The sequence below is a fragment of the Acinetobacter sp. AKBS16 genome (assembly GCF_002899995.1).
Lineage (GTDB): Bacteria > Pseudomonadota > Gammaproteobacteria > Pseudomonadales > Moraxellaceae > Acinetobacter > Acinetobacter baumannii.
Genome location: NZ_POYH01000047.1, coordinates 115,343 through 173,013, shown reverse-complemented (window position 1 = coordinate 173,013; position 57,671 = coordinate 115,343). Strand labels below are relative to the sequence as shown.

At 38.3% G+C, this 57,671-nt stretch carries 52 protein-coding genes, 1 tRNA gene and 2 pseudogenes (2 of these 55 running past the window's edge); 30 read left to right on the top strand and 25 right to left on the bottom strand.

The window, feature by feature from the left end; genetic code table 11:
• On the top strand, positions 1 to 428 hold the 3' portion of the coding sequence (locus C1642_RS08410) for an SDR family oxidoreductase (RefSeq protein ID WP_103236189.1). Its footprint begins 331 nt before the window's first position; the window shows 428 of its 759 coding nt (coding positions 332-759); its start codon lies beyond the left edge, outside the window; the stop codon is at positions 426 to 428.
• Positions 429 to 609: 181 nt separating this feature from the next.
• Here the strand turns inward: C1642_RS08410 and C1642_RS08405 are convergent.
• Positions 610 to 685, bottom strand: a tRNA-Asn gene (locus tag C1642_RS08405).
• 58 nt (positions 686 to 743) lie between these two features.
• On the opposite strand from C1642_RS08405, the gene C1642_RS08400 reads away from it, so the two are divergent.
• Positions 744 to 878, top strand: a complete 135-nt coding sequence (locus C1642_RS08400; protein WP_085941198.1) for a hypothetical protein — start codon at positions 744 to 746, stop codon at positions 876 to 878.
• Positions 879 to 919: 41 nt separating this feature from the next.
• A complete protein-coding gene (locus C1642_RS08395; protein ID WP_213064266.1) occupies positions 920 to 1,348 on the top strand; it encodes a hypothetical protein in 429 nt (142 codons plus the stop codon).
• A 14-nt stretch (positions 1,349 to 1,362) separates the two neighbouring features.
• Here C1642_RS08395 and C1642_RS08390 read toward each other — a convergent pair whose 3' ends face one another.
• Positions 1,363 to 1,800 (bottom strand): PaaI family thioesterase, encoded by a 438-nt coding sequence (locus tag C1642_RS08390; protein WP_000795395.1) that lies wholly within the window; start codon positions 1,798 to 1,800, stop codon positions 1,363 to 1,365.
• Positions 1,801 to 1,985: 185 nt separating this feature from the next.
• On the opposite strand from C1642_RS08390, the gene C1642_RS08385 reads away from it, so the two are divergent.
• On the top strand, positions 1,986 to 2,396 hold the full coding sequence (locus C1642_RS08385; protein ID WP_001014258.1) for a GFA family protein: 411 nt from the start codon (positions 1,986 to 1,988) through the stop codon (positions 2,394 to 2,396).
• 51 nt (positions 2,397 to 2,447) lie between these two features.
• On the opposite strand, the gene C1642_RS08380 is transcribed toward C1642_RS08385, so the two are convergent.
• Positions 2,448 to 3,683 (bottom strand): pyridoxal phosphate-dependent aminotransferase, encoded by a 1,236-nt coding sequence (locus C1642_RS08380; RefSeq protein ID WP_000383200.1) that lies wholly within the window; start codon positions 3,681 to 3,683, stop codon positions 2,448 to 2,450.
• Between the two features lie 207 nt (positions 3,684 to 3,890).
• Here C1642_RS08380 and C1642_RS08375 point away from each other — a divergent pair, with 207 nt between their 5' ends.
• The gene (locus C1642_RS08375) at positions 3,891 to 4,070 is read left to right on the top strand and encodes a hypothetical protein (RefSeq protein ID WP_000139632.1); all 180 of its coding nucleotides are present in this window, start codon (positions 3,891 to 3,893) and stop codon (positions 4,068 to 4,070) included.
• 34 nt (positions 4,071 to 4,104) lie between these two features.
• On the opposite strand, the gene C1642_RS08370 is transcribed toward C1642_RS08375, so the two are convergent.
• Positions 4,105 to 5,541: a diguanylate cyclase domain-containing protein gene (locus tag C1642_RS08370; protein WP_103236187.1), complete on the bottom strand. Its 1,437-nt coding sequence runs from the start codon at positions 5,539 to 5,541 to the stop codon at positions 4,105 to 4,107.
• 174 nt (positions 5,542 to 5,715) lie between these two features.
• Positions 5,716 to 6,507 (bottom strand): hypothetical protein, encoded by a 792-nt coding sequence (locus C1642_RS08365; RefSeq protein WP_000222202.1) that lies wholly within the window; start codon positions 6,505 to 6,507, stop codon positions 5,716 to 5,718.
• 179 nt (positions 6,508 to 6,686) lie between these two features.
• Here C1642_RS08365 and uvrB point away from each other — a divergent pair, with 179 nt between their 5' ends.
• The 8 genes and pseudogenes from uvrB (at position 6,687) to proB (ending at position 16,215) form a co-directional block, all read left to right on the top strand.
• Positions 6,687 to 8,708 (top strand): excinuclease ABC subunit UvrB, encoded by a 2,022-nt coding sequence (uvrB, locus tag C1642_RS08360; RefSeq protein WP_001004983.1) that lies wholly within the window; start codon positions 6,687 to 6,689, stop codon positions 8,706 to 8,708.
• A gap of 93 nt (positions 8,709 to 8,801) precedes the next feature.
• Entirely contained in the window at positions 8,802 to 9,389 is a 588-nt protein-coding gene (locus C1642_RS08355; protein WP_000885644.1) for a lipocalin family protein, read from the top strand.
• A 108-nt stretch (positions 9,390 to 9,497) separates the two neighbouring features.
• Positions 9,498 to 10,445: an EamA family transporter RarD gene (gene rarD, locus C1642_RS08350; protein ID WP_171291447.1), complete on the top strand. Its 948-nt coding sequence runs from the start codon at positions 9,498 to 9,500 to the stop codon at positions 10,443 to 10,445.
• A gap of 216 nt (positions 10,446 to 10,661) precedes the next feature.
• Complete coding sequence (locus tag C1642_RS08345; protein WP_000031228.1) at positions 10,662 to 12,119, top strand: glyceraldehyde-3-phosphate dehydrogenase; 1,458 nt, start codon at positions 10,662 to 10,664, stop codon at positions 12,117 to 12,119.
• Positions 12,120 to 12,268: 149 nt separating this feature from the next.
• A complete protein-coding gene (locus C1642_RS08340; protein WP_001183838.1) occupies positions 12,269 to 13,003 on the top strand; it encodes a hypothetical protein in 735 nt (244 codons plus the stop codon).
• A gap of 11 nt (positions 13,004 to 13,014) precedes the next feature.
• Positions 13,015 to 13,689, top strand: a complete 675-nt coding sequence (locus tag C1642_RS08335) for a hypothetical protein (protein ID WP_000468065.1) — start codon at positions 13,015 to 13,017, stop codon at positions 13,687 to 13,689.
• Positions 13,690 to 13,853: 164 nt separating this feature from the next.
• Positions 13,854 to 15,074, top strand: coding sequence for an Obg family GTPase CgtA (cgtA, locus tag C1642_RS08330; protein WP_001212949.1), 1,221 nt, complete (start codon positions 13,854 to 13,856; stop codon positions 15,072 to 15,074).
• Positions 15,075 to 15,089: 15 nt separating this feature from the next.
• A pseudogene (gene proB / locus C1642_RS08325) lies at positions 15,090 to 16,215 on the top strand (glutamate 5-kinase).
• 26 nt (positions 16,216 to 16,241) lie between these two features.
• On the opposite strand, the gene C1642_RS08320 reads toward proB, so the two are convergent.
• On the bottom strand, positions 16,242 to 16,898 hold the full coding sequence (locus C1642_RS08320; protein ID WP_000271365.1) for an HAD-IB family hydrolase: 657 nt from the start codon (positions 16,896 to 16,898) through the stop codon (positions 16,242 to 16,244).
• Entirely contained in the window at positions 16,865 to 18,073 is a 1,209-nt protein-coding gene (locus C1642_RS08315) for a DUF1615 domain-containing protein (protein ID WP_001039857.1), read from the bottom strand. The genes C1642_RS08320 and C1642_RS08315 overlap by 34 nt, the downstream gene beginning before the upstream one ends.
• 83 nt (positions 18,074 to 18,156) lie before the next feature.
• Between C1642_RS08315 and dusB the strand changes: the two genes are divergently transcribed.
• A complete protein-coding gene (gene dusB / locus C1642_RS08310; protein ID WP_002047059.1) occupies positions 18,157 to 19,182 on the top strand; it encodes a tRNA dihydrouridine synthase DusB in 1,026 nt (341 codons plus the stop codon).
• Positions 19,183 to 19,225: 43 nt separating this feature from the next.
• Here dusB and C1642_RS08305 read toward each other — a convergent pair whose 3' ends face one another.
• The gene (locus C1642_RS08305) at positions 19,226 to 20,272 is read right to left on the bottom strand and encodes an NAD(P)H-dependent flavin oxidoreductase (RefSeq protein ID WP_002047010.1); all 1,047 of its coding nucleotides are present in this window, start codon (positions 20,270 to 20,272) and stop codon (positions 19,226 to 19,228) included.
• 110 nt (positions 20,273 to 20,382) lie between these two features.
• Positions 20,383 to 21,084 carry a VIT1/CCC1 transporter family protein gene (locus tag C1642_RS08300; protein ID WP_000885355.1) on the bottom strand — a complete coding sequence of 234 codons (702 nt, stop codon included), beginning with the start codon at positions 21,082 to 21,084 and terminating at the stop codon, positions 20,383 to 20,385.
• 252 nt (positions 21,085 to 21,336) lie between these two features.
• Here C1642_RS08300 and C1642_RS08295 point away from each other — a divergent pair, with 252 nt between their 5' ends.
• Entirely contained in the window at positions 21,337 to 22,557 is a 1,221-nt protein-coding gene (locus C1642_RS08295) for a tetratricopeptide repeat protein (protein WP_031987742.1), read from the top strand.
• Positions 22,558 to 22,559: 2 nt separating this feature from the next.
• A complete protein-coding gene (gene wecB, locus C1642_RS08290; RefSeq protein WP_103236185.1) occupies positions 22,560 to 23,696 on the top strand; it encodes a non-hydrolyzing UDP-N-acetylglucosamine 2-epimerase in 1,137 nt (378 codons plus the stop codon).
• Between the two features lie 7 nt (positions 23,697 to 23,703).
• Here the strand turns inward: wecB and C1642_RS08285 are convergent, their stop codons facing one another.
• The 9 genes from C1642_RS08285 to C1642_RS08245 all read right to left on the bottom strand — a co-directional run bounded on the left by C1642_RS08285 (position 23,704) and on the right by C1642_RS08245 (position 34,369).
• Complete coding sequence (locus C1642_RS08285; RefSeq protein ID WP_103236184.1) at positions 23,704 to 24,609, bottom strand: hypothetical protein; 906 nt, start codon at positions 24,607 to 24,609, stop codon at positions 23,704 to 23,706.
• Positions 24,587 to 26,431 carry a hypothetical protein gene (locus C1642_RS08280; protein WP_103236183.1) on the bottom strand — a complete coding sequence of 615 codons (1,845 nt, stop codon included), beginning with the start codon at positions 26,429 to 26,431 and terminating at the stop codon, positions 24,587 to 24,589. Before C1642_RS08280 ends, C1642_RS08285 begins: the two co-directional genes overlap by 23 nt.
• Positions 26,432 to 27,682: a glycosyltransferase family 2 protein gene (locus tag C1642_RS08275; protein ID WP_000035257.1), complete on the bottom strand. Its 1,251-nt coding sequence runs from the start codon at positions 27,680 to 27,682 to the stop codon at positions 26,432 to 26,434.
• Positions 27,669 to 28,565 (bottom strand): hypothetical protein, encoded by an 897-nt coding sequence (locus C1642_RS08270; protein WP_002069064.1) that lies wholly within the window; start codon positions 28,563 to 28,565, stop codon positions 27,669 to 27,671. Before C1642_RS08270 ends, C1642_RS08275 begins: the two co-directional genes overlap by 14 nt.
• Entirely contained in the window at positions 28,565 to 29,305 is a 741-nt protein-coding gene (locus C1642_RS08265; protein WP_001186266.1) for a hypothetical protein, read from the bottom strand. Before C1642_RS08265 ends, C1642_RS08270 begins: the two co-directional genes overlap by 1 nt.
• 194 nt (positions 29,306 to 29,499) lie before the next feature.
• Positions 29,500 to 30,942, bottom strand: a complete 1,443-nt coding sequence (gene phrB, locus C1642_RS08260) for a deoxyribodipyrimidine photo-lyase (RefSeq protein ID WP_103236182.1) — start codon at positions 30,940 to 30,942, stop codon at positions 29,500 to 29,502.
• Between the two features lie 103 nt (positions 30,943 to 31,045).
• A complete protein-coding gene (locus tag C1642_RS08255) occupies positions 31,046 to 31,528 on the bottom strand; it encodes an FKBP-type peptidyl-prolyl cis-trans isomerase (RefSeq protein ID WP_000123995.1) in 483 nt (160 codons plus the stop codon).
• A gap of 135 nt (positions 31,529 to 31,663) precedes the next feature.
• The gene (locus tag C1642_RS08250) at positions 31,664 to 32,950 is read right to left on the bottom strand and encodes an NAD(P)/FAD-dependent oxidoreductase (protein ID WP_103236181.1); all 1,287 of its coding nucleotides are present in this window, start codon (positions 32,948 to 32,950) and stop codon (positions 31,664 to 31,666) included.
• A gap of 99 nt (positions 32,951 to 33,049) precedes the next feature.
• Positions 33,050 to 34,369: a D-alanyl-D-alanine carboxypeptidase PBP6B gene (locus tag C1642_RS08245; RefSeq protein ID WP_103236180.1), complete on the bottom strand. Its 1,320-nt coding sequence runs from the start codon at positions 34,367 to 34,369 to the stop codon at positions 33,050 to 33,052.
• A gap of 172 nt (positions 34,370 to 34,541) precedes the next feature.
• On the opposite strand from C1642_RS08245, the gene C1642_RS08240 reads away from it, so the two are divergent.
• A complete protein-coding gene (locus tag C1642_RS08240) occupies positions 34,542 to 36,245 on the top strand; it encodes a M61 family metallopeptidase (protein ID WP_000903512.1) in 1,704 nt (567 codons plus the stop codon).
• 400 nt (positions 36,246 to 36,645) lie between these two features.
• On the top strand, positions 36,646 to 38,883 hold the full coding sequence (locus C1642_RS08235) for an NADP-dependent isocitrate dehydrogenase (protein ID WP_000896679.1): 2,238 nt from the start codon (positions 36,646 to 36,648) through the stop codon (positions 38,881 to 38,883).
• Positions 38,884 to 39,000: 117 nt separating this feature from the next.
• Here C1642_RS08235 and C1642_RS08230 read toward each other — a convergent pair whose 3' ends face one another.
• Positions 39,001 to 39,789, bottom strand: a complete 789-nt coding sequence (locus tag C1642_RS08230; RefSeq protein ID WP_000706554.1) for an rRNA large subunit pseudouridine synthase E — start codon at positions 39,787 to 39,789, stop codon at positions 39,001 to 39,003.
• A gap of 200 nt (positions 39,790 to 39,989) precedes the next feature.
• Here C1642_RS08230 and icd point away from each other — a divergent pair, with 200 nt between their 5' ends.
• The gene (gene icd, locus C1642_RS08225; RefSeq protein ID WP_000542119.1) at positions 39,990 to 41,246 is read left to right on the top strand and encodes an NADP-dependent isocitrate dehydrogenase; all 1,257 of its coding nucleotides are present in this window, start codon (positions 39,990 to 39,992) and stop codon (positions 41,244 to 41,246) included.
• Between the two features lie 100 nt (positions 41,247 to 41,346).
• On the opposite strand, the gene C1642_RS08220 is transcribed toward icd, so the two are convergent.
• From C1642_RS08220 to C1642_RS08205, 4 genes are all read right to left on the bottom strand, one after another.
• Entirely contained in the window at positions 41,347 to 41,838 is a 492-nt protein-coding gene (locus tag C1642_RS08220) for a hypothetical protein (RefSeq protein WP_001218088.1), read from the bottom strand.
• A complete protein-coding gene (locus tag C1642_RS08215; RefSeq protein WP_000069673.1) occupies positions 41,839 to 42,249 on the bottom strand; it encodes a hypothetical protein in 411 nt (136 codons plus the stop codon). It abuts the gene before it with no gap.
• 226 nt (positions 42,250 to 42,475) lie between these two features.
• On the bottom strand, positions 42,476 to 42,601 hold the full coding sequence (locus C1642_RS08210; protein ID WP_103236179.1) for a hypothetical protein: 126 nt from the start codon (positions 42,599 to 42,601) through the stop codon (positions 42,476 to 42,478).
• Positions 42,598 to 43,776 (bottom strand): YbfB/YjiJ family MFS transporter, encoded by a 1,179-nt coding sequence (locus C1642_RS08205; RefSeq protein ID WP_103236178.1) that lies wholly within the window; start codon positions 43,774 to 43,776, stop codon positions 42,598 to 42,600. Before C1642_RS08205 ends, C1642_RS08210 begins: the two co-directional genes overlap by 4 nt.
• Before the next feature lie 96 nt (positions 43,777 to 43,872).
• On the opposite strand from C1642_RS08205, the gene C1642_RS08200 reads away from it, so the two are divergent.
• The 4 genes from C1642_RS08200 (at position 43,873) to C1642_RS08185 (ending at position 50,195) form a co-directional block, all read left to right on the top strand.
• Positions 43,873 to 44,754 carry a LysR family transcriptional regulator gene (locus C1642_RS08200; RefSeq protein WP_000925116.1) on the top strand — a complete coding sequence of 294 codons (882 nt, stop codon included), beginning with the start codon at positions 43,873 to 43,875 and terminating at the stop codon, positions 44,752 to 44,754.
• A gap of 197 nt (positions 44,755 to 44,951) precedes the next feature.
• On the top strand, positions 44,952 to 46,346 hold the full coding sequence (locus C1642_RS08195) for an L-cystine transporter (RefSeq protein WP_001025080.1): 1,395 nt from the start codon (positions 44,952 to 44,954) through the stop codon (positions 46,344 to 46,346).
• Positions 46,347 to 46,494: 148 nt separating this feature from the next.
• The gene (locus tag C1642_RS08190) at positions 46,495 to 47,310 is read left to right on the top strand and encodes a PhzF family phenazine biosynthesis protein (RefSeq protein ID WP_103236177.1); all 816 of its coding nucleotides are present in this window, start codon (positions 46,495 to 46,497) and stop codon (positions 47,308 to 47,310) included.
• Positions 47,311 to 47,432: 122 nt separating this feature from the next.
• Positions 47,433 to 50,195, top strand: a complete 2,763-nt coding sequence (locus C1642_RS08185) for a M16 family metallopeptidase (protein ID WP_000480987.1) — start codon at positions 47,433 to 47,435, stop codon at positions 50,193 to 50,195.
• Positions 50,196 to 50,252: 57 nt separating this feature from the next.
• Here the strand turns inward: C1642_RS08185 and C1642_RS08180 are convergent, their stop codons facing one another.
• The gene (locus tag C1642_RS08180) at positions 50,253 to 50,636 is read right to left on the bottom strand and encodes a DUF3144 domain-containing protein (RefSeq protein ID WP_000078676.1); all 384 of its coding nucleotides are present in this window, start codon (positions 50,634 to 50,636) and stop codon (positions 50,253 to 50,255) included.
• Positions 50,637 to 50,739: 103 nt separating this feature from the next.
• On the opposite strand from C1642_RS08180, the gene C1642_RS08175 reads away from it, so the two are divergent.
• Positions 50,740 to 51,372, top strand: coding sequence for a hypothetical protein (locus C1642_RS08175; RefSeq protein ID WP_001149995.1), 633 nt, complete (start codon positions 50,740 to 50,742; stop codon positions 51,370 to 51,372).
• Between the two features lie 35 nt (positions 51,373 to 51,407).
• Here C1642_RS08175 and C1642_RS08170 read toward each other — a convergent pair whose 3' ends face one another.
• Complete coding sequence (locus C1642_RS08170) at positions 51,408 to 52,871, bottom strand: CYTH and CHAD domain-containing protein (RefSeq protein ID WP_031997826.1); 1,464 nt, start codon at positions 52,869 to 52,871, stop codon at positions 51,408 to 51,410.
• Positions 52,872 to 53,036: 165 nt separating this feature from the next.
• Between C1642_RS08170 and C1642_RS08165 the strand changes: the two genes are divergently transcribed.
• The 6 genes and pseudogenes from C1642_RS08165 to rapA form a co-directional block, all read left to right on the top strand.
• Positions 53,037 to 53,420: a DUF962 domain-containing protein gene (locus tag C1642_RS08165; RefSeq protein ID WP_086377799.1), complete on the top strand. Its 384-nt coding sequence runs from the start codon at positions 53,037 to 53,039 to the stop codon at positions 53,418 to 53,420.
• Positions 53,421 to 53,536: 116 nt separating this feature from the next.
• Positions 53,537 to 54,148 carry a thiamine phosphate synthase gene (gene thiE / locus C1642_RS08160; RefSeq protein WP_001214800.1) on the top strand — a complete coding sequence of 204 codons (612 nt, stop codon included), beginning with the start codon at positions 53,537 to 53,539 and terminating at the stop codon, positions 54,146 to 54,148.
• A 42-nt stretch (positions 54,149 to 54,190) separates the two neighbouring features.
• A pseudogene (gene hemL / locus C1642_RS08155) lies at positions 54,191 to 55,484 on the top strand (glutamate-1-semialdehyde 2,1-aminomutase).
• Between the two features lie 61 nt (positions 55,485 to 55,545).
• Entirely contained in the window at positions 55,546 to 56,250 is a 705-nt protein-coding gene (locus C1642_RS08150) for a phosphopantetheine-binding protein (RefSeq protein ID WP_000499854.1), read from the top strand.
• Between the two features lie 132 nt (positions 56,251 to 56,382).
• Positions 56,383 to 57,021, top strand: a complete 639-nt coding sequence (locus tag C1642_RS08145) for an RluA family pseudouridine synthase (RefSeq protein WP_001279315.1) — start codon at positions 56,383 to 56,385, stop codon at positions 57,019 to 57,021.
• A 144-nt stretch (positions 57,022 to 57,165) separates the two neighbouring features.
• A protein-coding gene (gene rapA, locus C1642_RS08140; protein ID WP_025467756.1) for an RNA polymerase-associated protein RapA crosses the window boundary here: on the top strand, positions 57,166 to 57,671 show its start. Its footprint extends 2,332 nt past the window's final position; 506 of the gene's 2,838 nt are visible here — the first part of the coding sequence; its start codon is at positions 57,166 to 57,168; its stop codon lies off the right edge, out of view.

Genomic DNA, 57,671 nt, shown 5'->3' with positions numbered 1-57,671 from the left:
AAGGCCTTGTTACGGTTACCCGATTAGTTTTACCAAGTATGGTAAAGAAGAAATCAGGCTTAATCATTAATATGGGCTCAATTGCAGGTACATACCCATATCCAGGTGGTAATGTGTATGGGGCAACAAAAGCTTTTGTAGAGCAGTTTAGTTTAAATCTACGTGCAGATTTGGCTGGTACTGGCGTGCGAGTAACGAATATTGAGCCAGGGTTGTGTGGTGGTACCGAATTTTCTCTTGTACGTTTTAAGGGAGATCAGGAGAAAGCTACCAGTCTATACGATAAGAAAAATCCAATTTTACCGGAAGATATTGCAAATACAGTAATATGGATCGCATCACAACCACCGCATATTAATATTAACCGTATAGAAATGATGCCAACGACTCAGACTTTTAACCCTTTAAAAGTTGTAGAAGTGGAATAATGTAATTTTAAAAAGATCTAAGCGTAGAAGGTCACCTAAGTCTAGAACTGATGATTCGATCTGGTAAATATTTGAATTATGAAAAGCAAATCCTCTACACGTAGTAGAGGATTTTTTATAGGTATACTGTAATAGAGAGCAATAAAAAAGCCCGCTTTAATGCTGCGGGCTTTTTAGTATTTGGCTCTCCCACCTGGGCTCGAACCAGGGACCTGCGGATTAACAGTCCGTCGCTCTACCGACTGAGCTATGGGAGAATCTGCATGCGATTATAAGGAGATTTTGACAAGGGTCAAGTAAAAATCGTCATGTTTCATTCATTTTTGTGTTGTATGCTTTTTATTTGACCAGTTGAAAGGTGAGATCATAAATTACTTGCACTTTGAAAATTCAATTGCTAGATTCAGAAAAGAACAAGCGTTTGGAGTAATCCAAACAGTGTGGATTTAAACCAACTTGCCAGCACTAAAATGGCTAAATCGGAGATAAGTATGAAAACACTTACTGTTGCTTCTATTTTTTCTAATTTTGATTTTTATCAAAGCAATTATCTCAATATTTTAAATCAACCAGAATCTTATTACACACCTGTAGAAGATGCATGGATCGATGCTTTTCCATTTAAAAAACAAGATTTGTACTTAGGTGACTTACTACAACTCTGGTTTAGTTCAAAATGGGATGTGCATACTTCATTGAAAATTCTAAAGTGTTCCAAGGTATTAGATCAATCTAAACCTCTCTATATTTTCCAGCTCGAAGGGGAATTATTCCTAGGTAAAAATAAAGTTTTAGCCTGGTCTACTCAGCATCATAAAGTGATAGAGCTTCAACTTAAGAATATTTGGGCACCTTATGTGGTTGCGCAAACTTGTGCCCGCCCAGATATTCCTTACTTAATAAAAAAGGCAGCCGTTTAAAGCTGCCTTAGTTTTTATGGTCGAATAATCATGCAGGTTGCTGTTGCATAAGCATAAAGTTTGCCTTCTTCATCAGTAATTTTTCCTTCGGAAATACCTAAATTTTTACTTAAATTGATTACTTTACCTGTAGCGATTAAAACCTGATTTTGTGGAAGAGGGCGGCACATTTTTACATTAAGATCTATGGTTCCATAACCCACACCAGCAGGTAGCATTGTATGTACAGCACAGCCAGTCACTGAATCTAGAACAGTTGCAGCAAATCCACCATGTACGCCACCTAAAGGATTTAAGTGATTATGATCTGCTTGTGCTTTGAAAGTTACAGAGCCTTCTGAAATCTCAGTAGGTTGCATCGGAATAGTTTTGCTAATACTGGCAGGTGGAATATGACCTTCAATCATGGCTTGTAAAAATTCGAGGCCTGTCATTTCCATAGGATTTTTCATTTTTTGAGTCCTTCAGTTATTAAAGTTCTAAATTGGAACTTGGTGTTAAATTAGGCGTTAAATTAATTATTGTCAAGTTGGGAAGAATAGAAAGATAGGTCACTTATAGTTTATAAACTTGTAAAATTTGGTTGAGCAGAATATTTTATAACATTAAAAATATAAACTTTTTGTGGAAAATAATAATGAACGGACAGTGTTTATGTGGTGAAACAACTTTCGAAGTTGAGTTAAAAAATCATGATGTACATGTTTGCCATTGCTCGATGTGTCGTAGACAAACCAGTGGTGTCATTATGACAGTTGATGTAGTTAAAGGTAGTTTAAAGTTTATTCAGCAAAAGCATCTTAGTGTATTTAACTCTTCTGAATGGGGTGAAAGAGGCTTTTGTAACGCTTGTGGAACAACAATTTTTTGGAGAACAAAAGATCAAAGTTACTGCAATATCAATGTGTTTTCTTTAAATGAACCAGTAAAAGACTTGAAATTAGATATGGAAATTTTTATTGATTCAAAACCTGATTTTTATAATTTTCAGAATGATACAAAAAAACTGACTGAGGCTGAGGTGGCAGCTTTATTTAATTTAGAATAATTTTAATTATAAAAAAGGCCTCAATTTTGAGGCCTTTTTTATATTTTCAAATTATTTAGCAGCTTTTTCAGCTTCGATAGATGCAATTGCAGCATCAACGCCTTCGATTGATTCAGCAGCTTTTTTGATACGTGCTAACGCATCAACAAGTACTTCGTCAGCTGTTGCATATGAAATACGCATGAAACCACCTAAACCAAATGCATCACCAGGAACGACTGCTACGCCAGTTTCTTCAAGTAACCACTCAGAGAATTCTGTGCAAGATTTTAAGCCTTTTGCACGAATAAGAGGGCGAATGTTTGCATACGCGTAGAAAGCGCCATCAGCAGGTAAGCAAGAGATCCCTTTGATGTCGTTTAAGCCATTAACTACTAAGTCATGACGACGTTTAAACGCTTCAATCATTGGTTTTAAAACATCTTGTGGGCCATTCAATGCAGCTTCAGCAGCAACTTGCGAAATTGAAGTCGGGTTAGAAGTTGATTGAGACTGGATTTTTTTCATTGCACCAATGATTTTTGCTGGGCCGGCTGCATAACCAATACGCCAACCTGTCATTGCATATGCTTTAGAAACACCATTTAAAACAATCGTGCGGTCATATAAATCAGGTGCAACAGTTGCAATGTTGTAGAACTCATCTTCCCAACGAATTGGTTCATACATGTCGTCAGATGCAACAAATACTTGTGGATGACGACGTAAAACTTCAGCTAAAGCTTCTAATTCAGCTTTGCTGTAAATCATACCTGTCGGGTTAGATGGGCTGTTTAATACCACTAAACGAGTGTTAGGAGTAATCGCTGCTTCTAATTGTTCAGGTGTAATTTTAAAACGTTGCTCTTCGCCACATTTCACGATAACAGGCGTACCTTCAGCAATAATGACCATATCTGGATAGCTTACCCAGAATGGCGCAGGGATGATCACTTCATCACCCTTGTTTAATAATGCTAGTGCCAAGTTAAAGAAGCTTTGCTTACCACCACAAGAAACCAAAATCTGGTTAGGTTGGTAATCAAGATTATTATCACGCTTTAATTTAGCAATAATTGCTTTTTTTAACCCAGGAGTACCATCTACAGCCGTATATTTGGTGAAACCATTATTAATCGCTTCAATTGCAGCATCTTTGATGTGTTGAGGGGTATCAAAATCTGGCTCGCCAGCACCCAAACCAATCACGTTCTTACCAGCAGCTTTAAGCTCAGCAGCTTTATTAGTTACAGCAAGTGTAGGGGACGGTTTGATAGCATTGACACGATCAGAAAGACGTACGTCCACGGCAATATTCCTCTTATGGGATTAAAAATAAAAAGCACACTATCTTATCGCAAAAATTAAGCAATTTGCGGATGTGGGGATTTTTAGATGTAAAAAAGTTTAATTTAGGAAAGATCTTGTTGCGGTTTTATTCAATTGAAGCTTTTTTCGAAAGAAACAAGAAAAATCCTTTATAATAAGCCGCAATCGAAATATCGAGAATGAATCATGACTGAGCAACAGCCAAAACAGAAAAAGGCTTTGGTGAAATTGCCATTTCCAATGCCGAATGAAAGTAACCAAGCAGGCGATGCTGTACACAACCAAGTACGTCCGAAACCTGAACAATATGCAGATAGAACTTGGATGCCACCACGTGGTACTCGTCGTTCTATGGGTAAGCGCTAATTTAAATAAAAAAACAGGCAATATGCCTGTTTTTTTATCGTAGAAGAATTTCTTGATAATAACTTTTTTTCTTTTGATACATATGATGATCTGCGCGTTTTAGCATATCTTCAACTTGTTCATTTTCTTTTGTTGTGGCGTGCCCAATCGCAATACTAATAGGATGACTTGAATAATATTGATTATCTATATTAAAAAGCTCCTGAATGGTTTGCAGCATCATCAAAACATTCGCTTCATCTGCACCAGGCATTAAAATTACAAATTCGTCGCCACCGATTCGAGAAGCTGTATAAGCAGTATTCATAATTGCCTGATTTAAAATATTACCTACTCGACGTAATAAACCATCACCAATATCATGGCCAAGTTGATCATTGGTTTCCTTTAAGCCGTTCATGTCTAAAAAAATTGAAGAAACAGGGCGGATAATACTGCGATTTAAACGATTAAGCTCTTCTGTAAAAAAAGCTCGGTTATAAAGTTTAGTCAGTACATCATGCTGGCCTAAATATTCTAGATAATTTTCGGCTTTCTTTCGTGCAGTAATATCTGTAAGCGCAACCTGTACCAATCCCCAAGTTTCTTCATAACCGGGGAATACGGTAAATTGCAATAAGACATTTCTAATTTGGCCATCTAACGCATAGTTAACGGCTTCACGCTTGTGGTGAATATTTCCTTGCCAGAGTTCAATCAGCTGTTCTCTAAAAGTTTCCACCATCTCTTCGGCAAAAATTTTATGGGTATTTTTTAACAGAGTGGTTTTATCTGGTGCTTTAAATAAATCGAGAGTCGACTGATTGACGTCTAAAATTAAAATGTCTTCTATGCATTGGCGAACAAATTCAGGATGTACATCTAAAAAAGTCCTAAAGTCTTCAATTCCTAATAGCCTAAGCTGATCAATTCTATTTTTAATACGGCTAAAATCTTCAACCCAAAGCGAAGTCGGAGAGTAGATAAACATTGATTCTGCTAGGCGTCGATTTTTCTCTTCCTGACGAAGCGCATTTTGATATGGAGTAATGTCTTCGGTGGTAATTAAAATACGGTCAAACGTAGTTTCAGAACCCGGTAAAATTGCTCCACGTAGTTGTACATCAACACGTTTACCAGAGAGCGTGTAATTTATAGTGGTACTCGAGAAATGAGTTTTGCCATTCCATAAGGCTTCGAGTTCATGAATATGAGCTTCAAACATTTCTTTTTTAAAAATAAGATTTAAGTTGGCACATAACTCTTCTTGGTTTTTTGCTTCAAAAAGGTCTAATACTTTTTGGTTGACCTTAATAATTTTAATTTTATGAGCACATTCAACCACTAGATTTTCATTTTGACTTAGAAATTCATATAAGTTTTCAACCCCTTGATTTCTCCATAAGTCAAATAACTGCTTAACTTCTCTAAAGTCTTCAATCCACATTGGAATTGGGGTGAGGTCAAAAATTGAAGAATCTAAAGTTTCCATGCGTTTCTTTTAAGTATTCAGTTTGTCTTAAAGTATAATGAGAAAAACTAAGATTTGGAAAAATAATCGATTTAAATCTATTAGAATAATTAAAATAAAAATATTAAATATAAGTAAAATAAAATAATGAGAAAGCAGAATTTATCTGCTTCACTCATAAAATATCAAAATAAATTAACGGTTAATAGGGTGGTCGATATTTTTCTCACCGCGCCATAATTTTATAAAATCTTGCTCATCAAAATCATAAAGTTCCATAAGCGCAACAATTACACTTACGAAAATCATTGCACCTTCTGAGTTACCATGAATATTAAAAATCTTACCATTGAGCTTACCTAAAATATCCCTCAATTCGTGGTCACGGCCTCTGCCATAGCGGTCACGAGGATACAATTCCTCATTAAGCACAATAAGCGCTATCGCTTTTTCAGCACGTGATAAATCCGTTTTATCTAAAGCATCTTCAAAAGATTCACTGCCGTGATTAAAGTAGAAAATAACTTCATCATTAATGAAACTTTGAACCATTTTTTGAGTGAGTGTTGGGAACTGTGAAACAGCATCTTCTTCAACATACGGTTTAAACGATTCAGGAAAAATCACATTGTGATGTATGCCTTTAAAAAGAGGAGCGATTTCGGAAACCTTATAACCTGCGATCCCACATCCTAAAGCTGTCACAAAGTATTTCATTTTAGGATGATTTTTTGCATAAACTTTAAAGTCTTCAACATAATGCTCGATTTGGGAGAGTGGCATTTGTTGGATATGTTCATTTAATGTTGGAATTGCAAAGCTCTGACCAGCCCAGCCACGTCCTACACCCTCTACCGCCCCAAAATGCTGACTGGCAACACGTGCGGCTCCACTACCATGTTGTCCAGCCATATTACTACCGAAGACAAACACGGTATCTTCAGGGAGTTCGGTTACAATACTTTCATCATGATATTGATAGGTCATGGTTATGCTTTTTATCTAATGGATAAGTCCATGTTGCAACCGTTTACAGCATTGGTCAAGTATCAAGATGCTTAATATTTTCGATATAGATTAATCTCACTATAGACTTTAAATTAGGGAAAAAATCCCCATTAATTTGCTAGACGATAAATTCAAATTTTTTATAAAGAGAGAGAACTGTGAACGAAAATCAACCTTTCGATTTGGTCACTCATTACCAGCCAGCGGGTGATCAGCCACAGGCAATTGAAAAGCTGGTGAATGGTATCGAAAAGGGTTTTCGTAATCAGTTACTGCTAGGTGTGACCGGTTCAGGTAAGACCTATACCATGGCAAATGTGATTGCCCAAACTCAGCGCCCGACGATTGTGATGGCGCATAATAAGACCTTGGCAGCCCAGCTCTATGGTGAGTTTAAAGCCTTCTTCCCAAACAATGCAGTTGAGTATTTCGTAAGTTATTACGACTACTATCAACCCGAGGCCTATGTTCCGTCATCAGATACATTTATTGAAAAAGACGCGGCAATTAATGACCATATTGATCAGATGCGATTATCGGCAACGCGTGCTTTGTTAGAACGTCGTGATGCAATTATTGTTGCTTCTGTTTCGGCCATTTATGGTTTGGGTGACCCAAATGCTTATATGCAAATGTTATTGCATGTGGTCCAAGGTGACCGAGTAAGTCGAGACGAAATTATTCGCCGTTTGGTTGAAATGCAATATACGCGTAATGAGCTTGAATTCTTACGTGGTACGTATCGTATCCGTGGTGAAATTATTGATATTTTCCCGGCAGAATCAGACCAACATGCGATTCGTATTGAACTCTTTGATGACGAAGTAGACTCAATTCGATGGTTTGATCCGCTTACCGGTAAAATGGTCCGCAAAGTACCACGTGTCACGATTTACCCGAAAAGCCATTATGTGACGCCAAAAGACAACCTAACACGTGCTATCGATACCATTAAGGATGAATTGCAAGACCAGCTTAAGTTCTTCCGTGAACATGACAAGTTACTCGAAGCGCAGCGTATCGAGCAACGTACGCGTTATGATTTGGAAATGATGCAGCAGTTAGGGTACACCAATGGTATCGAAAACTACTCACGTCATTTATCGGGACGACCGGCAGGTGAAGCACCACCGACTTTATTTGACTATGTACCTGAAGATGCCTTACTTATTATCGATGAGTCGCATGTAACGGTTCCTCAAATTGGCGCAATGTATAAAGGTGACCGTTCGCGTAAAGAAAACTTGGTGAATTACGGTTTCCGTTTACCAAGTGCGCTTGATAACCGTCCAATGAAATTTGAAGAGTGGGAGCGTATTGTTCCGACTACTATTTTTGTGAGTGCCACACCAGCTAGATATGAACTGGAAAAATCAGAACAAGTGGTTGAGCAGGTTGTTCGACCAACAGGCTTGATTGATCCTGAAATTGAAGTTCGTCCTGTACTTACCCAAGTCGATGATGTTTTGTCTGAGATTAACATTCGTAAAAACTTAAATGAGCGTGTATTGGTAACGACTTTAACCAAGCGTATGGCGGAAGATTTAACTTCTTATTTAAAAGAATATGGCGTTAAGGTTGCTTATCTGCACTCGGATATTGATACAGTTGAACGTGTCAAAATTATTCATGAATTACGTACAGGCGTATTTGATGTACTAGTGGGTATTAACTTGCTGCGAGAAGGCCTAGATATGCCGGAAGTTTCTTTAGTTGCTATTTTAGATGCAGATAAAGAAGGTTTCTTACGTTCTGAGCGTTCGCTTATTCAGACGATTGGTCGTGCTGCGCGAAATGTGAAAGGTAAAGCAATTTTATATGCTGATACAATCACTGATTCTATGCGAAAGGCAATTGATGAGACAGAGCGCCGACGTGCAAAACAAATCGAGTTTAATGAGCAGCATGGTATTACACCACGTAGTGCAGTTCGTCAGGCTGTGAAAGAAATTGATACGGGTGAAGTACTTTCTGATGATCAGATTGATGAGAAAGTACTAGAGCAGGCGCAAGCACTTAGCGCAGATGAACGACATATTCTTTCTGACCCTAAATTGTTTAGTAAGCACATTACTAAGCTAGAGAAAGAAATGTTAAAGGCGTCGAAGGATTTACAATTCGAGCAAGCGGCGCGTATTCGTGATGAAATTGTTCGTTTAAAAGCGCAAATGTTGCAATAAATGGATACATAACACTACATGATTTGTTTAAAAAACAAGCTACTGTAGATATTTAAGTTATTTTGTATTCACAACAAAGAGTTGAGGGCAACAATGGCATTTCGAAATAATGTTCCGCAAGCCAGTTGGCGCTTGGCAAAAATTGCATTGGGCGGTATTGTTCTGACTGGCTTAGCTGTCGGAACATATGCCTATGCCCAGCAGAAGCCTCTACCTACAGTCGATAAGGTTGAATTAGACCGTTATTTAGGTGTGTGGTATGAAGTCGCGCGTAAACCTGCTTTTTTCCAAAAAAAATGTGCTTACAATGTATCTGCAACCTATACCTTAAATGAAAATGGAAACATAGTTGTAGATAACCGCTGCTACGATAATCAAAAGCAATTACAGCAATCTATCGGTGAGGCTTTTGTAGTAAATCCGCCGTATAACACGAAATTAAAGGTAAGCTTTTTACCAGAAGCTGTAAGATGGATTCCGATAATTCGTGGAGACTACTGGATTTTAAAGCTCGATGAAGATTACCAAACGGTTTTGGTAGGCGAACCTTCCCGAAAATATCTTTGGGTTTTATCTAGAACGCCACATCCACACAAAGAAGTGGTTGATGAATATCTAAATTATGCAAAAACATTAGGATTTGATATTCGAGATATTATTCATACCGAGCATAAAGAATAAATATATACTGCTTAAGAAAAAACCATGTTTTCGCATGGTTTTTTCTTTTTTATAGTGGATAAATCAAGTATTGTATCGCTTTATTTTTCTTAAAGTATAAAGAGGTTAGTGATGTTAAAGGGCGTGATTTTGTCTGTCATGGCATCATTAACTTTTGGTGTTCTTTATTTTTATACTCAATTACTCGGCCAGCTTGATAGTGAACAGACTTTCGGATGGCGTATTATTGCGACTTTGCCATTTTTAACTTTATTTATGTGGTGGAGTGGTGATTTAAGCCATATTAAAAATATATATCAACGTATTTTAGCGAAACCTTCTTTACTTCTATTACTCATTACAACATCCGTTTTGACTTCGGTGCAGTTATGGCTGTTTTTATGGGGACCTATGCATGGACGTGGTTTGCAAGTTTCTTTGGGATATTTCCTGTTACCGCTTGTTTTGGTTTTAGCGGGTAGTGTCTTATATGGAGAGAAAATATCGAAATTTCAGTGGGTCGCTATTGTCCTTGCAATTATTGGCGTAGGGCATGAGATTTTTCGACTAGGAAGTATTGCTTGGGAAACTGCTTTAGTGGCTATAGGTTATTCCACTTATTTCTTGTTACGTAAGAAAATTAAAACGGATAATTTAGGGGGCTTTTGGTGGGACCTTCTGATTATTATGCCAGTTGCAATCTATCTGACACATACAGGGTTATTGCCATATAGTAAGTTCCTCGATCAGCCGACACTCGGGTTGGTTATTGCGGGTTTAGGTGTGCTTAGTGCTATAGGCTTGGGATGTTATATATTGGCAAGCCGTTATTTACCTTTGGTTGTGTTTGGTCTGCTTGGATATCTTGAACCGGTGTTACTTGCTTTAGCATCTTTAGTGCTAGGGGAAAGCATTGGTAAAGAAGAATGGTTTACTTATCTTCCAATTTGGTGTGCCGTTTTCGTATTGGTTTTAGAAGGGGCTTTTCATCTTTACCAACAGCAGCAAAAAGCCAAAAATTTGCAATTAAATATCGAAAAATATCAAAAAAGATTAAAAAATGATGCTCACGATTAGAGCATCAAAATCTAAAAAGTAAGAAAAAGCAAAAATTTAGCGGCTTTAAACAATAAGATAATAAAAAATAATTATAGGTATTTTATGAATTTATGATGAATTTTAGGAAAATCTAGCCACTAACGTCAGCTTTTGATTCATTCTTGCCAATAATTCCATTACAATTACGGGGTTTTAAAAATCACGCCTAGATATAATTAATTAGAGGACGTATCTGTGAGCAAAGACACTATCATCGCCCTGCACGCTGAACACCAAGGCCGTTGGAAAAACCGTGAAGAAATCGCGGAACGTATGATTGCATTAATCGGTCAATTATACCGTGAAAAAAATATTGTCGTATCTGTTTACGGTCGCTCTTTAATTAACCGTTCTGTTATCCAAATTTTGAAAACTCACCGTCGTACACGTGTTGTAGATGTTGAGCTTTCTGTAGTAAATACTTTCCCAATTTTAGAAGCTTTAGCAAAAGTTGAAAATATCGGTTCTGCAGAAGTTGATATCGGTAAACTTGCAGTTGAATATAAAGAAAAAGGCGGTGATGTTGACGCTTTTGTTGCTCAAGCTGTTGAGTCAATTAAAGGTAGCGCAACTTCTGAACAACCTAAAGATGTAGTTCTTTACGGTTTTGGTCGTATTGGCCGTATCTTGGCTCGTTTAATCATTAGCCAATCAGGTTTAGGTCGTGGTTTAAGCCTTAAAGCGATTGTTGTTCGTAAGTCTTCTGACGGTGACTTGGCTAAACGTGCTTCTTTACTTCGTCGTGACTCTATTCACGGTACTTTTGCAGGTACAATTTCTGTTGATGAAGAAAACGAAGCAATTATCGCTAACGGTAACTTCATCAAAGTGATCTATGCGTCTAGCCCAAGCGAAGTAGACTATACTCAATACGGTATTGAAAACGCGCTTTTAATCGACAACACTGGTAAATGGCGTGATGCTGAAGGCCTAAGTCAACACTTGAAATGCCCAGGTGTTGCACGTGTTGTATTAACTGCACCAAGTAAAGGCGAAATGAAAAACGTTGTATTTGGTGTAAACAACTCTGACATTTTAGATGAAGACAAAATCATCTCTGCTGCAAGTTGTACAACAAATGCGATCACTCCAATTCTTAAAGTATTGGATGACAAATATAAAGTTCTTAATGGTCACGTTGAGACAGTTCACTCATTTACAAATGACCAAAACTTGATCGATAACTACCACAAAGCTGATCGTCGTGGTCGTGCTGCTACATTGAACATGGTTATTACTGAAACTGGTGCTGCTAAAGCTGTTGCTAAAGCATTGCCTGCGTTAAAAGGTAAGTTAACTGGTAACTCTGTACGTGTTCCAACACCAAACGTATCTCTTGCGATTTTAAACTTAACGCTTGATAAAGAAGTTGATCGTGAAGAAGTGAACGAATACATTCGTCAAATTTCAATCAACTCTAACCTTCAAGGCCAAATCGGTTATACCAACTCTACAGAAGTGGTATCAAGCGACTTTATCGGTTCTCGTACTGCTGGTGTATATGATGCTCAAGCAACGATTACTTCTGGTAACCGCTTAACTGCATATGTTTGGTACGATAACGAAGTAGGTTATAGCTGCCAAGTATTACGTATTGCTGAGCAAATGTGTGGCGTAAGCTATAAAAAAATTCCTGCAGAAACTAATGCTTAATCTGTTTTAACGTTAGATAAAAGAATGTGACAAAAAGACCCAGTTTAGACTGGGTTTTTTTACAACCGTACAAAATATATGCTGATTATTTTTTAGAAATCAATGAGAATACGGTTTAAGGAACAAAAAGAAATAGTAAGGGATTGGAATTGCAGCAGTTTAAAAGATTATTGATCGTCTTCTTTTTTATTATCATCGCGAATATATGTGGTGTACTTATCGCCATTTGGGTGTTTAAACATTTTAATATTTATATTCCTTTGAAAAACCAAGCAGTAGCGATCGATTTACAAGAACCATTACAGGTACAAGTTAAAGTAAAAGATGCTTTAAATGTCGATGTTAAAGGGCGAGTGAATGCTAATATTCCTATTAATGAGAAGTTAAATATTCCTTTGACACAGACTTTAACACCACGTGTCTATTTCGATAATATGGTGCCGATTAGTACAGTTATTCCAGTTAAAGAAACTTTAAAAGTTGACCAAAGTTTGCCAATTGACACGAAAGTTCAGGTGAGAGTACTTGGTAAAGATATTACTTTGCCATTAAAAGGTAATATTCCTTTACAGTTGGATGTACCTATTGATATACAAGTTCCACTCGATCAAAAAGTTCATTTGAAGTTTGATGCGCCAGTAAAAACGGTCTTAAAAGAAAATCTTCATATTCCATTAAATGCTCAATTAAAAACAAATATTCCCATTCAGGGAAGTTTGAATGTCCCTGTGAAAACAGCTTTAAATGCGTCGGTAGATGTAAAAAATACCTTGCCAGTTAAAATCGAGCATGGTGAGTTAAAAATACCACTATCGAGCATGAGCCTGAATCGCGTTAAATCTGGCGAAGATAACTCTTCACCTGTTCAGAACCAGACAAAATAGGTGAATGGCTTATGTTTGGCTCATTAAAAAGTATATTAATCAGTTTCTTTCTGATTATGATACTCACGGCAATCTTATTTTGGTTCTATTTAAACATACAGGCTTCAGTTGTAGTTTCAGCACATGAGTCGGATATTCGTCTACCAGAATCATTAGAAACTAAAATACATGTTGGTAATAATTTGCAGGTCCAATCGATAGGTAAATTAGATACATCTATTGATATTGACCGTCAGATTTCAGTTCCATTAAAAGGAAGATACTTGGCTGATTTAGAGTTTGAGGTAGAGACTCCAATTACGGTAAGTGTTGATTATGCGACAACATTAAAAGTCGATCAGGTGATGCCTTTAGAAACAACCACTGATTTAATTTACAAAAATAAGTTATTACCAAGGTTTCCATTAAAATTAAATATCCCGATTAAACTTGATATTCCATTTCAGTTAAAACGTAGTTATACCATTCCGGTTAAAATTGCTTTTAATGGTCCGGTTTATTTTGAGTTTGACGAATCTATAAATTTGCCAATTAAACATCAGTTTAATCCAAGTTTGAACGTTAACGATGCAATGGAAATGGGGAATATTTCAAGCTTTAATGCCATTATGTATAACTCTGTTCAGCACACTAAAGCTAATTTGGACATGAAGATGGATTTACCTTTACGTAATGTTCATCCTTAGGTAATTAATCAATAAAAATAGACCATGGCTTGCTGTAGGTTTATATCCTGATAAAAAGAAATAAAATAAGTAGCAGGAAAGTAGAATTCTCTCGATTTTCTATTCGAGAATTTTCTGAAAATATGGCAGAATAGGCGGTTTTAGAGTTTTTAGAGGATTGGCAAATGCGCTTTGTTGATGAAGCAGTCATTACCGTAGAGGCTGGCGACGGTGGCAATGGCGTAGCCAGTTTTCGCCGTGAAAAATTTGTACCATTTGGTGGCCCAGATGGTGGTGATGGCGGACGTGGTGGAAGTATCTATATTCAAGCAGATGATGATACAAGTACCCTAGTCGATTACCGTTACACCCGTAAATTCCGCGCTGAGCGTGGTAAAAACGGTGCAGGTGCTAACTGTACCGGACGTGGTGGTGAAGATGTGGTTTTAAAAGTACCCGTTGGTACAACAATTGTTGATACAGATTCAGGCGATATTATTGGCGATCTGGTAGAAGACGGCCAAAGAGTAATGGTTGCAAGCGGTGGTGAAGGTGGTTTAGGAAATACTCACTTTAAATCATCAACCAACCGTGCTCCACGTAAATGTACGACAGGTACAAAAGGTGAGTTCCGTGAAATTCGCCTTGAGTTGAAAGTATTGGCAGATGTTGGCTTATTAGGTATGCCAAATGCTGGTAAATCAACATTTATTCGTGCAGTAAGTGCCGCGAAACCAAAAGTAGCAGATTATCCATTTACCACTATGGTTCCTAACCTAGGTGTAGTAGATGCTGACCGTCACCGCTCGTTTGTGATGGCAGATATTCCGGGACTTATTGAGGGTGCAGCAGAAGGTGCAGGTTTAGGTATTCGTTTCCTTAAGCATTTAGCACGTACACGTATTCTTTTGCACATTATTGATGTACAACCAATTGATGGTTCAGACCCGGCCCATAATGCTAAAGCAATTATGAATGAACTTGCCAAGTTTTCTCCTACTTTGGCGAAGTTACCAATTGTATTAGTACTCAATAAACTTGATCAGATTGCTGAAGAAAGCCGTGAAGAATGGTGTCAGCATATTCTAGATGAGTTGCAATGGACAGGTCCTGTCTTTAAGACCTCGGGTTTACTCGAAGAAGGAACCAAAGAAGTTGTTTATTACCTCATGGATCAGATTGAACAACAACGTGAACGTGAAGTTGAAGATCCTGAGTACGCAGCAGAAGTAAGAGCATTCCGTGAACAGCTTGAAGCTGAAACACGTGAACAGACCATTGCAGCGAAGGAAGCATACCGTGCTATGCGTAAGGCACAACGCCTTGAAAGCATGATGGACGATGATGATGACTTCGATGACGATGAAGACGATGGTGATGTAGAAAGCATCTACGTTCGTGACTAAAAAACCGAGGAAAACATGATAGAAGTGGTCGATGGGCAACGTAAGCTCAGTGAGTGTAAACGAATCGTTGTTAAAATCGGATCATCTTTACTCACGGCAAATGGGCAGGGTCTAGATCTGGACGCTATTTCGCATTGGGCGAAACAGTTTACACAATGCTGGACACGAAATTATTTTAGTGTCTTCAGGAGCTGTGGCAGAAGGTATGGTTCGTATGAAGCTTGCGAGTCGACCCACCGATCTACCCAGTCTTCAAGCATGCGCCGCAATTGGGCAGATGGGCCTAATTCATACTTGGTCTAGTGTGCTTGAAAATCATAGTATCCGAACTGCTCAGGTGTTGTTAACACATGATGATTTGGCAGACCGCCGTCGTTACTTAAATTCATGTGATGCATTGCAGAACTTGATTGATTGGCGTGTTATTCCGGTCATTAATGAAAACGATACTGTATCTACCGATGAGATTCGTTTTGGTGATAACGATACACTAGCAGCTATGGTTGCTGGTCAAGTACATGCTGATTTATTAATTATTTTAACAGATCAGCAAGGTATGTTTGATTCAGACCCACGTCATAATCCTGATGCAAAGTTATTATCAACTGTGCGTGCCATGGATGATGTTTTATTTGAAATGGCTGGTGGTGGCGGTGTACTCGGACGTGGTGGCATGGTCACTAAAGTTCGTGCTGCACGTTTAGCTGCCAAGTCAGGTTGCCCGACATTGATCGCTAGTGGTGAAAGCGACAATGTGTTGTCACGAGTGATGGCTGGTGAGATGTTAGGTACGTTGTTTACGACTGATAAAGACCGTATGACAGCGCATCAGCAATGGCTTGCTGCACATTTACAAACAGCGGGTCGTCTTGTAATTGATGATGGCGCAGTTGAAGCGATTAAATTGAAACATCGCAGTTTATTGCCTGTTGGGGTAAAAACTGTTGAAGGACATTTTGATCGTGGTGATGTGGTTGAATGTGTCGATAAACAAGGTAAACGTGTTGCGGTTGGGCGAGTGAATTTTAGCTCTCGTTCTGCTGAAATTATTAAAGGTCTTTCTTCAGACAAAGTTTACCAAGTACTTGGTGAAGCCCGTTCATTAGAAATGATTCATCGCGATCATATGGCAATTTACTAAGTTGTTCTAAATTAAAAAAGCTCGCATCATGCGAGCTTTTTTTGTGGGGTTAATGAGGGCAAGATTCGATCTTCACCGACCATAAAAGGATGTGTAGCAAGACTAAGCATGTCTAAATCTTCTGAGCTATTTCCATACGCATAGATTCGCTGATAGTGCTTTAGAGAATATTGCTCACGTATTCTTAACTTCTTTTGCTCACTACTACAATCCGGAGTTGAGTAGTAACCTGTCATCATGCCATTTTTAATTTGAGTCTCTGTACAAATTAATTCGATACCTAGTAATTTGCAAAGTGGAGCAAGATAGATATCAATGGAAGCAGAAACTAATACCACCTGATCACCTAATAGCTGGTGTTGCTGTAATTGTGCAAAAATTTCAGGTGAAAGTGCAGAGACGAGTTCTTGTGCGTATTCTTCGCCTAGTCTTTGCAATTCAATTGCAGGAGTATCTCTGAACATGCTACGAAATAGCTTGGCACGCATAGCATGGGCTGGATAAAAGTTAAGATAATAGGCTTGAATCCATGGCAGGATTTTCAAGCCTTGCTTCACAATATGACGTTTAGACAACGCATAAAAGATGAACCCTGTAAAACTGTCTTTACTACACAAGGTTCCATCAAAATCGAACAGGGCGAGATTTTTTATAGTCTTATTCGTTTCGCTCGTTGCATACATGTTTCATATCGTCCGTTTACGCGGGTTGCATACCAGTTAGTATTATAGTCACGACTTAGTTTAGGCCCAGAAATCACCACTTGCGGCATAATTGCATAGAGCGGCTCTTTGCCAGTTTTTGATTTATAAAGTTTAGTCAGTGCAATATAAGTTTGAGTACTCTCAAACTTTTTTTCTTTTTCTAATTTTAGATCATCACGAATCTGTCTTGGTGTAACTAAAACATTATTACTAGCAAATACGGTAATTAGTTCTTTTTCTGACTCGCTTTGAGTTGCGCGTGGATCACCATCTTTTGTGTAAAGGAGTAGATCGCCATCAAGACTTATATCCTTGTCGGTGAGTTCTTTTAGCATTTTTTGAAAAGCTGCATTACGACTAGAGTACATACCAGAGTTGTAATCTGCAAAACGATAAATGGCTTTATCATAATCTGCCGGATAAACCATTAAACGGTGAATTCCATAATATAGGCCGCCATACTCGGTATATAAGTCATCACGTAGTGCAGCAGTATTCATACTCGAGCGTTTGTTTGCTTTGGCATAGTTAATATGAACTTGCATTGAACCCAATGTAGTGATCGGATTCATTTTTTCGCCAATATCTTGTCCAACTAATTTAGCTGCGCCAGTTAAAGCACTTACATGATAGTGTTTGGCCATAAAGTCGAAAATTTCTCGGTAAAGTAAATCAAGGTCTTTCTCGGTTTTAACTTTACGCATCTGACTCATATAGTTATTGTCAGGAGAGGGTTGGGTTCTTAGTACTTCTTCAAAGTAACCTGCAATTGTTCCACCAATGGTTTTGCCAAGCTTATCTTCAAATTTTTCATTTAAACGTGTACTGACTTCCTCAACCGCTTTTTGTCCTAATCCTGGCACTTGAGGATTGGCAACAAAATTGGATTCTTGATCAACGACCGCCACAATACTACAGACATTTTGTTTGGTTTTAGGAATGTCTAAGTCTTTCATAATGTCATCAATATCTTTAGCCCATGACTCTCGGTCATGCACACGAGATGGAATGAGACGTTTGATTTGCTGGCTTTCTAATTCAGGCTCATCATTATTTGACCACCAGGCTTTATCTCCACAAGCAGCTAAACTCATGCATACGGCAACCATACCGAATGATTTAAATAAAAAACGGGAAGACAACGGTTTGTTCATGGAGAGGAGGACACCTACATAAAAAGATGAGCTGATCAAGCGGATGAAGTATACTATGCCGATCATCAATTGTATGAATATATATGTATATTGGTCCCTATCAACTGTCAAATAATTTAATTGTTGCTCCTATGGCCGGTGTAACTGACCGTCCATTTAGAACGCTGTGCAAGTATTTCGGTGCGGGTCATGCAGTCAGTGAAATGATGACTGCTGACAAGACTTTACGTATGACTAAAAAAAGTCTTTATCGTGCTAATTTTGATGGAGAGTTAGCTCCAATTTCTGCACAGATTGCTGGTTCCGATCCAGAACAGTTGGCTGAAGCGGCTCGTTACCAAGTCGCAAATGGCGCGCAAATTGTTGATATCAATATGGGATGTCCTGCAAAGAAAGTATGTAATAAATTAGCGGGTTCAGCATTATTACAAGATGAAGATTTGGTAGCTCGAATATTAGATGCAGTCGTTGCAGCAGTTGATGTTCCGGTAACTTTAAAAACCCGTTTGGGATTTTTAAATGGCCAAGAGAATATTCTACGGGTGGCTAAGCGTGCCGAAGAGGCTGGCATCGCTGCATTAGCACTACACGGCCGTACGCGTGAAGATATGTATTTAAATACCGCCCGTTATGAATTGATTAAGCATGTTAAAGAATTAATCCATATTCCTGTGATTGCTAATGGTGATATTGATAGTCCTGAGAAAGCAAAATATGTACTGGACTATACTGGGGCGGATGCAATTATGATTGGGCGGGCTGCACAAGGTCGACCGTGGATTTTTCGTGAAATTGCCCATTACTTAAAAACTGGTGAACACCTTGCTGCTCCGGATATTGAAGAAGTTAAAGAAGTGCTTTTAGGGCATTTGTCTGAGTTATATCAGTTTTATGGTGAATACTCCGGTTGTCGTATTGCCCGTAAGCATATTGCTTGGTACACCAAAGGTTTACGCTCAAGTAATGAGTTTCGACAAAATATGTATAAAGTTGAAACGACTGCTGAACAAGCTTTAGTTGTTGAGAGCTATTTTAATCAATTGCTTGCTGAAGGTAATTTGATGAGCGATGTTCAGGTTGAACAGGTTAATTTATTAGATACTCACTAAAATAAAGCAACCAGTATAGAGACTGGTTGCTTGGAATTTTTATCTATTCACTGTCTAGCATTTCAACGACCAGTTGATTAACCAGATCAGGTGCTTCAAGTTCACGTATTTGTGCAACGTTACTTCCTGCCCAAAAAGCACCAAAACCGTAATCTTGGTGTTTGCTTGCAAGAGCATTTAGTTGCTTTGCTAAATCATAGGTATAAGGATATTCAGGTTGTACAGGGCGGGTAGGTGAATCAATTTTTGTATGCCAATGGTTGAGTATCCCCCGAGCAGGGCGCCCAGAAAGACTAGCACTAATCTGTGTTACAGGTTTACTAAATAGGGCTTTGCGATATTCGGCAGAAGCATTTGAAGTTTGGCATTGAACAAATGCTGTCCCTAATTGGACTGCGGCTGCGCCTAAGCCCAACATATGTTTGGCTTGTAAACCAGTCATTATGCCACCTGCGGCTACAACCGGAAGTGTGCAGTGCTGCACAATCAGTTGAACCAAGTCACTAGTTTTAATTGCCCCATCAAAAGTCTGGTTGAAAATCCCTCTATGTCCGCCTGCCTCAATCCCTTGGGCAATAATAATATCGATGCCCGCTGCCTCAATAGCTTGAGCTTCGATCAAATTAGTTGCCGAAACCATAGTCAAAATACCAGCCTCTTTTAAAGCTTTAATTTGATGCGGATGCGGAATACCAAAGTGAAAACTTACTGCTTTTGGCTTAGTTTCTAAAACAATATTTAAAAAATCATCATTGTCTAAAAAACTTGGATAGATACAGTGCAGTTCTTGGGGCGGTTGAGCATCGAATTTTTCAAAATGAGGACGTAGGTACTCAAGCCATTGTTTTGCTTTTTCTACATTAAGCTCAGTCGATTGATGACAGAAAAAATTAACTTGAAATGGGTTTTCCGTGAGCGCTTGAGTTTTTAAAATTTGTTCACGTGCACTTTGCGGTGTGTTTGCTCCTAAGCCTAATGATCCAAGGCCTCCTTGATTTGAAACCTCGGCTGCTAATTCAGGAGTAGAGACGCCCGCCATTGGAGCCAGAAAAATTGGATGTTTGATTGCAAGTTGTTGTAATAGGCTCATTTTATTCACCTCAATTCTTTCTCTTCACCATAACGTGAAAATAGAATGAAGAGCAAATAATATTGGCTATTTAATTTTTAAATATTAAGAGTCTTATTTAAAAAACTCTCTTATAAAGGAGTGACATTAAATAAGGAACCAATCCAGCTTGAAAAAGCCATCGCTAAAATACCCCATAAGGTAATACGTAAACTACCTTTGATTTTAGACGTACCTGCAAAATAACTCGAAAGGGCACCTAAAATTGCTAATGCCGCGATACCTGTAATAAGCACACTTGGCATAATTAAATGCTCTGGGCTAAACAAAATGGCAAGCATAGGGAAAAATGCCCCAAATGAAAATGATGCTGCTGAGGAGAGTGCTGCTTGAATTGGTTTTGCCGCCGTATTTTCATGAATACCGATTTCATCTCGGGCATGTGCACCCAAAGCATCATGAGTCGTAAGCTGAATAGCCACCTCCTTTGCTAGTTCTTTTGAAAGTCCCCTAGAAATATAGATTTGAGTTAATTCATCCAATTCTTTTTGAGGGTATTTTTTTAATTCTTTTGCCTCAATAGCTAAATCTGATTTTTCAATATCTTCTTGAGATTTAACCGAAATATATTCTCCGGCAGCCATTGAGGTTGCGCCTGAAATGAGCCCGGCAATACAAGTGATAAATAGAGTATGTGAGCTTGCCCCACTTGCAGCCATCCCCATAATTAAGCTAGTCACTGAAATAATGCCATCATTAGCGCCTAATACTGAGGCTCTTAGCCAACCTGAGCGCTGAATGGCATGATGCTCTGTATGATGTGGAAAAGCCATGTGTTTTTCCTTATTAATGTTTTATAAATGCTATGAAATTTTACAATTTATTGGTCAAAAAATATGTCATTATTATAGGAAATTTAGGGATAAGACAGAATAGATCAATAATAAAAATGGAGATTAAACAATTATTTTAAAACATCCTTAACCTAACTTAACGATGTAACTTATTATTTTTAATTATAATATTTATTGATCATTCCAGAGACTTGCCCTCCCTAATAAGTCTAATTTACTGTAGAGGTGAAAATGAAAAATATCAAAACAATAAACTCTATAACACATTCAATATTACTGATGGGAGCAGTGATCTCTTCTTTGGGAATGACCGGTATAAGCTCAGTTTATGCACAAGAGCAAGTCGACCCTGCATATAAGCCCGGTAACCCTATTTATGATAAATGGGATAGATTTTATAAAATTGAACAGTCTCAACCGCAAGAAGCAGAAAAAATATTAGTTGAGCTTAGTAAACTGACACCAACCGATATTAAAGTCTGGAAAAGTCTTACTTATTTACAGATTCGGCTTGAAAAAAGGAAAGAAGCTTTACAAAGCTTAAGGCAAGCAAGAAATTTAGCTCCTCAAGATGACACCTTAAAATTACAAGAAGCTTATTTGCTGAATCAGCAGAAAAAAGATCGTGAAGCATTGGTTTTATTTAAAGAGTTAAGTTCCTCTTCAGACCCTGAAATTGCTGCTAAAGCAACTCAGGCAGTTAAAAATTTAAGTGGGGGAGAAGTTAAACCATATTTTAGAGATATTTATTTTGCACCTTCTTATGAGTCACGTTATGACGATGTTATTTTTCCTTTAAAAATGAGGTATGGCAAAAACATCGATAACGGGCGAGCCCAAGTATATGGCTTTCTTAATTTAAACCGCGATACTCAATCACAAGGTGGGGTCCGACCTGAAATTATTGATGAAAATGCAGCCACTTTAGGGGTGGGGGCAAATTATCAACCGTGGACTTCCATTCCTGTGCGAGCCTATGTCGAAGTTGGTGGAAGTTATGACTTGATTGATAGAAATAGAAAGCGATTTCGTGAGAGTGTTGTAGGCGGTGTAACGGGTTATCAAGAATGGTATTCACAATCAAACTGCGATCATTCACTTTGTTTAGATAATTATTTTACTGACTTATATGGCAATGTCGCGACTTATTCGAGAGAGGACTATAACGTTATTGGGGACTTACGCTTACGCACAGGTTTAAATCTCTATAAGGGTGAGAGTGGGACTGTGCAGGCTTATGTGAAATTGCATGGCTTAGCGGATAGCGAAGATGAATATTACAATAATTTATTTGAATATGGCCCAGGCATTTCATGGCAGCCTTTTAATTATCAACCGATAAAACTACGGGTTGAACGTCTATATGGTAATTATTTTAAAGACGTACCGGTTAATACAAAAGATCATTACAACAATACTCGTGTAGAACTTGTTTTTTATAAGGATTTCTAATAATGAAGAAAATTTTTATTTCAATTGTATTTGGTACTCGTCCAGAGCTCATAAAGTTGGCTCCGGTAATTTTATTAGCAAAACAAGATGCACGATTTCAGGTAGAAGTTATTTTTACAGGACAACATGATGAATTAGTTCGAGATGCGATAGATTTCTTTGGGGTTGAAATTGATCATCGTCTTAAAATTATGAATGCTGGACAAAGCTTGAATCAGCTTTTAATTCATGGCTTAACGCAACTTGAAAATATCTACACAGATGGTCAAAAAAGAGATGCAATTGTTATTCAAGGTGATACTACAACCGTGTTAGCTGCTGGGCTAGTTGCATTTTCAATGAAGATTCCTGTTGCCCATGTCGAAGCGGGTTTACGTTCTTATGATTTAGATCATCCATTTCCTGAAGAAGGTAACCGCCAGTTAGTTTCTCGTATTACCAAATGGCATTTTGCCCCTACAGAACAATCAAAGCGTAACTTGTTAAATGAGCAGATTCCACCTTCATTGATTACAGTGACAGGGAATACGGTAGTCGATGCTGTGTATTTAGGAAGGAAACTCATAGCTGAAAAGACGGGTTTGAAAAATCAACTTAAGCCTTACGGAATTGAATTAAAACAAAATGATAAAGTTGTACTTATAACTGCTCACCGCCGTGAGAATTTTGGCGAAGGAATTCAGAATATTTGTAATGCTGTTGAGTATTTAGCAAAACATCATCCTGTTTTACATTTTATTTGGCCTGTACATTTAAATCCTGCTGTACATAATGTAGTGCACGATAAGTTTAAAAATCATGCTCAAATTCATCTTGTGAAGCCACTCGATTATCCGAGTTTATTGGCCATTATCGACCGCTCCACCTTTATTTTAACGGACTCTGGTGGTTTACAAGAAGAAAGCCCATCATTTAATAAGCCTGTCTTAATTTTAAGAGACACGACTGAACGCCCGGAAGTGGTAGAGGTGGGAGCAGGGGTATTGGTTGGAACAAATCAGCAGAAAATTATTGAAGAGGCTGAGAAACTTTTAACGGATTCACAGCATTACCAAAAAATGGCTCATGTTGAAAATCCGTTTGGTGATGGACGTGCTGCCCAGCGAATATTAGATGAAATTGCCAGAACTTATAACTAGAGATCATTTATTTTGAGTTTTCTGGTTCGTTTATGGTGGCGGGTGTGCTGCCATAAACGAGTCGATACCATAGACCGACAATATAAACGGACCATCGGCCCATATAGTGGGGGCCATCAAAAATATAAATTTTTTTCCCTTCATACGCCTTAATTTGAGAAATAATTTCCCAAGGATAGGCTGCACGAAATTGACCATTTTTCTTGGTTCGAAATGCTTCTAAAACAATAACCGTTTTATCTTTTCCAAGTGTCTGCTCAAGTTGATCTAAAATGCGTCTAGCTTGTTCGGGAGTTCTTACTCCGACACCTACACCATCTTGGAAAAAAACGCCTGCTTGTTGAGGAAGCCAGCTTTTAACCCATAAATCGTAGTTTTCAGGTTCACTTTCACCACTATAAACACTAACCCAAATAGGAGAGGGTAATTTTTCCAAAACATGTCCTAAGGTACTTACTCTTAGCCATGTTGGGTCGGCTTCTACTGGAAAATAATAGCCTTTTAAAGAAGTATCATTTTGTTCTTGAATAATTTGTGCAGATTTTTCTCCCAAAGCAATGACATTAGCACGCGCTTCGTGTTCATTATATTCACCTGCTAACCCCAATATAAGATTTTTAGCCCAAGGTTGCTGTTTAATTTTTTGTAAATCAATGGCTTTTTCCCATTGAGGAAGATTGGAGTTTTTCCACCAAGATTTAGATTCAACGACTGACCATTGGGGAACAAAAGTATTTATTCCTAAGTAATGCCAGTTTCCTTTAGGAGGAGTAGTATCATTGTCAGGTTGCCAGAAGATACCCTCAATAATGGGAGGTTGCCCATGATTTTTGAACAACCCCGCATAACCCACTACACTACATATAATTAAAATAATAAAAGCAGTTATTTTAATTGGTATCTGTTTTTTCATTATTACGTCGTAACCAATACCACAAGAAGATCACTATTATCATAATTGCAGAGATAATCACAACTAATAAAAAGAATGATGATTGCTGAACTAATGGCGCTTTTTGATTACCCACAATTAATTTTTGAAGAACATAAATATTGCCGTTTTCAGAAACCAGCATTTTGGTCACATTATTTGGGATTTTATGCTGTATTTTTCCCCATAAATGCATAAAGGTTTGTGCGCCGTTTTCAGAGTCTGTAATTACATCGAAGCGGTTATTGTTATAACTTACGATAAAGCCATTCGCTGCTGCGGGTGTATAAATAATATTTTGATGCATTAAGACTTGTTGCTGATAAATCTCTTTGTTCACTCTCACATTCACTGCTTGTGGAGAGGTCGGAGAAAAGCGTACTAGGTTCACTGGCATTGGTGCTTGTGTCAGCAGCATATTTTTAGCGACTTGTCCTAAAATAATGGCAATATTTAATGCCCCGGATTGGTCATCAATTGCGATTGTTGGCTTGGTGGCTAAGGTCATTGAAAGAGCGGCAACACCATTTTTAAGTTTATGGGGAAGTTTTACCGTTGATTTGGCGGTATCAACCCAGAGTGAGCCGTGAGCATTGGGTAAACATTGAGAATTGGCAATAACCGAGTTTTCAAGTTTTAAGCTAAAGTTGGTTGTATTTGAAATTTCCTTGGCAAAGATGTTGAACTGTCGGTTTACAGGGTCGGATGCGAGATCCGCCGTTTTCATACTTCCTGCAAGTCCTCCATCAATCCATGCTGTAATGTTTGAACCTTGTAATAGTCCACTTTGAATACGAAGTGCGATTTGTCCTTGCAGAATATCAGTAGGTTGCCATACTGCCGGAAAATCAAGAAATAAATTCTTTTCGGCATGATTTAGTCGAAAATCCTGAATACCTAGATCTGCAAGCGTATCAATTTTTTTAAATTGCGCCCAAGCTGGTGCTGAGATTGTAGTTGGAAAAATAGCGCTGCCCGTATCAAGCTGTTGCACATAAGTTGGATTAATTAGCCCGTTAATGGCAGCAGTAAGCTCTTGTGGAGTGTGATAAGTAATAGATAGCGTCGGTACACCTTCAGCCGGTTTAGCAATTTGTACTAAGGCTCCTCCTTTGAGTGGGCTTGCCGAACGAATCACTTCAATAATAAAGTTCGTTTCAGGATTTAGATTGGTTTGGCCTGAATCAACCCATTCAATTGGCGTTACAGAACTCCACGAACTTACTAATCGGCCCAACATAGAGGCTTCGGTAATTTCTTTACGGTTATATTTTAAGATTCCGACAAAAGGTGTAGGTCGTCTAGCCTGAGGGTTAAATAAAGCGTCCGGTAGATCTTTTAAACGGTACTCATTTCGAATAGGCGTAAAGTCGAGTTGAGAATTACTCAAATAAGTTAAGTGATCAATATCTTCTGTACAGAATGTTTCTTTTGTTTGGTTAAGCGTCGTTGGTTTTGCATATTGTTGAATAATAAAATCTAAACGGTGAAAACCACTCTGACTGGCAGGAATATTAAATTTGAATTGGCCATCACCATTAAGCGTAGTGTTATAAATGAGCTTGTCGTCATATTTGACGAGTACTGTTGTGTCATTTTCAGTTGAGTAGTCACTCGAAAACTGAATGTTTTGCCATTCAGCACCTTTTCCAATATAGAAAAAGTGAGGCTCGACTGTATATTTAGTCGAGGTACTAATATCGTCGAGTTTCCATGTATAAGCATGAGTAGACATGGCAAGCAAAAAACTGGTGCTGGCAAGGAGCACTTGAGCTGTTTGGTAAAGATCAAAAGTCTTTTTCATTTATTTTTTCTCCTTGCTACGTTCCGTTTTGTACCATTGAAGGGAGTTGCCCTGTATTTTATTTTTTAGCATGTCGAATGCGGCTTTAAACACAATAAATAAGAAGATTTGTGAGTAACTTACGTAAGATAAGACAGAATAAAAATAGAGTTCTGGTTTAACTTTTTCTAAAGAAAGCGTAAACCACATTTGTGCTACATAGAGACAAAATGAGAGTCCCCACAGTAGTGTAAATGGACCAGGAACTGAAATACCTGCAATATCAAGTAAGCCAAGCGTTAAGGTAATATGACTCCAGAATAAAGCCGGTACAAAAAGGATATAGCACATAATGTTATTTAGAATTTCAATCCCGATTGGGAATGGGGTTCTCAGTGCTACAGGTAAATATTTGCGTGTTACATAAAAATTACCTTGAGTCCAGCGTGAGCGCTGTTTAACGAATACGCTTAATGAAGGAGGATCCTGTTGCCAACCGATTGCATAGGGAACCCATTTAATTCGTTTTTGTCCGATAAAAATTCGAAAACTCATTTCTGTATCATCGACTAGCGATTTTTCATCAAAACCGCCCAAAGTCTCTAGAGCATCGCGCCAGATGACATAATTTGTTCCCATTAATGTTGATAGTTCAAAACGTTGCCAGCGTCCACCTTGAAAGATCCATTGGAAAAAGATGAATTCAATCGCAATAAAACGAGTCAAAATACTATCTTGCCAGTTACGGGTTCTGACTTTGCCATTTACCGCGACTAGCTTTTTATCGGCTAACAAGGTTTGGGCAAGTAATCGGACGCAATCGGGTTCAGGGGTACTATCGGCGTCGTAAACAACAATTAACTCACCTTTGGCATGGGGAAGACCATTATTAAGCGTTCTTGATTTACCTTTACCACCCATACCTTTGGGTACATTGACAATTTTTATGCAAGGATAAATTTTTGCGAGGTTTTCTGCGATTTCAAGGGTGTTGTCTTTGGAGCCATCATTTATCAGTAAGACTTCATAAGACTCTGCCGGATAGTCCTGTTGAGCAATGGCATGCAAAGTGTCCTCAATCACAACGCCTTCATTATAAGCAGGGATCAAAACACTTAAGACTGGCCATCTTTCTGGTATTGGTAAGTTTTGCAGCTCTTTTTCAGCCGTTTTGGAATACTTCCACGCTTGATAGCTTAACCATGCCCAAAATGCTTGTGGAATCCAAATACCTAAAAAGCCAAATAAAAACAGGATATCAATTGGAGCCATTTTTACGGACCCTCCTAATAATAGAAGAGATGAGCAGCAATAATAAAATTGCCCCGACCACTAAGGAGATCCATGAAATATAGCTACCAAATGTGCCGAGTAGATCCGGATACGTCGTTGTTAAAATCAGGTCAAGTGGAACAACAACAATGCTTAAAACAATAAATATATAACCTATAAGATTCGTACTTATATGTTCAGGAGTACTCTCATAATCAATATTATTAAAGTTCCAAGAAATGCCGAGTTGAGGATATCGAATATTAGATAGGGGTAAATCGGCAGGGGGATTAATAATAATTTCATAACCTGAAACATGACCGTTAAAACCCTTGGCCGAGTAAAATAAATGTTGGCCTTGTCTGACTTCTCTTGAGGGTAATGGTAAATTTGCTGAATTTAGCTGGATAATATAACTACCTGCTGGTTGAGAAATTAAATTTTCATCCCATCCCGTACTCACAAAAGCAGCCATTGGGCGTAAACCAATAGCGGTCGAAAAAGTTGCTTTTGCGGCAAAATATTGAGGTTGTTCAGTTTTAAAAAGCACAATAGGAATAGCACCTTGGCTTACTGCTTCTTTTAACAAGAAATAGTGAGGAAAACCAAATACTTCGTCTGGCAAGATAATGCCGGGTCTAATTCCGTTATGGATAAACTTTTGGAAACTTTCAGAGCTAATCTGATCAATTGTAAAGACAGGCCACCATGTATCTTGGTAAGGGAAAAACATGGAAAGATCACTAGGACTTTGAACCTCGGCTTTTATTTGCTCAGCTTTAATTTCGCAATGATAATATTGTCGATAGAACTGTTGTAATGTGGCATCTGGATATTGGCTAGAGGCGATTACAATTCCACAAATATTGAGAAGATTAGACATTAGCTCATCTCCTCAGGTGGAATAGGAACAATTTTGTATTCCACCTCAAGACGCAAAGTCGTAATTTCTTTTAATTTTTTTAAGAATACAGGGTCTTCTTCTGTTTTCTGCTGGCGAATCATAATACTGTAAATATTTTCCAGATCATCATCTGCAAACTGGAAAACAATTTCGTTGGGTTCATGTTGGCTCAAAATTTTAATCATTTCATTTTGAGTTGTTTTCCAGACATCATCGCCTAACATTTCTTTAATCAGACTGCGATTAAGAATTCGTATTTCGAATACTTCATAATCTTGTACATTGTGGTGATCAAGTAATTTAAAAAAACTACGCTGAAAGTATTTTAAAGCACTTAGCGGGAAAATATCGCGGCGATAATTTCGGTCATAGCTTTGAATATCACGGTATTTCTGTACATTAATTTCAATATTGTGGCGTACAGCACTTAGAAAGAGCGGTATTAGGGGAATAATGAATAATAAAAGTAACTGACGTTCAATATGTGTTTGTGCGCCTAAGTCGAGTAAAAAGTATACGGCAACCCCAATAAAAGCGACTAAACCTACAATTAAAGACAAACCGACTTCTAAAAAAGCACCTGAAATTAAAAGAAGAAGAATAAAAATCCAACTTCCTCTAAAACTCACAGGCAGCCACTCATATGCAACCATTCCCATAAATAGATGAGCTGCGATAATCCATAAGACGAGTGTTCTACCGGGGTGCTTTTGTTGCATGTGGCCTATGCTACCTTTTTTGTAATGTTAATTTTTTTATACTTTTATAATGAAAGGTGTTGATTTGCGAAGTAGTTGTTGTTTCTGTCCTTTTTAGGTATCTATTATGTTTATTTGTAGATTAAAGCCACTGTATAGTCAAACCTTGTTATTAATTTTTCATCAAAAATAAACAGAGCAGACTCAATTGTTATCTAAATATTCTTGAAAGTTTCAATTGCTTTAAGGCGTGTTTCTTTTAAATCTACTATGGGTTTTGGATAATTTAAACCAAGATCGGTTTTGCTTGAGTAGGGTTCATGAATCGTTTTATTGTCCAAATGAGCCAATTCTTTCACCCATTGGCGAATATATTCTCCCTCCGGATCAAACTTCTTTGATTGAGCAATTGGGTTGAAAATCCGAAAATAAGGTACGGCATCTGTTCCTGTTGAGGCACACCATTGCCAACCGCCATTATTTGCGGCGAGGTCACCATCAATTAAATGTTGCATAAACCATTGTTCACCAATGCGCCAATCAATCAAAAGATTTTTACATAAAAACATGGCCGTAATCATACGTACTCGATTATGCATCCAGCCTGTTTGTAAAAGTTGTCGCATCCCAGCATCAACAATAGGAATACCGGTTTGACCCATTTGCCATGCGGTTAAATGTTCTGGATTATGATTCCATTTAATCTTCTGAGTATCTTTCTTAAACGGGATGTGTTTAGAAACATGCGGAAAATCAAATAAAATATGTTGGTAGAACTCTCTCCAAAGAAGTTCGTCTAACCATGTTTGTTGGCCTTTATTGACTAAGTGAAAGTTGCCATGTTGATTGCGAAAGAGTGCTTGTAAACACTGTCGAATAGATAAAATACCAATATTTAAATAAGGCGAAAGCTTACTTGTACCTTGTATATGAGGAAAATCGCGCTCGACGTTATAGTGACAAACCGATTCTTCAATAAATTGATCTAATTGTTCTAATGCGTATTGTTCGCCAACAGGCCATAAATCTTGCTGTTCTTTTGAGAGAGATGAGCAAAATAGCTTTTCAATTTCGTCTAAATCAATTTTTTTCCCCTGTAAAAAATCTAGTGGTACTTCATTTTGTTTATTAGGGACCGGATAACATTGAGGTAAACCGCTTGTGTCGAGCTTTGTATAACAAGCTTTTTTGAATGCACTAAATACTTGATATGGTTGTTGTGATTGGTTACGGATTGAACGTAAAGGAAAAATAGTACGGTCATGGAATAAAAATAGTTCTTTGCCATGCCGATTTAAATAGTCTTGTACCGTTTTATCTCTTTTTAATTCATTTACGCCTATTTCGATATTGGCATACACATTTTCAATATTATATTTCTTGCTGAAATCAGAAATAAAGTTTGCGATCTCTTTCCAATCGGGAATGACTTGAATAACTAGTGGAATATGCAGTGCTGCTAACTCTTTCTGAAGCGTTCTGAGTTGTCGTAAATAAAAACTTATTTTTATTGGAGCATCGGCGTGTTGTTTCCATTGCTCTGGCGATAAGATGACTAAACCGAGTGAAGGTCCTTGCTGGCTGGCGTGCCATAAAGCTGCATGATCATGTATACGCAAATCTTGGCGAAACCAAATGAGCTGATAAGCATTTGACATGCAAGTCCCTAAAAATAAATTAACTCTATGAATATTATATAAATTAAAGACATAAAAAAAGCAAAGCCGAAGCTTTGCCTTTTATTATCTTCTAAAAGAAGACTTAGTGGTGGTGACCACCCGCACCGTGTACGTGACCGTGATCTAATTCTTCTTGAGAAGCTTCACGGATTTCTACGATTTCAACTTCAAACGTTAAATCTTGACCAGCAAGTGGGAAGTTTGCATCAACAATAACGTTGTCACCTTCAACCGCTTTAACAGTAACGATTTGAACGCCGTCATCTGTTTGAGCTTGGAATTGCATACCTGGTTGAATGTTATCAACGCCTTGGAACATTTGAGCAGGAACTTCTTGTACTAGGTCTGGGTTGTATTCGCCATAACCTTCAGCAGCTGGTACGTTAACAGTGAATTTATCACCAACAGTCTTACCAGTTAATGCATTTTCTAAACCAGGAATGATGTTGCCTGCGCCATGCAAATAGGCAAGTGGTTCACCTTGAGATTGATCAAGTGTTTCACCCTCAGCGTTTGTTAATTTATAGTGGAATGAAACCACGTGGTTATTTGCAATTGCAGTCATGTTTTTGATCCATTCAATCAATTAAAGCGTACATCATAAAGTGAAAAATAAATTTTGTAGACTACAAAATCTCAATCTTTAACACTTTTTCTAATGCGTTTTTATCTAAATAGGGATGAACTTAAAAAATTCAACTCAATACAGCTTAATTTTTGGTCGTACTCGTCTTGTAAGTAAATCTTTCATTGTGAGTAGTCCAGCTTGAGTGTATCCGTGAATTGTTGCTTGATGTAAACGGTATAAAGATACATACATCGTTTTAGCAATATATCCTTGGACACTGACATCCCCCAGTAATTCTCCAACCGCTTTATTACGACTTAAAGACACAAGTGAACCTTTGTCATTAAAAGTAAACATCGGTTGTGATCGGCCATTTAGCCTAGCAGCCATAGCATCGACTAAAAAGCTTGCTTGTTGACTAGCAACTTGAGCGCGTGGTCCGAGAGGCGGGTGTCTTGCATCAAGTTGGCAATGGGCACAATCACCAAATGCAAATACATTAGGATCGGAATAGGTCTGCAGCGTTGCATAGACCATTAAGCGGTTAATATTGTCACGTTCAAAATCACTAAGACTTTCAAGTACTTTTGGTGCTTTTACCCCAGCTGCCCATACCGTAATATCACTGTTGAGCTGGTTACCATTACTAAAATAGATATGGTGTTCATCAATTTTTTCAACACGGTGTTTAGTTAAAATTTCAACACCCATTTTTTGAAGCTGTTTTGCGCTATGTTCAGCTGTTTTTTCACTTAGGGCAGGGAGGATGCGTTCTGAGGCCTCAATGAGTGTAATTTTGACTTGATTCGGATGGATCTTTTTCAAACCATAGCGATAAAAGTTTTTGGTCGTTTCAATCAGTTCAGCCGCAAGTTCGACACCTGTTGCCCCCGCACCAATAATTCCAATATTTAATGTACGTTGATCGGGTTGATTTTGCGCTTCGATATATAAATGTAAAAGATCTTGCTGGAAAATATCCGCCTGTTTACGGCTATCGAGGAAATGGCAGTTTTCACGAACACCGAGTGTATTGAAATCATTTGATACTGAACCAAGCGCTAAAACCAGCGTATCGTAACTGAGTTGTTGAATATGGGTATTTTGTTCTTTAGAGACTTGAGGGGGAATTAAATCAATTATTTTCTTATCTTTATTTACTGCTGTTAATGTTCCCAACACAAATTCATAGTGGTGTTTCTCTGCATGGGCAAAATAATTGGTTTGCTCTTCGTGAGGATTTAAAGAACCCGCCGCAATTTCATGAAGTAACGGTTTCCAGATATGAGTTAAATTTTGGTCAACCAATGTAATTTTGGCTTTACCATTTTTCCCAAAAGTTTCACCAAGTTGCGTGGCGAGTTCTAAACCACCAGCGCCACCACCGACAATAACAATATGATGTAAGTTTTGGGGCATTTTTATCACCTAATTATTTTTCTATAAAAAAAAGATGGCTGAATTATGCCATCTTTTCTTTATAAAATTTATTGTGCATCTGTGCACAATTTGATGTTTTTAGTGCGAATCTATAGGGTAGAGTTTTGCTACACTGTGCTCACTTGATGAAAAGATTGAGAATAGGCTTGAGAACCACATCATAATTCTTTGGAAAATATTCGCTTCTTCAATGTGTACATCATTTTCAATTTGAAGACTGCGAATGAGCTGGTTATTTTGATAAATTGAAACTGTTGCCAAATTCATTGCTTTCATTAACGGTGCTGTTAACTTTTGCTCATTTAACTGAATATTTACACGTGTTTGAGTTGTTTCAAGTGGAGCAATAACTTTAGGTTGTTGATTGCTATCAAGAACTTGAATACGCTGTGTAGCATAATCAAATGTATTTAAATCAATTGGTGTTGGCTCAGCATATAAAGAAGTCGTAACAATGGTTGGCTGCTTAGTTTCTACTTTAAACATTTTTAAAGTTGATTTAATAACAGGCAATTCAGCAATTAATTTTTGCTCAGGAATAACCACTTCATCACGTGTATAAGCATAAGCAAGATTCATTAATTTATCTGCAATTTCAGCACGTTTCACAGCACTTGGTGTACCTAAGACAATTACCAGTAAACGTCTTTGCGGTAAGTTCGGTGAAAATGAAGGGCGTGAAGCTGTTAGAGCCAAGTTATAACCTGCTGCTTTGGTATAGCCAGTTTTTAAGCCATCTACAGATGGATCATATTTGAGCGCAAGGTTCGTCGCGTGATGAAAACGTTGATTGTAGCTAAAGCTCGGCATTTTCGAATAATGTAAATATTCAGGGGTCTGGTGAATCACTGCCTGACTTAATAAGCTCAAATCATGAGCTGTCGTGTAATGATCCGGCATTGTAATACCAGCAGGGTTACTAAAGTGCGTGTCTTTCATACCTAAAGCTTGAGCTTCTTGGTTCATACGTTGTACGAAATGAGGCACATCACCAGAAATTTTTTCAGCCAAAGTCACAGCTGCATCATTTGCAGACATAACAATTAAACCAGCCAAGAGCTGATCAACTGAAATTTGCTCGCCCGCTTTGAGGTACATTTGTGATTCATCCCACTGCACCACGCTTACGACTGGTGTTGCAGTAATGACTTCGTTCAGTTTTAACTTTCCAGCTTTAATCTCTTTTAATGCAATATAGGCCACCATCATTTTGGTTAAAGATGCTGGCGCACGTTGTACATGACTATTATGCTCAGCAATAATTTGACCAGATTGGGTATCTACAATTGTCCATGCAGCGGCTTCAACACTTTCAGGAGCAATATTAAGTAGAGCAGCATTGGTAAGAGTAGTACAGAAAATACTAAACAGCGTAAAAAGAGATAGGAAAAATTTCACTAGGTGACCTTGACGTTTACTGGCAAATACGGAACACAGATGCCCAGCATGCTATGCCTTTTTTTTGTAGAAGGCTAGTGTGAATTGTTGCCAAAAAATACATCTACGCAAGTCGATACAAAAAAGTGATAATCTAATGTGAAACCGTTCTTATTTTTAAATTGAAGAATTTATGTTGCATTATCAAATTGAGTTCGATGATTACAAACAACACCTTGTTCACGTGACAATTCGCTTTTTAGCGAATCCAAATCAGGAACTATGGTTGCCAACGTGGATTCCGGGCAGTTATCTCATTCGAGAGTTTTCTAAGCACATCGAGGCAGTAAAGGCCTATGATGAAGCTGGACGCATGCTCAATATTAAAAAGACTGAAAAAAATCGCTGGCGTTTATTTAACACCGATCACGAGTTAATTACTGTTGAATATGATGTTTATGCATATGATTTATCAGTACGTGGCGCATATGTAGATCAAACGCGTTTATATATTAACCCTGCCTGTGTGTGTTTAGGCTTAGAAGGCCAAGAACAATCTGCATGTGAATTAGAAATCTTTTTGCCGGATGAATTAAAACACTTTCAATTAGCAACAGGATTAGCTTCAAAAAGTTTAGTAAAAGGACGTTTTACTTTAAAAGCTGATCATTATGATCAACTCATTGATAGTCCATTTGAACTGGCTGATCAAACGCGTTTTAGCTTCGAAACGCATGGAATTGAACATGAGTTTGTAATTTCAGGTACTCACGCTACGAATGTTGATCGTTTAAAAACGGATATTGAAAAAATTTGTGCAGCCGAAATTGATCTGTTTGGTTCAGCACCGTTTAAAAACTATACCTTCATGACTATGGCAACAGGGAATAGTTACGGTGGGTTAGAGCATTGCAATAGCACAAGTCTGATTACTCCACGAGATGATTTACCGAAATCGAATGAACCCACTGAACCTTCGAAAGATTATCAACGTTTCTTAGGTCTATGCAGTCATGAATATTTTCATTCGTGGTTAGTAAAGTTTATCCGCCCAGAAAATTTTGCGAACTACAATCTGCATCAAGAAGGTTATACCTCGCTACTGTGGATTTTTGAAGGGTTTACTTCGTATTACGATGATTTAATTTTATTGCGCAGTGGCGTGATTTCCCAAAAGTCTTATTTAGATTTGTTGAAGTCACAGATTGATCGCTATTTGCAAAACCCAGGACGTTTTGTTCAAACAGTAGCAGAATCAAGTTTTGATGCTTGGATTAAATTTTATCGTCAAGATGAAAATTCGAATAATGCAGGCACGAGCTATTATAACAAAGGTGCATTAGTTGCCTTATGTTTGGACTTAGGCTTACGTTTACGTGGTTCTAGCCTTGATGCCTTAATGCGTCGATTGTATGAAAATACGCAAAACGGTGTTCAGGTTAATGAGCGTACAATTTTTGATTTATGCGAAGAGCTAACAGGTGATAGTTGGTTAGAGCAAATCAATCATTTGATTAATACTACTGAAGAGTTACCACTCGATCAGTTATTCCCTGAGTTTGGTTTAAGTTATACGCTTAAAAATGATAAGACTTTAGCTTATGGTTTAAAGCTAGCTGATAAGCCTGAAGGTGTGTTAGTACAAAATGCTCACCGTGAGGGAGCTGGTGCTAAAGCGGGTATTTCTGCTAATGATGTCATTATTGCAATTGATGGACTAAAAGCGACCACAAAACTTATTGAGAAATATGCTAAACAAAAGGGTAATTACTCAGTCTTGGCTTTCCGCCGTGATGAGTTATTGTCGTTTGAAGTTACAAGTGACAGCATAAACTTAACTGAAGTTGAACTTATTATTGAAGATCAAAGCAAAGCTGACAAATGGTTAAAAGCCTAAATAACCGTTAATTAATTTATAAAAAACCGATGTTTCGTGCATCGGTTTTTGTTTTTTCCTAACTTCAAAACATAGAAAGAGTCTTTATCTTTGAGTTTGTTTTGAATGAAAAGTATAATAATTGTCAGAACTCTGAAAGATATCTCATGTAATTTAAGACTGTTCTATACCTAAAAAGTTGGTAAAAGCACATTTATTACCATAAGTTAGGTATAAGATTATTATCGATAGATTTAAATTATGTATTATTTCGCTGCGAAATGTCGTTATCACTGGATATTTCGTTGACTGAAAGCCAATGAGAGCCGATACTCTCAGGGTTTTATTTAAGCATATCGGTTCGTAGGCACTGGGCCAAAAGCTCGGTCCTCAAAACTCAATTCAACGGAAGGGGCTATATATGGCTGGTGAAAAGTCAACCATCATTTACACACTGACTGACGAGGCGCCATTATTGGCGACTTATTCGCTACTGCCGATCATTGAGACCTTTACTAAGCCAGCTGGTATCGAGATTGTTAAAAGTGACATCTCTGTAGCTGCACGTGTGCTCGCAGAATTCGCTGACTACCTAAGTGAAGAGCAAAAGGTATCCGACAACCTTGCTGAGCTAGGTCGTCTTACACAAGATCCAGATACTAACATTATCAAACTCCCAAATATTAGTGCCTCTGTTGCGCAATTGACAGCATGTATTAAAGAACTTCAATCTAAAGGTTATGCAATTCCTGACTATCCGGAAAACCCAGCGACTGAAGAAGAAAAAACAATCAAAGCTCGTTATGGCAAATGCCTAGGTTCAGCAGTAAACCCTGTTCTTCGTGAAGGTAACTCTGACCGTCGTGCTCCTGCTGCCGTTAAAAATTACGCTAAGAAACACCCTCACTCAATGAGCGAGTGGAAACAATGGTCGCAAACTCACGTTTCACACATGGAAGAAGGTGACTTCTACCACGGTGAAAAGTCAATGACACTTGACCGTCCACGCAATGTAAAAATGGAACTTATCACAAACAGTGGTAAGAGCATTGTTCTTAAGCCAAAAGTTGCGCTTCAAGAAGGCGAAATCATTGACTCAATGTTCATGAGCAAAAAAGCGCTTTGCGACTTCTATGAGAAACAACTTGATGACTGCCGTGAAGCAGGAATTTTATTCTCATTACACGTAAAAGCGACAATGATGAAAGTTTCACACCCGATCGTTTTCGGTCACTGTGTGAAAATCTACTATAAAGAAGCTTTCGAAAAACACGGTAAGTTGTTTGACGAATTAGGTATTAACGTAAATAACGGTATGGCTGGGTTATACGAGAAAATCGAAACTCTTCCAACCTCATTACGTGAAGAAATCATTGAAGATTTACATGCTTGCCAAGAACACCGTCCTGCACTTGCGATGGTTGACTCAGCAAAAGGCATCACTAACTTCCATTCACCTAACGACATCATCGTAGATGCTTCTATGCCTGCAATGATCCGTGCTGGTGGTAAAATGTGGGGTGCTGATGGTAAGCAATACGATGCTAAAGCAGTGATGCCAGAATCAACATTTGCCCGTATTTACCAAGAAATGATCAATTTCTGTAAATGGCATGGTAACTTTGATCCAAAAACAATGGGTACAGTACCAAACGTTGGTTTGATGGCTCAAAAAGCTGAAGAATACGGTTCTCACGACAAGACTTTTGAAATTCCTGAAGCAGGTATTGCAAACATTACTGATCTTGACACTGGTGAAGTGTTATTGACTCAAAATGTTGAAGAAGGCGATATCTGGCGTATGTGTCAGGTGAAAGACGCTCCGATTCGTGACTGGGTAAAACTTGCAGTAACTCGTGCACGTAACTCAGGCATGCCTGCGATCTTCTGGCTTGACCCATACCGTCCACACGAAAATGAATTGATCAAGAAAGTACAGAAGTACTTAAAAGATCACGATACGACTGGTCTTGATATCCAGATCATGTCTCAAGTACGTGCAATGCGTTACACACTTGAGCGTGTAGTTCGTGGCCTCGATACAATTTCTGTAACTGGTAACATCTTACGCGACTACTTAACTGACTTGTTCCCAATTATGGAACTTGGTACTTCTGCGAAAATGTTGTCTATCGTTCCGCTTATGGCGGGTGGTGGCATGTACGAAACTGGTGCGGGTGGTTCAGCACCTAAACATGTACAACAACTTGTTGAAGAAAACCACTTACGTTGGGATTCGCTTGGTGAGTTCCTTGCGCTTGCAGTTTCTCTAGAAGAAATGGGTATTAAAGAAAATAATGCTCGTGCCAAGTTACTTGCGAAGACACTTGATGAAGCGACTGGTAAATTGCTTGACAATGACAAGTCTCCATCACGTCGTACAGGTGAACTTGACAACCGTGGCAGTCACTTCTATTTGTCACTTTACTGGGCAGAAGCACTTGCTGCACAGAACGAAGATGCTGAGTTGAAAGCTAAATTTGCTCCACTTGCAAAAGCATTAGCTGAAAACGAACAGAAGATCGTTGCTGAGCTTGCTCAAGTACAAGGTAAACCGGCTGATATCGGTGGTTACTATGCAGTTGACCCAGCGAAAGTAAGCGCTGTAATGCGTCCAAGTGCTACATTCAATGCAGCGCTTTCAACTGTTCAGGCTTAACTACTAATTCGTTAGTACATAGCTAAAAGCCGGTGCATAAGCACCGGCTTTTTATTTTTATAAAATAAAAATCATTAAAAAAAGCCCACTAACGTGAGCTTTAAAACTTAAATATTTTTATCGGCTATTGCGGCTACGACCACGTGGTGCTTTGGTATTTGGACGTGTTGTACCATTAGTCTTACGACGCGGTTTTTCACTTTCATCCATTTGCCAAATACGCTTTGTACCAGATTTTTTCGCAGAACCATCTTTGTTCTTGCGAACCATTGGCTTACCGCCAGTGCCACCCGGTTTTTTCACATATGAACGTGAACGATAAGGTTGTTCAGCCGGAACATCTTTAAAGTCTGGGTAGAGTAGAGGCTCAATTTCTTTGGTTTCGCCCGGTTGTAATCCCAATTGAACTAAGTCAATCGTACCAATTTTTGTACGAATGAGACGTAAAGTCGGAAAACCTACCGCAGAGGTCATGCGACGAACTTGGCGGTTACGACCTTCACAAATAGAGATTTCAATCCAAGATGTTGGAATGCTGGCACGGTAACGTACAGGAGGATCGCGGTCCCATAACCATTCAGGCTCACTTACCTTAATTGCTTTAGCTGGTAAAGTCATACCATCATTAAGCTCTACACCCTTACGAAGCTGCTCGAGTGCTTCTTCGGTTACATCGCCATCAACTTGAACTAAATACGTTTTGTATTTTTTATTCGCAGGGTTGGTAATGAACTGATTCAAACCACCATGATCAGTTAAGAAAACTAAACCCTCAGAGTCCATATCAAGACGGCCTGCTATGCGCAAAGTCGGGTCATCTACAAAGTCAGAGACCGTCATGTGTGCTTCGTCTTTACGAAACTGGGAGAGAACGTCATATGGTTTGTTGAGAATGACGATTTTCATAAAAAATGACTTCTTCTTTCAAATAAGCGGTAAAAACATTGAGCTATATTTAAGTGCGAAATTTGCTTATTTCCCACATAAATCTCAAAAAGGGTTAAATTCGATTAAGCTATTATGCGTTAATAAAAGTTGAAAGTATTGTTTATCGATAATTATTTTTGTTTGGTTAGTTAAATATTATAAAAGGGAGAATCTACATAATGGGTTATCAGAAGATCGTGGTTCCTGCCGACGGTGATAAAATTACAGTAAAAGCAGACCTGTCACTGAATGTACCAAATCATCCAATTATTCCTTTCATTGAGGGTGACGGTATTGGTGTAGATATTACACCGGCAATGAAAAAAGTTGTTGATGCGGCAATTTTAAAAGCCTATGGCGGCAAACGCTCTATTGAATGGATGGAAGTGTATTGCGGTGAAAAGGCCAATAAAATTTACGGTACTTATATGCCGGAAGAAACCTTTGAAGCGCTGCGTGAATTTGTAGTTTCAATTAAAGGCCCTTTAACTACACCAGTCGGTGGTGGTATTCGTTCACTCAACGTTGCACTACGTCAAGAACTGGATTTGTATGTATGTGTACGTCCTGTGCGTTGGTTCCAAGGCGTCCCTTCACCCGTTCAACATCCTGAGTTAACTGACATGGTGATTTTCCGTGAAAACTCGGAAGATATTTATGCAGGTATTGAATGGAAAGCAGATTCTGAAGAAGCTAAAAAAGTTATTAAATTCCTTCAAGAAGAAATGGGGGTCACAAAAATTCGATTCCCTGAAGGATGTGGTATTGGTATTAAACCTGTTTCCAAAGAAGGAACACAGCGTTTAGTTCGTAAGGCTATTCAGTTTGCAATAGATAATGACAAACCTTCGGTGACTCTTGTTCATAAAGGCAATATTATGAAATATACCGAAGGTGCCTTTAAAGAATGGGGGTATGAGTTAGCGCTAGATCGTTTCGGTGGTGAATTAATCGATGGCGGCCCATGGGTTAAAATTAAGAATCCTAAAAATGGTAAAGACATCATTATTAAAGACGTGATCGCAGATGCTTTCTTACAACAGATCTTGATGCGTCCTGCTGACTACTCTGTAATTGCAACCCTTAATTTAAATGGTGACTATATTTCCGATGCATTAGCAGCAGAAGTAGGGGGAATCGGGATTGCGCCAGGTGCGAATATTGGTGGAGCTATTGCAGTGTATGAAGCAACGCATGGCACTGCACCTAAATATGCTGGGCAAGATAAAGTCAACCCGGGTTCAATTATTCTCTCTGCTGAAATGATGCTCCGTGATATGGGGTGGACAGAAGCAGCGGACCTGATTATTAAAGGTATTTCAGGGGCGATTGCAGCTAAAACCGTAACTTACGATTTTGAGCGTTTAATGCCGGGAGCGACCTTGTTACGTTGCTCAGAATTTGGCGACGCCATAATTCAACATATGGAAGATTAAACTTTCATAGAAAAGCCCTCAATTGAGGGCTTTTAAAGTCTTTAGATTTATAATATTGAAAAATAATAAAAAATAAGAATATTAAACGTTAAAATTTTAGCTAGGAATTAGCCGTATATGCCCACAATATACATGCTAATATCGTTAAACTCAGCAATATTAAGCCTTGCCCATGATGTGTTGCATACAGTGGTACATTTCCAATCGTATGCGTCATTTTGTAGTTTAGAATAGGCCGAATACAAAAGAAAAAAAGCGGTAATGATAAAATCACTGTATTACTAATTTTAATTGTATGGCGAAAATAGTAACTAAATAGTCCTATTAGGGCGGCATACAATAATGTTTTAAATAGCACCTCTCCACTGGTGTATATATCTATACCGAGATAAAAATTAAACTTCCATATCAGAAGACTAATTGTAGCAATTATTGCGATAATACCTACAACAACAGCATTTGCTGGGTTTGATACATTGAACATTTTTAGAGTTTTTAATTGATATAAATTAATTTGCTTAAAATATATATTATAAAAACATAGAGTACAGTGACGATTTTTAACTTTATAAAACTCCCTAAAAATCCTCATTTAGACATTTTGAGACTCAAGCGAGTTTGAGCTTGTTTCTTTAAATACCCATAGGGCAAAACAAAATATGATCACGATGAGTAGCCCTAAACTTTGACCATGACCTGAGAGATAAAACGGAACATCTGGGATAGTTTGAATGGCCTTGTAGTCAAGAATTGGCTCTAGCCAAAAGTAGGCAAATGGAACAGCAATTAAAAATTGTGTTGTAAACTCAATATGATTGCGTGTTAAAAAGCCCAAAATAGCTGCTGTGACAATATAGATAACAATCCTTACCGAGACTTCGTATGATGTTGTCATATCCAGTGCAAAGATGGTCTGACACTTAAATGCCAGTAATAAAACACCGATAAAAGCGAACATCGCCAAGAGCTTTAAAAGCTCATCAATATAATTGTTATTGCTCATGTTTTGCTCAATTTTAAGTATTAAAAATTATAAATTTTGACTGAATATAGATCAGAAAATAGCTCTCTACATTGACATAATATGACATTTTTTGTCAGTTAAGCGTTTTTAATAAGCGTACTAAAATAGCTGTTATGCGGTTTGTTCTACTGATCTATTCATTAATTTTTATTTTGACAATATACGATTATTCAATGGAAAAGCCCCTTATGTATAGGGGCTTTTTTTATTGCATAAATTCCGGATGTTTTTGGGGCTTAGAGATACCAATTTTCTTTTGATAGCTTTGGTCTAAAGCCTGAATAAGGAGTACGAAAACAATCAAAAAGAGAGAAAAGAATAAAGTTTTCACGATTCGGTTTCTCCGAGAGTGTTCGGCATGGAAGAACGGATAGGAATTAAAAGGCTCAATGCAAATAACAAAACAATGCCGCCCATTAAAAACAGATGGGCATAAGACCAATGCAAGTGATGTAAAGTACTAATAACAACGCCACCTAATAACTGAGTGCTGGCAAACCCAATGGTGGCAAGGCTCCAGATTTTTTGATAACGCTGTTCATAAATCTGTAGCAGGCTGTAAGAGCTAATAAATACGGTGGCAGGTGTGAGTAAACCTGTAAGAAAGGACGATAAAGTGAGCAAAGCAGTAGCATGTGAAAAAAATGGTAGGGCAACTGCCAAGCAATAGACACCGTATAGACATTTAATTGCCTGCAAATATCCAATAAGGCGGCTTAAACAATACGCCACAAAGGCGCCAACACAACTTCCGACCCCATAAAGAACCCAAAATAAGTTTCGTTGTTGCAATGGAAAATGTAGGGTCCCCGATAAATAGTCCATCCAAAACAAAGAATGTGGGATATATGCAAAAGCACTGCACATATAAGCAATAATAATGACTAGTCCTAAACGTGAATGTTTGAAGTTTTGAGGAGCGTGATTGGCCGTTTGAACGGACTCGGTAGGTGGGTGCCTTAATAACTGAAAAAGTACCAAACTGCCAATAATGGAAATGGCGGCAAAAATTTCCCAGACATATTGAACAGGCATATTTTTAAGTGCAGGAATAATGAGGGTGGCAGATAACACGCCTGCGCCAATACCACTAAACCCTAAAAAATTGACTTTGAGCCTTTGGCTAATTGCAATATTTTTCATGGCAAAGCTAGGTGCCAAAATCATGAGTAGGCCACCTGCGATACCTGAAATGGTGCGCCAGAGAACAAACCAAGCCAAAGGCATGTGTATAAAAGAACAGCAGAGTAGGCTTAAGCTACCTAAAACCGCCGAAGTTATAATCAAAGCGGGTATAGATTTTTCTTTAATGCTAAACAGTGCCAATAATGCGCCAACCAGATAGCCCAATAAATTTGCACTTCCTAAATAGCTTGCAAAATCATGAGTCCATCCATATTGCACAATCATAATAGGCATGAGTGCGGTATAGGAAAATCTAAAAATACCAATTCCTAGGCAAGTCGCTAAAAAAACAAGCAGGCTCATTCGATAGAAGGTAGACATGAGAAATCTCTCAATTTTTTTATTATTAAAAGCGAGTTTATTTATCATTAGAAATGATTTAATATGATATTAATTATCTTGTTTTGAGATAGTGGCATGTTGCTTAAGTCTTTAGAGTTTTTTTTAGCGGTTGCAGAGAGTGGAAGTTTTTCATTGGCTGCACAAAAGATGTGTACGGTTCAATCCAATATCACGAGCCACGTGAAAAAGCTTGAAGAAGAATTAGGTGTGATTTTATTAAATCGTCATAACCCCGTTACATTAACCAATGCAGGACACCAGCTACATAGTTATGCTGTGCAAATGATCGCACTGCATAATAAAGCGAAGACAATCTTCCGAGAAGGTGATATTGACCCGAATGAAACTATTCGTTTGGGCAGTATGGAAACGACAGCAGCAATACGACTTCCGCAATTGCTTAATGAATGTATGCAGCAACATCCGAATTTGCCGCTTGAACTTCAAACTCACCCGACAGGATATTTGTTAAATGCTGTGCAACAAGGAGAAGTCGATTGTGCTTTTGTCGCTTCTAAATATGTGATTCCAGAGCTATATAGTTTTCCGGTGTGGCAAGAACAACTGGTTTTGGTTTGCCCAAAACAACAAATTGATTTTCCCGACATTGCCACCCTCGCAAAGACTCGATTTATTGCATTTCGACAAGGATGTTCCTATCGGCATGCAATTGAGTTGTTTTTAAATGATCACAGTGTGCCACCTTCGCAAATTATGGAAATGGGCAGTCTGGATGGCATTGTAAGCTGTGTGGAATTAGGTGTCGGTTTTGCTTTATTGCCAAAGTCATATCTGAATAAAGTAGCCGATAAAGTCTCATTAAGTTGTTTTGAAATTAACACTGAATCTGCACATTTCACTACTTATTTGGTCGCCCAGCCTCCTGAAACATGGGGCAGTAATTTAAAGCAATTTATTTGTTTTATTGAGCAACAATTTATACAGAAATGCGCTTAATTTTTATACATAAATATCTAACGTAACTTATGTTTTAAAAGTGATATATATGTATTTAAAAGTCATTTTATATTCTCATTCAGATCGGTAATGATCTGCATGCTAGAAAATTGTTGAAAAGGGTAGTTTATATAGGCCGGCTATGGTCAAATATGCCCCCTTAAAAGATGACACAAGCAATAATTTGGAGTTTGGGAATGAATATACCCTTAATCATCAATATTGTGGTTTTTGTCGGGTTAATATTTTTACTCGCCCAAACACGTAAAACGGACTGGAGCTTATCTAAAAAAGTTCTAGCTGGCTTAATTTTAGGTGTAGTGTTTGGTTTAGGACTACATTTGATTTATGGCGGTGGCCATCCGATTCTTGCTGAATCTATTAGCTGGTTTAATATTGTTGGTAACGGCTATGTAAAACTTTTACAAATGGTCGTGATGCCTTTGGTCTTTGTTTCGATTTTAGGTGCGGTAGCGAAGCTACACCAAGCTTCTTCTTTAGGAAAAATCAGCTTCTACACCATCGGGACTTTGTTATTTACCACACTCATCGCTGCGCTGGTTGGGGTATTTGTGACGAACTTGTTTGGTTTAACTGCCAAAGGTTTGGTACAAGGAGCGGCTGAAACAGCTCGACTTACTGCAATTCAGACCGACTATGTGGGTAAAGTAACAGACTTAAGCGTACCGCAATTTATTCTTTCTTTTATTCCGAGTAACCCTTTTGCTGAGTTAACGGGTGCAAATCCGACTTCAATTATTAGCGTGGTTATCTTTGCTGTCTTTTTAGGGATAGCAGCACTCAACCTAATGAAAGATGACGCAGAAAAAGGTCAACGTATTCTGACGGCTATTCAAACATTACAGTCTTGGGTAATGAAGCTTGTTCGTTTAGTGATGACACTTACACCATATGGTGTTTTTGCCCTAATGACGAAAGTTGTGGCAAGTTCAAATGTCGCAGATATCTTGAACCTAGGTGGTTTCTTGGTGGCGTCTTATTTAGGTTTGGCGATTATGTTCGTCGTGCATGCCATTATTTTGACTCTGACCGGTGTTTCTCCACTTAAGTTCTTCAAGAAAGTTGCTCCGGTTCTAACATTCGCGTTTACGAGTCGTTCAAGTGCTGCAAGTATTCCACTTAGCATTGAGGCGCAAACTCGTCGTTTGGGCGTGCCTGAGTCTATTGCAAGTTTCTCTGCTTCTTTTGGTGCCACTATTGGACAAAATGGTTGTGCGGGTTTATATCCAGCCATGCTCGCAGTCATGGTTGCGCCAACTATGGGTATTAACACCCTAGACCCAATGTGGATTGCTTCGTTAGTGGGTATTGTGACTTTAAGTTCAATTGGCGTAGCCGGCGTTGGTGGTGGTGCAACTTTCGCAGCATTGATCGTACTTCCTGCTATGGGCTTACCTGTAACATTGGTTGCTCTTCTTATTTCAATTGAACCACTCATTGATATGGGACGTACTGCGTTAAACGTAAATGGTTCGATGACTGCTGGTGTAGTTACAAGCCAATTTATGGGGCAGACCGACAAAGCTATAATGAATAGCGAAGATGAAATTGAATTAACTCAACATCATTAAGAGTTAATATTAAACGGCTCTCCACTCTGGATGAGCCGTTTTTTTATATGTGTAACTTGCAACTGTGATGTTAATTTTTAAAAAACTGTATCTATTTTTCTTTTAAATAATTTTCGAAAATGAGCCTATTAAGAAAGAGAGCACTAACATGAAAATGTATCAAGTCGATGCTTTTACCAAAGAGCTATTTCGTGGAAATCCGGCTGCTGTGATTATTGGAAAAGAGTGGCCAAATGCAGATTTAATGCAAAAGATAGCACTTGAAAATAACTTATCTGAGACTGCTTTTGTAAAAATTATAGACTCTGAAAATTATGAAATACGCTGGTTTACTCCAACGGTTGAGGTGGATTTTTGCGGGCATGCGACTCTTGCGAGTGCTTTCGTATTATTTAAAGATTTTACTGAGAAAAAGACTCTTAATTTTCATGTACGAAACTTAGGTTTGTTTGTAGTTCATCAAGATGAAGACGGCAAAATCAGAATGGATTTTCCAATTCGTAAAGCTCAGCAAGTTGAAGATTATCCGGCTATTTTACGTCAAGCATTAACAAAACCTTTTAAAGCGGTTTATCAAAATATTCAAGCCTACATTGTTGAATATGAGTCAGTGCAAGATGTGTTAGATGAGCAACCTGACATGAACTTACTTAAAGCCTTAGGTAAGCGGACTGCAATTACAACTACAGCAATGGATGTTGCAATCACCTCAAAAGCTGACGATCAATATGACTGTGTTTCTCGTTATTTTGCACCTGTCGCAGGCATTGATGAAGACCCGGTTACTGGTTCAATTCATACCGCAATAGCGCCACTATGGGCAGAGAAACTCGCTAAAAATAATATTGTGGCCTATCAGGCTTCTAGCCGTGGAGGCGTATTGTATTGTAATGTCTTAAATCAGGAACGTATTGAAATTTCGGGATATGGCAAACTTTATATGCAAGCCGAAATTTTTCCTTAAAATATAAGGCCGTTTAAATAAACGGCTTTTTTTTCAAATCTTTACTATGAAAGTCAGCTCAAATTTCCTACTATAGTCACACAACTATTGATTTTTTATTATTCAAATTAATTGGTATTTATATGTTTATGCAGTTTAAACAACTGACTCTCTCCCTATGTATTTTTGGTTTAAGTGCTGCCTCTTTTGCACAAACAACATTAGTAAAAAGTAAGCAAAATGTTGAGGAATATAAATTAGATAATGGTTTTCGGGTAGTGCTTGCGCCGAATGACAAAGAAAATAAAATCTTTATTAATACCATTTATTTAACGGGTTCTTTAAATGATCCACAGGGTAAAAGTGGTTTAGCACATTTACTCGAACATTTAGCATTTAAAGGCACGCAAAATGTAAAAGGTGAAGAATTCCAACGCCGTTTAGATCAATATACGTTAATGACGAATGCGAGCACGGATTACTATTCAACCAAATACACCAATATTGTCCGTCCAGAAAAAACAGCACTTGATCAAGTGCTGTACCTTGAATCTGAGCGCATGGACAAATTAGTTCTACAAGAAAAATTTGTGCCTTCTGAAATTGAAATCGTAAAGCGTGAACGTGAAGTCCGTATGGATCAGCCTTTTGCTGTCTTGATGGATCAAATGTGGAAGTCGGCTTATGGTAATCAATATCTAGGTCGATTACCGATTGGTGATTTACCTGAGCTTAAGTCAATTAAAATGCCTGAGTTGAACCAGTTCTATCGCAGTTGGTATGCGCCTAATAATGCGGTCATGGTGATTTCAGGCAAGTTTGATAAAACTGATGTTTTGAAAACGATAGACCAATATTTTAGCCCAATTCCTGCGCGAGCTGTGCCTAAGCCTGTTCAAGTACCTGTGTTAGATTCTACAAAACTCAAAAACCGTGAGTTTGTGGTGAAAAAGGGCAGTGATTTGGCCAAATTCCATATCTATATGGATGGTAAAAACACAAAAATTCAACCGGAACTGGCTTTCGCACCTATGTTGTATACCATGCAGCCAAGTGGTCATTTGTACCAAAATATGGTTGAAACAGGTGTTAGTACAGACGTTCAGGCATCAACATGGCTAGATCAAGATTTTAACGTCGTATTTTTAGGTGCTATTTATTCACCAAAAAATGACCCTAAAAAAGTTGAAAGCGCTTTGCTCTCTGGAATTGAAAAGGGTAAACCTTTTACAGAGACTGAGCTAAATCGTGTAAAAAGCTTAATGAAAACGCAAGGTGAGTTAGTCAATAAAGATGCCGTTGCTTTGGGTTCCCGTTTAAGTGATTACACTGTAGCGGATGGGCAATGGGACCAATATTTTAAAGATTTAGATTCAATTGATAAAGTGAAGCTCAATGAGGTAAATCAAACCTTAAAACAGTTCCTTGTTGCAGGTCATCGTATTGATGGCGATATTTTGCCAACACCAGAAGACCAAAAGAAAGCATTACAACTCGACGCAAAAGATAAGCCTAAAACATTAGATCAAACAGATGTTAAAGCAGAGCCTTTAAAAGATCCGAAAGTTTATCAACAAGAAGTTGCCGAGTTTTTAAAAACGTCTAAGCAATATGCCGAAAGTAATGAGAAAAAAATCCTTCGCGGAAAGCTTAAAAATGGAATGAAGTATGCTTTATTCCCTGTAGAAACCCGTGATGATCGTACCTATGCCACCATTACTATGGATTTTGGTACAGAGAAATCTTTATTCGATAAAGGTACGGTTGTTGATTTAACTTCATATTTATTGCTTCGCGGTTCTGATAAATATAGCTTGCAAGATATTGCCGATAAATCGATTGATGCAGGTGGCGCAGCTTATGCGAGTGCCGATGGCAATGGCATGACCATTAATATTCAATCTAAAACTGAAAAGTTCGATGAGTTTTTCAAGTTTGTTCTAGAGGTCATGAAAAATCCTAAATTTGAACAATCTCAATTTGATTTAATTAAATCTCAAAGCTTATCTAGTCTTGATCGTCCTTATACAGAACCGGATGTGGTAGCAGGTCTAACATTATCTCGCTTAGTAGAAGAATACCAGCCAGGTGATTTGCGTTATCACTTTGAACCGGAGCTGGCTAAAAAACAATTAAAGAATGTGACTCAAGAACAAGTCAAAGAGCTTTATCAGCATTTCTTTGCCATGAATCATGCGCAAATTGCGATTACAGGTGCATTTGATGCCCAAAAAATGAAAAAGCTATTGAATCAAGAGTTCGGAAGCTGGAATAGCAAACAACCGTATGAAAAAATCTTGATTCAGCACGTTGATTTCCCTGCTCAGCAAGTACATGTCTTATCTGAACAACGTGAGTTTGGTAGTTATCAAAGCGTACTTGCCTTACCAGTTGGGAAAAACCATCCTGACGCTTCTGCATTAATTTTAATGAATTACATTTTGGGTGAATCTCAAATTTCATCACGTTTGGCTCAAGAGCTTCGTGAAAAAAATGCATTGGTATATGGTTTTGGTACTGGTTTGCAATTAGATCGAGACACGAATGTAGGTGCGTTAAGCATTAGTGCAAATTATACGGCTGGTCGCTCGGCACAAGTTTCTGCTTCAGTTCATAAGGTTTTAAATGACTTAATTACTCATGGTATTACAGAGCAGGAGCTTGCAGCAGCGAAGGCGGATATTATGAAGAAACGTGTTACTGCCTTAGAAGATGAACGTAATATCCACGGTATGTTAAATCTAGAGCTTGAGTCAGGTAAAACATTACTTGACCGTGTTAAACATGACCAAGAGTTAACAAAGTTAACGGTTGCTGATGTGAACGCAGTTATTAAAAAATATATTAAACCTTCAAATCTTGTTGAAGTTATGGCTGACCAGTATGGTCAAGCACAAAAGCAGTAAATAATTGCCAAATAAAAAGCCACATGAAGTGGCTTTTTATTTGAGTGTTAAAATATTTTAATGGTCGTGTTTGTGAGTATGAAAATCTTCATTCTTACGGAAACGTAAGTAGTTATCGAACTGTTCACAATACTCATCAAAGTTATCTTCAAGCATCATTTGGAACTGTTGAAGAAGGTAAGACATCACCTGATCTTTTGCATCACGCATTTCATTACCATCTTTAAAATTATTAGCAGCCACCCATGTATTAAAACGAGCAGTTGCAAATAACATGGCTGCGCTCACTTGACCGCGAAGCTCAGCCGGGTCTGGCTTTTGGCCTTTAGGCGGGCGACAAAAATCATTTGCTTGTTTAATGAATTCATCCGCACGCTCAAAGAAAACAGCATTTAACGCTTCTTCTTCAGTAATATCTGTTGCATTAATCTTTTGAGACATGACTTATTCCCGCAAAAATAGAGCTGCTTATTATAGGCAAAGCCTTGCGGAAACAAAACCTTTGCCTTAGTCTGTAAATAGCCTAAGTATTGGGAGTTTTAATATGCAAGATGCAATTGCCGTTCAAAGTCTAAAAACAGACATTGCTTTATTACGCCAGCATATTTTTCCACCCCAATATTTGGAGCATGTAGAAGGGCTGCCAATTTATTATGGTTTGCAAGAAGAAGTCTTGGCCTATTACCAACAATGGAAAGATTTAATAGAAAGGGCACAAGAGCTTTTTCAACCTTTTATGGAAGATGAATTACCAGATGCAATTCATTTACCAAGCCATCTAAACTTACCCTTATTCTTTTTCCATGTAGACCGAATTCGGATTAATAAAACACGCGCAAAAGAATCAAAAACTTTCCGTGGTGTGGCCAGTCTTATTGAAAAATGTGGGCAGTTTGACACAGACCAGATATTTACCATGCAAGAATGGTTGCAAAGTGATGATACAGCAGCGCTAGTTGCACACCGTGAATTTATTGATTTACGGACGTATGTATTCCAGCATGGTCAAAGTGAATATACGCGTTCACGGTTTTATACCAATGGTATTGTGTTAGGGGTAGAGCCACACTTTAAACTCGTCGATGCTCGCGATAAACCAAGAAAACAGCGTAGTGATAGCTATAGCGATCCATTAGCAGATAACGGTGTATGGAAAGTATTTGGTAAATATAGATAAAAAGTCGCGGCATATTTGCCGCGACTTCAAGATTCTTACCAAAATGTTTTTGCCTGTTTAAATTTTTGCAAAGCTTCGGCAGACTGATTTTGTAAATAAGGTTGTTTGGCTTTAACCCATCCTAATGCAAACCAAAAATGTGGGTCGTGTTCAATCGTTTTATTAAATAGATCTTCGGCAATAAATAAGTCGTTATAAAGTCCTAAAGTATTTTGCACAGGCTGTAATTGTTTTAAAAACTGCTGAACATTTTTACGAGGATATAAGCTCGATATAAACTCAATGCAGTAACGAAGCTGTTTGGCTTTCTTGCGCGTTCTGTGCTGTTCGGTGACTTCAAGCTCAGTGAAATGATTGGCATTACTCACCACTTGATGATGTAACTTATCTAAGCTTTTTCCTATATATTTTTTCAATTTTCCTTTGGCGTTTTGATCGTCTTCTTCTGAATAAGCAAATGCTAATAAGGCAAGTATAAGCTTAATGGTGTCTGCTGATTTAAACAGTGTGGCAAGATCTTTTAATGGCTGTTCAGAGATCGGAAGTAAAAGCTCAGGTGAACCATGCTGCACAATCATAGGTAAAATTTCGGTACGAATAGCATCTTCATCTCGCGTGTCCCCAAGCTGACGGAACAGTTCGGCAATTTGCTCTTCCCACACCGGGTTTAACTCGTCTGACCATGCTGAAAAATGTTTTAGTGCACTACGTAAACGGCGTAAGCTTACACGTGCCTGATGAATGTGCTCAGCCTCGGCAACTCCATCGGCAATTGCGGCCATGTTAGGCAAGAATTGTCCCAAACAGTTTTCTACAATCTTTTTGAGTGCCTGTTCTGCTGAAATGTCTTTATCTAAGTTCAGATTTTTTGCGTGAACAGCCGGTGAAGCAGCTTGCCCCAATGCGAGTAAATTACCGCGCTCGGCTTTACTTCTCACATCGAGCCAAAGTTCATAACGATTAATCCATTGCTGAGCAAATTGAATAAGTGTTTTAACTGCACCTTGTTTAAGTTCGAACTCAACTTCGCAAATTTTGCTTTGTGCGGTTGCTGTTTTTACGGCGCCGTCATCAAGACAGACTTCAATTGCTGTGTCATCTGCTTCAAAAACATGATAGGTACGTTGTACATCAGTCTCAAACTGTAAGCTTAGCTTTTCGACTTCAGAGCCTAAAGCTTGAGTAATCAAATCTGTGACGGCTTTATTGTCTTTATATAACTCAAGGTTTAAGTCAGGTTCTTGATCGCATTTTCCTAAAAAAACTTCTTCTTCGACACGATGTAAATGACTTTGGCCGGCAGCCTTAAAGGTTTGTACCCACAGATCATTTTCTTTACGTAAGCGTAAGGCCATACCATTTTTTGCAAGTAGGCGGTCTGGCGTATCGTAATACTTGGCCTGTAAATGAATATACTGTGCTTTATGTTTTTTTAAATATTGCTGGACGGTTTTTTTCTTCGATTCAGGTAACTGAAACTTAAGCTCAACTTCAACCATAACAGATCTCCCTGAATCAGGTATTTAAACTATCTTGAATAAGTATAATAGCTTAGCGCTAAAAATAATGTTTTTGATAGAGAAAGTTACAATCAAACATATGACGCTACACTTTTATTTAGGTGTACAATCAGGTGATGTTTTGATCAAATAAAAATCAGGAAGATGATCGTGAATGCACCCGTAAATTTTAATCATGAAACTCAGCCAGAGTTTGAATTACCTATTAAAAACTATCAGGAATTTTATCGTTTTTATTTAACTGAACACCGTAACATTATGAGTAGGCGCTTACATGCGGTGGGCAGTAGCATTGGTCTATACTTTTTTTCAAAAGCTATTCGTAAGAAACAGGCCAAATACTCACTCTATGGTTTAGTTTCTGGCTATGCATGTGCATGGGTTGGACATTTTATGTTTGAGAAAAATAAACCTGCGAGCTTTAAACAGCCACTTTATAGCTTTATTTCTGATTGGCGAATGCTCTCTGATGTTGCGACTGGTCGATTAAGTTTAATTGATCGCAAGCACGATAAAATTCCAAGTTAATTTTTATTTCTATTTTTAATATACCGATTGGTACTGGTAAGCCTATATCAATCGGTACTTATGATGACTTATAAATCCGTTATACTAGCGAAGTTTTTAAAAAGCGAGAGTAGAGTATGCGCGGTTTATACCTCATTACCAATGATGACCCAATCCAATTATTATTAGAAAAATTAGACGCCGCACTCGCAACCCGTCAAATCGCAATTTTACAGTACCGCCGTAAAAAAATAGACAAAGCCGAACAGCCTGCTGAAGTTGAACAGATTAAACAGTTATGTGAAAAATATCAGATTCCTTTTGTCATTAATGATGACCTAAAACTGGCTGCTCAGTTTGGTTTAGGTGTGCATTTAGGCCAAAGTGACGGTGAAATTACCGATGCAAAATCGCAGTTACCAGAAGGTGTCATTATTGGCCGTACTTGCTTAAACTCTTTAGAGCTTGCTCAAAAAGCAATTGCCGATGGCGCAACTTATGTTGCCTTTGGTGCGGTTTATGCAACTGCCACTAAACCGGAAGCTGGCAATGTAGGTATAGAAGTGATTAAGCAAGCAGCAGCTCAATATGATTTACCTATTTGTGCAATTGGTGGTTTGACTGTTGAAAATTCAAAACCCGTGATTGAGGCTGGAGCTGACCTCTGTGCAGTCATTAGTGATATATTAGGTCGATCAACTGCTGAAATTCCTGCCCGTGTACAAGCGTGGGCACAATTATTTTCTTAAGCTTTCAAAATTATTTTTTAGATATTTAAGACGAGCATTTCCATGAGTTTATCTCCAAAGCAAGAACAGTTATTTAAACAAGCCAGCAAACACATTCCAGGTGGTGTGAACTCTCCGGTACGTGCCTTTAATGGCGTTGGAGGCACACCGGTTTTCATTGAGAAGCCAAAGGTGCGTATTTGTGGGATGTAGATGGTAAGCGCTATGTAGATTATGTTGGCTCTTGGGGACCAATGATTTTGGGCCATGCTCATCCGGATATTATTAAGGCTGTGCAAACAGCAGCAGAAGATGGCTTAAGTTTTGGTGCACCAACCGTACATGAAACAACATTGGCAGATATCATTTGTGAAATCATGCCATCTATTGAATTGGTACGTATGACCAACTCTGGTACAGAAGCGACTATGACTGCTATTCGTTTAGCACGTGGTTATACTGGGACAAGATCGTGAAGTTTGAAGGTTGTTACCACGGACACTCTGACTCATTGTTAGTAAAAGCAGGTTCTGGTTTATTAACTAAAGGTGAGGGCGAACCAACATCAAAAGGTGTACCAGCTGATTTCGCTAAACACACTTTAACACTGCCATATAACGATGTTGCAGCATTAAAAGAATGCTTTGCTAAATTTGGTCATGAAATTGCAGGCGTCATTATTGAACCTGTCGCAGGTAACATGAATATGGTGAAACCAATTGATGGTTTCTTACAAGCGATTCGTGATGTGTGTGATGAATACAAATCTGTATTTATTATTGACGAAGTAATGACAGGTTTCCGCGTTGCATTAGGCGGTGCTCAGTCAGTTTATAACGTTAAACCTGACTTAACGACTTTAGGTAAAATTATTGGTGCTGGTTTACCTGTAGGTGCCTTTGGCGGTAAGCGTGAAATCATGGAGTGCATCGCACCTTTAGGGGGTGTATACCAAGCGGGGACTTTATCTGGTAATCCACTTGCTATGCGCGCTGGTATCGAAATGTTTAAACATTTACGTCAACCGGACTTTTACAGCAAGTTATCTGCTCAACTTGAAAAGTTACTTGCAGGTTTACAAGCAGCAGCAGATGAAGCGGGTATTCCATTTAAAACTCAGCAAGCTGGCGCAATGTTTGGGCTTTACTTTACTGACCAAGAAGACATCACAAGCTTTGACTCTATGTTGGCATGTGATATTGAAGCTTTCAAAAAGTTCTTCCATGGCATGTTAAAACGTGGCGTAAACTTGGCACCGTCAGCATTTGAAGCAGGCTTTATTTCATCTGCTCATTCTGATGAAGATATCGAATTTACCATTCAGGCTGCAAAAGAAACCTTTGCCGAAATGAAGTAAGCAAAAAGGCCCGTTTTAAACGGGCTTTTTAATTTGAGCTATTTTATATTTGTAGAGAACAATGTTTTATCCCTTACCTCGAAAAATCCAGTTAGCCGCAAGTACTTCAAATTGGCCTATTGAATCTACGCAAAGCATATTGCTCCTAGTCGGGCTAGATGATCTTGAAAATATATCTGATTGGGCGCATCAGCCATTAGCCGATCATTTAGAAATACTAAGTAAAAGAGCACAAGCACTCGAAATTCCGGTCATGATGATTCAGTCATCTCAACTTCAACAGGCCATGTTACAGCTTGGGCAGCACTTGTCATCAAACACTCAGGCACAGGTAATTATGGCGGGGAATTTATCACCGCTATTTAAGCAAGTCATGCAGCTTGTTTTATCCATTACCGATTATGTAGCTGTTGTAAATGATGCAATCTTGGCGAGTAGTTTAGAGCAGCATATACAATGGATTGAAAAAATAAGTTTTGACCATATTCAACATATAAACACGCAGACTTTAATGCGCTTATGGTCTTTAAGTGCGCCGTCATTACAGGTGTTGTCCGATAAAGGAATTTTATTGGCAGTTGCTGAACAGATAGGGCGACATCCAATGGAAATTCATCCCGAAATAGATTTAAGAAACTATGGTCTAGACGCTTCGGGAGTCAATTATTTGGTGGAATTATGGCGTGCTAATGGTGCGAGCCTAACTGTTGATGAGTTGATGCAAACTCCTACATTGCAACATATTATGCAGTTATTGAAGCGCTAATCGGCTTTAGCCGTAATGTGATTCATAATATTTGCAAATTCTGTCGTTAATTTACCCGAACGGCATTGTAATTCGGACGTAAGCTTTTTATTATTGCCCGCTTGTTTTTCATCTTGCCTTGGGAATACAACTTTGAGTGATTTTCTAAGTGAACATCTGATCTATCGTGATGATGATTTTATGGTGATTCATAAACCTTCGGACATCTTGAGTGTGCCAGGGAAAGGTGATTTACATGACAGCGTTTTGACAAGACTGGTGGCAATTGAACCACGAACTTTGCTCATTCACCGCCTTGACCGTGATACTTCGGGTATTTTGGTTTTTGGGTTATCTAAGCGTGGACAGAGTGCGATTGCACGCCAATTTCAAGACCGTCAAACTTCGAAAATATATGAAGCGCTAGTTGCTGGTCATTTAGAGGGTGAAGGGACAGTTGATATCCCTGTCGTCTATGACCCGAGTCGACCACCTTTACATATTGTCGATGCTTCTCATAACAAACCTGCTTTAACACATTGGCAGGCAATTGAACATTTCCAGATTCAAGGACAACCGGTTACGCGTGTCAAATTAACACCGATTACCGGTCGTTCTCATCAACTCCGTGTACACATGCAATATCTGGGACATCCAATTGTAGGTGATACATTGTATGCAACACCGGAACAATTACTTGTTCCTCGTCTGTGCTTGCATGCTAAACAGTTAAGCTTTAATCATCCTGTCACAGGGGAATCATTAACTTTTAACTGTCCTGTACCGTTTTAATGTAAAAACTTTCGATGAGTAATTTTTGTAGCGAAACAATTTAATTGGTTTTTGCTGCAAAATTTTGCTTTAAAGACTACATAAAAAGATGCAAAAATAAGCTACTTTGCATCGTACAATATGTAGTGCGAACTTGAGAAAAAGGTGGAAAAATTGCAGCAGTATGCTATTGGTCAACGTTGGCTATCAGATACAGAGACTGAGCTCGGTTTAGGCGTTCTTATTGATGTAGATGAAAGATCTGTCAGCATTTTATTCCCCAAAAGTGATGAAACGCGTGTTTATGCACGCAACAATGCACCGCTTTCTCGCATCATCTTTAACACAAATGATGAGGTTCAAGACCAAGAAGGTCAGAAGTGGATTGTTGAGTCGGTTGAAGACCGTCATGGTGTTTTGCGTTATAACGTGGTTCGTACTTTAGAAAATGGCGAGCAAGAACGTAAAGCGCTAAACGAAACACGTATTGGTGCACAAATTCAATTATCAAAACCTTTAGATCGTTTGCTGGCAAGCCAGATTGATTATAAAGAGTGGTATGACCTACGCATTGAAGCAATGCTGATGCAGGCGCAAATGCAAACCAGCCCATTACGCGGCTTGGTTGGGGCGCGTGTAGGTTTAATTCCGCATCAGCTCTATATTGCACA

Bases quoted from the DNA above. Each gene is read 5' to 3' on its own strand.
- C1642_RS08180 (WP_000078676.1), bottom strand. From the start codon at position 50,636: ATGTCTCAAAAGATTAATGCAACAGATATTACTGAAGAAGAAGCGTTA.
- icd (WP_000542119.1), top strand. From the start codon at position 39,990: ATGGGTTATCAGAAGATCGTGGTTCCTGCCGACGGTGATAAAATTACA.
- C1642_RS08270 (WP_002069064.1), bottom strand. From the start codon at position 28,565: ATGTCTAATCTTCTCAATATTTGTGGAATTGTAATCGCCTCTAGCCAA.
- C1642_RS08295 (WP_031987742.1), top strand. From the start codon at position 21,337: ATGAAAAATATCAAAACAATAAACTCTATAACACATTCAATATTACTG.
- C1642_RS08315 (WP_001039857.1), bottom strand. From the start codon at position 18,073: ATGAACAAACCGTTGTCTTCCCGTTTTTTATTTAAATCATTCGGTATG.
- C1642_RS08150 (WP_000499854.1), top strand. From the start codon at position 55,546: ATGTTTTATCCCTTACCTCGAAAAATCCAGTTAGCCGCAAGTACTTCA.
- C1642_RS08175 (WP_001149995.1), top strand. From the start codon at position 50,740: ATGCAAGATGCAATTGCCGTTCAAAGTCTAAAAACAGACATTGCTTTA.
- C1642_RS08335 (WP_000468065.1), top strand. From the start codon at position 13,015: ATGTTTGGCTCATTAAAAAGTATATTAATCAGTTTCTTTCTGATTATG.
- C1642_RS08280 (WP_103236183.1), bottom strand. From the start codon at position 26,431: ATGAAAAAGACTTTTGATCTTTACCAAACAGCTCAAGTGCTCCTTGCC.
- C1642_RS08205 (WP_103236178.1), bottom strand. From the start codon at position 43,776: ATGTCTACCTTCTATCGAATGAGCCTGCTTGTTTTTTTAGCGACTTGC.
- C1642_RS08185 (WP_000480987.1), top strand. From the start codon at position 47,433: ATGTTTATGCAGTTTAAACAACTGACTCTCTCCCTATGTATTTTTGGT.
- C1642_RS08165 (WP_086377799.1), top strand. From the start codon at position 53,037: ATGATCGTGAATGCACCCGTAAATTTTAATCATGAAACTCAGCCAGAG.
- C1642_RS08355 (WP_000885644.1), top strand. From the start codon at position 8,802: ATGGCATTTCGAAATAATGTTCCGCAAGCCAGTTGGCGCTTGGCAAAA.
- wecB (WP_103236185.1), top strand. From the start codon at position 22,560: ATGAAGAAAATTTTTATTTCAATTGTATTTGGTACTCGTCCAGAGCTC.
- C1642_RS08240 (WP_000903512.1), top strand. From the start codon at position 34,542: ATGTTGCATTATCAAATTGAGTTCGATGATTACAAACAACACCTTGTT.
- thiE (WP_001214800.1), top strand. From the start codon at position 53,537: ATGCGCGGTTTATACCTCATTACCAATGATGACCCAATCCAATTATTA.
- C1642_RS08170 (WP_031997826.1), bottom strand. From the start codon at position 52,871: ATGGTTGAAGTTGAGCTTAAGTTTCAGTTACCTGAATCGAAGAAAAAA.
- C1642_RS08385 (WP_001014258.1), top strand. From the start codon at position 1,986: ATGAACGGACAGTGTTTATGTGGTGAAACAACTTTCGAAGTTGAGTTA.
- C1642_RS08365 (WP_000222202.1), bottom strand. From the start codon at position 6,507: ATGACCTATCAATATCATGATGAAAGTATTGTAACCGAACTCCCTGAA.
- C1642_RS08215 (WP_000069673.1), bottom strand. From the start codon at position 42,249: ATGAGCAATAACAATTATATTGATGAGCTTTTAAAGCTCTTGGCGATG.
- C1642_RS08395 (WP_213064266.1), top strand. From the start codon at position 920: ATGAAAACACTTACTGTTGCTTCTATTTTTTCTAATTTTGATTTTTAT.
- C1642_RS08220 (WP_001218088.1), bottom strand. From the start codon at position 41,838: ATGAGGATTTTTAGGGAGTTTTATAAAGTTAAAAATCGTCACTGTACT.
- C1642_RS08300 (WP_000885355.1), bottom strand. From the start codon at position 21,084: ATGGCTTTTCCACATCATACAGAGCATCATGCCATTCAGCGCTCAGGT.
- cgtA (WP_001212949.1), top strand. From the start codon at position 13,854: ATGCGCTTTGTTGATGAAGCAGTCATTACCGTAGAGGCTGGCGACGGT.
- C1642_RS08255 (WP_000123995.1), bottom strand. From the start codon at position 31,528: ATGACTGCAATTGCAAATAACCACGTGGTTTCATTCCACTATAAATTA.
- C1642_RS08370 (WP_103236187.1), bottom strand. From the start codon at position 5,541: ATGGAAACTTTAGATTCTTCAATTTTTGACCTCACCCCAATTCCAATG.
- C1642_RS08200 (WP_000925116.1), top strand. From the start codon at position 43,873: ATGTTGCTTAAGTCTTTAGAGTTTTTTTTAGCGGTTGCAGAGAGTGGA.
- C1642_RS08195 (WP_001025080.1), top strand. From the start codon at position 44,952: ATGAATATACCCTTAATCATCAATATTGTGGTTTTTGTCGGGTTAATA.
- C1642_RS08235 (WP_000896679.1), top strand. From the start codon at position 36,646: ATGGCTGGTGAAAAGTCAACCATCATTTACACACTGACTGACGAGGCG.
- C1642_RS08390 (WP_000795395.1), bottom strand. From the start codon at position 1,800: ATGAAAAATCCTATGGAAATGACAGGCCTCGAATTTTTACAAGCCATG.
- C1642_RS08305 (WP_002047010.1), bottom strand. From the start codon at position 20,272: ATGAGCCTATTACAACAACTTGCAATCAAACATCCAATTTTTCTGGCT.
- C1642_RS08320 (WP_000271365.1), bottom strand. From the start codon at position 16,898: ATGTATGCAACGAGCGAAACGAATAAGACTATAAAAAATCTCGCCCTG.
- C1642_RS08285 (WP_103236184.1), bottom strand. From the start codon at position 24,609: ATGAAAAAACAGATACCAATTAAAATAACTGCTTTTATTATTTTAATT.
- C1642_RS08190 (WP_103236177.1), top strand. From the start codon at position 46,495: ATGAAAATGTATCAAGTCGATGCTTTTACCAAAGAGCTATTTCGTGGA.
- C1642_RS08250 (WP_103236181.1), bottom strand. From the start codon at position 32,950: ATGCCCCAAAACTTACATCATATTGTTATTGTCGGTGGTGGCGCTGGT.
- C1642_RS08230 (WP_000706554.1), bottom strand. From the start codon at position 39,789: ATGAAAATCGTCATTCTCAACAAACCATATGACGTTCTCTCCCAGTTT.
- C1642_RS08275 (WP_000035257.1), bottom strand. From the start codon at position 27,682: ATGGCTCCAATTGATATCCTGTTTTTATTTGGCTTTTTAGGTATTTGG.
- dusB (WP_002047059.1), top strand. From the start codon at position 18,157: ATGTATATTGGTCCCTATCAACTGTCAAATAATTTAATTGTTGCTCCT.
- C1642_RS08265 (WP_001186266.1), bottom strand. From the start codon at position 29,305: ATGCAACAAAAGCACCCCGGTAGAACACTCGTCTTATGGATTATCGCA.
- C1642_RS08375 (WP_000139632.1), top strand. From the start codon at position 3,891: ATGACTGAGCAACAGCCAAAACAGAAAAAGGCTTTGGTGAAATTGCCA.
- phrB (WP_103236182.1), bottom strand. From the start codon at position 30,942: ATGTCAAATGCTTATCAGCTCATTTGGTTTCGCCAAGATTTGCGTATA.